Raw genomic sequence first — 49697 nt, forward strand, 5'->3', positions numbered from 1 at the left:
GGTGGCGGTGTCGCTGACCTACGACAAGCTGCCCTTGTTCAAATCGGGCAGGCAATATTCGGCATACTTCGCCGAGGCGGGCGGGCTGTTAACGGGTGCCGCCGTGCAGGTTTCGGGTCTGAAGGCGGGCACGGTGGACAGCATCGCGCTCGACGGCCCGCGGGTGCTCGTCACGTTCGAGGTGGACAAGCACATCCGGATCGGGGATCGCAGCGAGGCATCGATCAAGACCAAGAGCCTGCTGGGCGCCAAGATCCTGGAGATCACCACCCGCGGCGACGGCAGGCTGTCCGGGCCGATCCCGCTCGAGCACACCCACGCGCCCTACCAGCTGCCCGACGCGCTCGGCGACCTCGGCGCCGCCATCAGCGGGATCGACACCAACCGGCTGTCCGAATCACTGGCGGTGCTGGCGGACACCTTCTCCGACACCCCCGCCGACCTGAAGATCGCGGTAGCCGGCGTCGCGCGGTTCTCACAGACGTTAAGCGACCGCGACACGCAATTGCGAAATCTCCTGGCCAACGCCAACAAAGCCACCACCGTGCTGAGCGAACGCAGCGACCAGATCGCCCGTCTGGTCACCGACACCAACGCCCTGCTCGCCGAGTTGCAGAGCCAGAGCCGCGCGCTGGACCAGATCTCGGGCAACATCGCGGCGGTGAGCCGGCAGATCAAAGGGCTCATCGCCGACAACCGCCAGACCCTCAAGCCGGCACTGGACAAGCTCAACGAGGTCTTGACCATCGTCGACAACCGCAAAGAACGAGTGCGGCAGGCGATCAGGAAGTTCGATGACTATGCGCTGTCGCTCGGCGAATCGATGTCCAGCGGTCCGTGGTTCAACTTCTACATCGCCAACCTGATCCCCGGTCAGTTCATCCAACCATTCGTCGACGCCGCGTTCTCCGACCTGGGCCTGGACCCGAATGTGCTGCTGCCGTCGCAACTCACCGACCCGCAGGTCGGTCAGCCGGGAACACCCGCCCTGCCGGTGCCGTTCCCGCGCACGGGTCAGGGCGGCGATCCGAGGCTGAACCTCCCGGACGCGATCACCGGCAATCCCGGTGATCCGCGCTACCCCTACCGTGAGCCGCCCCCCGCGCCGCCGCCGGGCGGACCGCCGCCGGGGCCACCGCCGATCGCCCCGGGGCAGACGGCCCCGCCCCCGGCGCCTCCTTCACCGTCGCCGGTATACGTGCCGGCGCCGGGTGAACCGCCGTCGCCACCGAAAGCCGGTGAAAGATGAACCGCCACAACGCCAGGATCGCCCTGGCTGCGGCGCTGGTGCTGACCTTGCTCGCCGGTGCCGCGGTGGCCTGGCACTCGTCCGCGGTGAGCCGCACCACCACGGTGGTCGCCTACTTCACCAACAGCAACGGCATCTTCGTGGGCGACGAGGTGCGCATCCTGGGTGTGGCGGTCGGTCACATCAAGAAGATCGAGCCGCAACCCGAGGTCGTCAAGATCACCTTCTGGTATGAGGCCCGATACCAGGTGCCCGCCGACGCCAAGGCCGTGATCCTGTCGCCGTCCCTGGTTACCGCGCGGGCGATCCAACTGACCCCCGCCTACACCGGCGGCCCGCGGATGCAAGACGGCGCCGTGATCCCGCAGACCCGCACCGCGGTCCCGGTGGAGTGGGACGACCTGCGTCAGGACCTCGAAAAGCTCACCCAGATGCTGCAGCCGACACACGGCGGCCTGAGCCCCCTCGGGTCGCTGGTCACGACCGCCGCGAACAACCTGCGCGGCCAGGGAGTGTCCATCCGTGACACCATCGTCAAACTCTCCCAAGCGGTTTCGGCGCTCGGCGACCACAGCGACGATCTGTTCAGCACGGTGAAGAACCTGTCGATTCTGGTTTCGGCGTTGCAGAGCAGTGGTGACCTGATGCGGCAGCTGAATCAGAACCTGGCGTCGGTCACCGGCCTGCTGACCAACGACCCCGACGAGGTCGCCAAGGCGCTCACGGCACTTTCCGACGTCGTCGGCGACGTGCGGACCTTCGTGGCCGACAACCGGGAAGCGCTCGGCACGACGTCGGACAGGCTGGCGTCGGTGTCGACGGCGCTGAACAACAGCCTCGACGACTTGAGGCAGGCCCTGCACATCGCCCCCACCGAGCTGCAGAACTTCATGAACATCTATCAGCCCGCGCAAGGCACGCTGAGCGGTGCGCCGGCGTTCGCCAACTTCGCCAATCCCGTCGCCTTCCTGTGCGGGGCGATACAGGCGGCGTCGCGCCTGGGCTGGGACCAGTCGGCGAAGCTGTGCGTTCAGTACCTGGCCCCGATCATCAAGAACCGTCAGTACAACTTCCCGCCGCTGGGCGAGAACCTAGTGGTCGGCGCCACGGCGCGCCCGAACGAGGTGACCTACAGCGAGGACTGGATGCGCCCGGATTATGTTCCGCCGCAGCCGAATCCCGGCGGAAGCTCGGGCGTCCCGGCCGCGCCGGCCCGGGTGCACCCGACCAATCCCGCCGACGGCTTGCGCGGGTTGATGCTGCCGACCGAGGGTGGATCGTGACGGCCGGGGTCCTGCGTCGCGCCGCGATGGGCTTGCTGGCGGTGCTGATGATGGTCGCGCCGGCGGGCTGCGGCTGGCGCGGCCTGAACTCGGTCGCGCTGCCGGGAACCGCCGGACGCGGCCCCGGGGCGTTCACGATCCAGGCGCAACTGCCCGACGTGGGCACCCTCGAACAGAACTCGCGTGTGCAGGTCGGTGACGTCACCGTCGGCAATGTCACCAGGATCGAGCGGCAGGGCTGGCATGCGCTGCTGACGATCCGGCTCGACGGCGATGTCGACCTGCCGGCGAACGCGACGGCAACGATCGGCCAAACCAGCCTGCTGGGTTCCCTGCATGTCGAGCTCGCGCCGCCCACCGACGTCCCGCCCCGGGGCAGGCTGCGGGAGGGGTCGCTGATTGCCCTGTCGTCGGCCGGCAGTTACCCGTCGACGGAGCAGACCCTCGCCGTTATCTCGTTGTTGCTCAACGGCGGTGGGATCGGCCAGATTCAGGACATCACCCAGTCGCTGAGCACCGCGCTGGCCGGACGCGCCGACGACCTCCGCAGCCTGATAGCCCAGCTCGACACCTTCACCGGCCACGTGGCCGACCAGACCGGCGACATCATCGCCGCCGCCGAGAGCGTCAACGCCCTGGTCGGCCAGTTCGCGGATCAGAAGCCGGTGATGGACAGGGCGCTGACGGCCATCCCGGCCGCGCTTCGCACCCTGGCCGACGAGCGACAGACCCTGGTGGAGGCGCTGGATCAATTCGGCAAATTCAGTGCGCTGGTTGCTGATTCGACACGGCAGACCAAGGACGCTCTGGTCAAAGAGCTCAACGATCTGGCGCCGGTGCTGGAATCGCTGGCCAACGCGGGTCCCGCCATGACCCGCGCGTTGAGCCTGCTCGCCACCTATCCCTTCCCGAAGGAGACCATCAGCAAGTGGGCCCGCGGGGACTACGCCAATCTGACGGCCATCATCGACCTGACGCTGAGTCGGCTCGACGCGTCATTTCTCACCGGCACCCGCTTCGAGGGCAATTTGACGGAGCTGGAGCTGCAGTGGGGTCGCACGATCGGCCAGATGCCGAGCCCGTACACCGCCGGCAATCCGCTTGTCGCGCCGTATCATTGGGATCAGGGCCGTTGACATGCCGCCCTTGTCCAGACGAGTCCTCGTCCAGTTGGCGATCTTCGTGATCGTCGCGCTGATCGGCGGCGCCGTGATGGTGTTCGGCTATATCCAGGTGCCGGCCATGGTCGGCATCGGACGGTATCGGGTCACCGTCGAGCTGCCGCAGGCCGCGGGTCTATACCCCAGCGGCAACGTCACCTATCGCGGCACCGAAGTCGGCCGGGTCGACAGCGTGCGTCTGACCGATGCCGGCGTCGCGGCGGTGCTCTCGCTGAAGTCGGGCATCGACATCCCGGCGGACCTCGATGCACAGGTGCACAGCCAATCGGCGGTGGGGGAGCAATACATCGCCCTGCTGCCGCGCAGGGATTCGCCCCCGCTGCGGGACGGCGACGTGATCCGGGCCGATCGCGTGTCGGTGCCGCCCGACTTGGACACGATGCTGGATGCGGCGAACCGGGGCTTGGAGTCGGTCCCGCGTGGGGACCTCAAGACCGTCGTCGACGAGGCGTCCACCGCCGTCGGTGGGCTCGGTCCGGACCTGTCCCGGCTCGTGGCCGGCGCCAGCTCGCTGTCCATCGAGGCGCGAAAGAACCTCGGTGCGCTGCTCACCCTCATCGACGACTCCAAGCCGGTGCTCGACACGCAGACCGATACCTCGGATGCGGTACGGGCGTGGGCCGCGCACCTGGCCGAGCTCACCCGCGGCGTTCAGAAAAGCGACGCCGCCCTCCGGCGCGTGTTGGAGCAAGGCGCGCCGGCCGTCGGGGAAGTCCAACAGCTCTTGGAACGGGTAAACCCGACGCTGCCGGTCGTGCTGGCCAACCTGATCGGCGTCGGGCAGGTGGCGCTGACCTATCACGCCGGCCTCGAGCAGCTGCTGGTCCTACTTCCCCAGGCGGTGGCCACGATCCAGGCGATCAACGTCCCGAACAGGAACACCAAGCAGGGCTACAAGGGCGCCTTCCTGAGCTTCAACCTGCGACTGAACCTGCCGCCACCGTGTCTGACCGGCTTCCTGCCCGCCCAGCAGCAGCGGGTTCCGTCGTGGGAGGACTACCCGGACCGCCCCGCGGGCGACCTGTATTGCCGGGTGCCGCAGGACTCCGCGCAAAACGTCCGCGGCGTCCGCAACACCCCGTGCGTGGGCCACCCGGGCAAGCGGTCCCCGACGGTCCAGATGTGCGAGAGCGACGACAGCTACGTTCCGCTCAACGACGGTTACAACTGGAAAGGCGACCCGAACGCGACGCTTTCGGGTCAGCCCGTTCCGCAGCCGCGTCCGCCGGCTCCGCCCGTTCCGGCCCCGGTGCCGATCCCGGCGGCCGAGTACGACCCGGCCACCGGCACCTACGTCGGCCCTGACGGGCATGTCTACACGCAATCGGATCTGGCCACCGCCGGTGGAAAGGAGCGCACATGGCAGACGATGTTGCTACCGCCGAATTGACCGGGCCCCCTGCGGAAGTCGGCGACGGCTCGAAGCAGCAGGAGCGGCAGCGCGACGCCGCTCCGATCCGGTTGACGCTGACCATCGGACTCGTCATCGTCTGCGCGCTGATCGGGCTGATCGGGTGGGTTGGGCTGCGTGCTCACCGGGCGCATGAGGACCAGGAGCAGCGCATGCTTTTTCTGCGGGCCGGTCGCCAAGCTGCGGTCAACCTCACCACGGTCGACTTCCGTCAAGCCGACGCCGACGTGCAACGCATCCTGGCCGGTGCGACCGGGCAGCTCTACGACAACTTCTCCAGACGTTCGCAGCCCTTCATCGACGTGGTGTTGCGAACCCGGTCGAGGTCTGTCGGAACGGTGACGGAAGCGGGCATCGAATCGCAGTCCGGCGACCGCGCCGAGGTCCTGGTCGCTGTGACGGTCCGCACGTCGAACGCCGCGGCGGCCGAACAGCAGCCGCACGCCTGGCGGATGCGGCTCTCCGTCGTCAAGGTCGGCGGCGAGGCGAAGGTGTCGAACGTGGAGTTCGTGCCTTGAGAAACAACTGGTCTCGGGTGCTGGCATACGCTGTGCTGCCGGGGCTGGCGCTGTCGCTTGCGTCAGGCGCCGGAGTGCTGAAGTGGCAGGGTTCGTCGATCGCCGACGCCGACCGGGGTCGCATCGAGGCCACCCGGGCGGCGCGTGAGGGCACCGCTGCCCTGCTGACCTATCGGCCGGACACGGTCGAGCGCGACCTGGGCGCCGCGCGTGAGCGGCTGACCGGGCGGTTCAAGGACACCTACACGTCGCTGACCCGGGACGTCGTCATCCCCGGTTCGAAGCAGCGGCATATCTCCGCGCTGGCCACCGTCCAGTCTGCGGCGTCGGTGTCGGAGGGGCCCGACCACGGCGTCGTCCTGCTGTTCGTCAACCAGACCACAATCGTCGGCGCCGACGCGCCCGCATACACGGCGTCCAGCGTCCGGGTCACGCTGGACAAGGTCGGGGGCCGCTGGTTGATCTCCGGGTTCGATCCGGTTTAGGGGTGTCAATCTTTGTTCGCGGCAACGGTGCTGGCCGCATCCCACTGCCTCTGCACCGCGCGTTCGCTGGCCGTGGTAACCAGACCCGACGGCGCGAAGAACTTCGACGGTATCGGCTCATCCTCCGTCAGCGGCCGGCCTCGGCCGCGAATCGCCTGATAAGACACCATGATCCCGACGATCAGCACAACGACCACGACCAGTGCGAACAGAACCGACAGGGTGCCCTGGACGAAGGTGTTCCTGATGACGTCGTCGAGCTGATGAACGTTCTTGGCCGAACCGAATGACGTCTTGCCGGCGTTGCGGGCCGCCAGATACTGGAAGTGCTGCGTCCAGTAACCGACATTGGGATCTGAGGAGAAGATCTTCTGCCACGACGCGGTGAGCGTGACGGCCAAATCCCACAGCAGCGGAATACCGGGAATCCAAGCCCACTTCAGCAGGCCCTTCTTGATCACCACCACCGTGATCACGGTCAGCGCGACGGCGGCGAGCAGCTGGTTGGCGATGCCGAACAGCGGGAACAGGGTGTTGATTCCGCCCAGCGGGTCCGTCACGCCCATCAGCAGGATGCTGCCCCAGGCAGCGGCCACCGCCAGGCTGCAGAGCCAGACGCCCGGGCGCCAGCTCGGGTTGCGCAGCTTGGTCAGTGGACCACCCAGGTTGCCCAGTGTGTCGGACAGCATGAAACGCGCGACGCGGGTGCCCGCGTCGACGGCGGTCAGGATGAACAGTGCCTCGAACATGATCGCGAAGTGATACCAGAACGCCTTGAGGCCCGCCCCGCCGAAGACCCGTTGCAGCACCTCCGCCATGCCGAATGCCAGCGTGGGCGCCCCTCCGGTGCGCGACACGATCGACTTTTCGCCGACCCCGGCGGCGGCCTGACCGAGTTGACTTGCGCTGGTGGGGATCCCCTTCAGGCCGAGCCGATTGACGTAGTCCGCTGCGGTGGCCGCGGTGCCGCCGGTTTGGGCGGGCGGGGCGTTGAGGGCGAAGTAGAGGTGCTGGTCGAGGATCGATGCGCTGATCAGCGCCATGACGGCGACGAAGGATTCGGTGAGCATGCCGCCGTAGCCGATGAGCCGCATCTGGCTCTCCTTCTCCAGCAGCTTGGGTGTCGTCCCCGAGGAGATCAGCGCGTGGAACCCCGACAGCGCTCCGCACGCGATGGTGATGAACAGGAACGGGAACAGCGAACCGGGGAAGACCGGCCCGTCCCCGCGAGCGGCGAACCGCGAGACCGCCGGCGCCTGCATGAGTGGCAGCGAGGCACAGATGCCGACCGCGAGCAGGGCGATGGCCCCGACCTTCATGAACGTGGAGAGGTAGTCGCGCGGTGCCAGCAGCAACCACACGGGCAGCACCGATGCCACGAAACCGTAGCCGACGATGAGCCAGGCCACCGTGGTCGGGGAGATGCTCAACCATGTTGCACCCCAAGATGTTTGGCCGACCCAGTTGCCGGAGGCCACGGCCAGCATCAGCAGCACGAAGCCGATGATCGACACCTCGGCCACCCGCCCCGGCCGCAAGAAACGCAGATAGCAGCCCATGAAGAGGGCGATCGGGATGGTCATGGCGATGGAGAACACGCCCCATGGGCTCTGGGCCAAGCCCCGCACCACCACCAGCGCCAGCACCGCGATGATGATCACCATGATGACGAACGCACCGACGAGGGCGGCGGCGCCGCCGGTGGCGCCGAGTTCGTCGCGGGCCATCTGGCCCAGGGAACGCCCCCGCCGTCGGGTGGAGATCCACAAGACCAGGTAATCCTGCACCGCGCCGGCGAACACCGCCCCGAGGATGATCCAGATGCTGCAGGGCAGGTAACCCATCTGGGTGGCCAGCACCGGACCGACGAGCGGCCCGGCCCCGGCGATGGCGGCGAAATGATGGCCGAACAGCACCCGCCGGTCGGTGGGCACGTAGTCGCTGCCGTCCTCGAACACTTCGGCCGGGGTGGCGTGGTCGTCGCGGGGACGGACGATCTTCATCTCGATCAGCCGGGCGTAGAACCGGAAGCCCAGCACGTAGGTGCAGATCGCCGCGACGACGAACCAGACGGCGTTCACCGTCTCGCCGCGCGCGAACGCGATGATGGCCCACGCGACGGCGCCGATCACGGCGATGGCGGCGAAGAAGATCTTGTGCCGGCCGGTGATGGGGGAGCGGTCGACGATCGCGACGGGCGGTAGCCCGTCGTCGGTGTGGATGTAGCTGACATCTTTGTCGTGCTCTTTGACTGCCACGGCCGAAAACCCTACGCGCGCGAAACGAACTCCGCCCGTCTTAATACAGCGCCCGCACGCTGTCGATGGTGTCGGCCTCGGCCGGGCCCTTGTCGTCGCGGTAGCGCAGCACCCGGGCGAACCGCAGCGCGACCCCGCCGGGGTAGCGCGAGGACTTCTGGACACCGTCCAGCGCCACCTCGACCACCTGCTCGGGCCGCAGCCGCACCACGTAACCGTCGGTACCGGCGACCGCGAGTTCGGAGAACCGCGCCGTCTGCCAGTCCAGCATGGCGTCGGTCATGCCCTTGAAAGTCTTTCCCACCATGACGAATTCGCCCGTGGCGGGTTCGCGCGCGCCGAGGTGGATGTTGGAGAGCTTGCCGGTGCGTCGCCCGGATCCCCACTCGACCGCGAGCACCACCAGGTCCAGCGTGTGCACCGGCTTCACCTTCAGCCACCCCGCTCCGCGGCGGCCCGCCTGGTACGGCGCGTCCGGCGCCTTGGCCAGCACGCCTTCGTGGCCGGCGGCCAGCGTCGCGTCCAGGAACCCGGCAGCCTCGGCGGCGTCCGAGGTGTGCAGCCGATCGACCCGCTGCGCGGCCGGCACCAGCGCGTCCAGGGCGGCCAGCCGCTCGGCGGTCGGCGCGTCGAGCAGGTCGGCGCCGTCGCGGTGCAGGATGTCGAAGAAGAACACCGAGAGTGGTTGCGCCGCACGCGCCGCCGCGACGTCGACCGATCGGCCGAACCGGGACGCGGTGACCTGGAAGCGGTGCGGTGAGTTGTCGGGCCGCAGCGCGATCGCCTCACCGTCGGCGATGAGGTCGCGCACCGGCAGCGCCAGGGTCGCCTCCACCACCTCCGGCAGCCGCGCGGTGACGTCGTCGAGGCTTCGGGTGTAGACGGTGACCTGGTCACCGGACCGGTGGATCTGCACCCGCGCCCCATCCAGTTTCGCCTCGAAAATCGTTGTGCCGCCGTGGCGTTCCAGCGCATCGGCCACCCCGGTCGCGGTCTGTGCCAGCATCGGACCCACCGGCCGGCCGACCCGCAGCGCGAACGCGTCCAGCGCCCTGGCCCCGCCGCCCAGGGCGGCGGCCGCCACGGACGGCAAGTCCCCGCCCAGCATCGCGGCGCGCTGCACCGCGGCGAGGGGGAGTTCGGCGGCCCTGGCCACCGCGTCGGCCATGATCCCGGTCAGCGCCCCCTGGCGCAGCTCGCCGCCGAGCAACCGAACCAGGAAGGTCTGCTCGGCATCGGTCGCGGCGGCGAACAGGCCGGCGATCAGCTCGGCGCGCCGCGCCTGCGACCCCTCGCCCGACACCGCTCCGATCTCCGAGAAGCGGGCGTCCACGCCGGCGACGGTCAGCGTCGGGTGCGATGCCGGCGGCGGCCGCGACCGCAGCGATGCCCACCCGACCCCGATCTGGCGCTGGGGCAGCTCACCGGAGAGCCAGGACACCACGATCGCGACGCCGTCGGGGTCGGCCGCCGCACGCCGCAACAGGTCGGCGATGTGGGCCACCTTGCTCAGCCGCGACGACGTCCCGCCCACGTCAAGCGAGGTGGTCGCCACGTCGAGAAGCAGCACGGAATCAGCTTGGCACGGCTCGCCGACAAGGCGGGGTCAACCCTGAAGGACGGACACGCTAGCGTGCCTACGTAACGTTACAGATTGCAAGGAATCTGATAACCCGAAAGGAAGGGTCCGGATGGAGATCAACGGGAAGAAGGTCGTCGTCATCGGCGGCGCCTCGGGGATGGGTCGCGCCTCGGCGGAGCTGCTGGCCGAGCGTGGGGCGGACGTCGTGGTGCTCGACCGCGAGGGTTCCGACGGCAAGACCGTCGCGGAAGGCATCGGCGGCGCGTTCTATCCGGTCGACGTCACGGACTTCAAGGGTACCGAGGAGACGCTGCAGACCGCGGTGGACAAGCTGGGCGGCCTGCATGTCACGGTCACCACTGCGGGTGGCGGCATCGCCAAGCGGACGCTGACCAAGTCCGGTCCCCATGACCTCGAGTCCTTCCAATCCGTGATCGACCTGAACCTGATCGCCACCTTCAACATCAGCCGGCTGGCCGCCGCGCACATGGCCAAGAACGAGCCCGAGGACGAAGAGCGCGGCGTCATCATCAACACCGCCTCGATCGCGGCCTTCGAGGGCCAGATCGGGCAGGTGGCCTACACCGCCGCCAAGGCCGGGATCGCCGGCATGTGCCTGACCATGGCCCGCGACCTGGGCTCGCTGGGAATCCGCGTGCTGGCGATCGCACCGAGCCTGTTCGCGACCGGATTGACGCAGGGGATTCCGGACGAATTCGCCGCGGCGCTCACCAAGGACGCCGCCTTCCCCAAGCGTCTCGGCCGGCCGATCGAGTACGCCAAGCTGGTGGCGGCCATCGTGGAGAACCCCATGCTCAACGGCCAGTGCCTGCGCCTCGACGCCGGGCAGCGGTTCGCGCCCAAGTAGCAGCCACCCCCGCGAGTGGCCCTCCCCCGGATTAAGTACACTCTTTAGGCAGCCGCCCCGCTTCCCCTCGAAGCGGGGCAGGCACCCAGCCGGTAGCGAGGAGGGCCCCTCATGGGTATCGCACTGACCGACGACCATCGCGAACTCGCCGAAGTCGCCCGCGGGTTTTTGACCTCGCAGAAGGCCCGCTGGGCGGCGCGGTCCCTGCTGGACGCCGCCGAGGAATCGCGGCCGCCGTTCTGGCAGAACCTCGTCGAGCTGGGCTGGCTCGGCCTGCATGTCGACGAAGAGCACGGCGGTTCGGGGTTCGGGTTGCCCGAACTCGTGGTGGTCGTCGAGGAACTCGGCCGCGCGGTCGCGCCGGGTCCGTTCGTGCCGACCGTCATCGCGTCGGCGGTGATCGCCAAAGACGGTTCGGCCGAACAGAAGTCGCGCCTGCTACCCGGGTTGGTCGACGGGACCGTCACCGCGGGCATCGGCCTGGACGGCCAGGTGCGGCTCACGAACGGGATCGCCGACGGTGACGCCGGAATCGTGCTGGGCGCCGGCCTGGCCGAACTGTTGCTGATCGCGGCGGGCGACGACGTGCTGCTGCTGGAGCGCGGTCGCGCCGGCGTGTCGATCGAGGTGCCGAACAACTTCGACCCGACCCGGCGCTCCGGCCGGGTCCGCCTGGAAAACGTGGACGTCAGCGCCGACGACGTCCTGGTGGGCGCGCGGGCATCCGCGCTGGCCCGCGCCCGGACGTTGCTCGCCGCCGAGGCGGTGGGTGGCGCCGCGGACTGCGTAGAGGCCGCCGTGGACTATGCCAAGGTGCGGCAGCAATTCGGGCGCACCATCGCCACTTTCCAGGCGGTCAAGCATCATTGCGCGAACATGCTGGTGGCCGCCGAGTCCGGGGTCGCGGCCGTGTGGGACGCCTCGCGCGCGGCGTCGGAGGACGAAGCCCAGTTCCAGCTGGCCGCGGCGGTGGCGGCGACGCTGGCGTTTCCCGCCTACGCGCGCAACGCCGAGTTGAACATTCAGGTTCACGGCGGCATCGGTTTCACCTGGGAGCACGACGCGCACCTGCACCTGCGCCGCGCCCTGGTGATACAGGCACTGTTCGGCGGCGACGCGCCGGCCCGGGATGTCTTCGAGCGCACCGCCGCCGGCGCCCGGCGGGAGAACAGCCTGGATCTGCCGCCCGAGGCCGAACAACTGCGCACCAGGATCCACGCCGACGCGGCCGAGATCGCCGCCCTCGACAAAGAGGCGCAACGCGACAAGCTCATCGAGACCGGTTACGTGATGCCGCACTGGCCCAAGCCCTGGGGCCGCGCCGCCGACGCGGTGGAGCAGCTGGTGATCGAGGAGGAGTTCCGCGCGGCCGGCATCAAACGGCCCGACTACTCGATCACCGGGTGGGTGATCCTGACCCTGATTCAGCACGGAACCGATTGGCAGATCGAAAGATTCGTGGAGAAGGCGCTGCGCCAAGAAGAGATCTGGTGCCAGCTGTTCTCCGAACCCGAGGCCGGCTCCGACGCGGCGTCGGTCAAGACCCGCGCCACCCGGGTGGACGGCGGCTGGCAGATCAACGGGCAGAAGGTCTGGACCAGCGGAGCCCAGTACTGCGCGCGCGGCCTGGCCACCGTGCGCACCGACCCCGAAGCCCCCAAGCACGCCGGCATCACGACCGTCATCATCGACATGAAGGGCCCCGGCGTCGAGGTGCGGCCGTTGCGGCAGATCACCGGCGGCTCGGAATTCAACGAGGTGTTCTTCAACGACGTGTTCGTTCCCGACGAGGACGTCGTGGGGGCGCCCAACTCGGGATGGACGGTGGCCCGCGCCACGCTGGGCAACGAGCGGGTCAGCATCGGCGGCAGCGGGTCCTTCTACGAGGGGCTGGCGCCCACCCTGGTGCAACTCGCTCAGCAGCAGTCAGATCGCTTGGCGGGGGCGCCCGTTCGAATCGGATCCTTCCTCGCCGACGATCACGCGTTGCGGCTGCTGAACCTGCGCCGCGCCGCCCGCAGCGTCGAGGGCGCGGGGCCGGGTCCGGAAGGCAACATCACCAAGCTGAAGCTGGCCGAACACATGGTGGACGGCGCCGCCATCTGGGCGGCGCTGGCCGGCCCGGAGGTCGCGCTGATGGACGGGCCCGGCGCGATCGTGGGCCGGCTGGCGATGGGAGCCCGCGGCATGGCGATCGCCGGCGGCACCTCGGAGGTCACCCGCAACCAGATCGCCGAGCGGATCCTCGGCATGCCGCGCGACCCGCTGATCAACTAGCCGTTCGGTGCCCCTGCGCGAGCGACCGTGTCTGTACAGCGACACGCCGCAAAACCCGGTAATTTGCGGACGCTCGCGCGAAAGGGAAGCGGGATCAGACGGGGGCGAACAACGGGGCTCCGCCGCTGCCCTTCTCCGGCAGGATCTCGACGGGCATGCCGCAGGTGACCGACTCGGGTTCGCAGCCAACGATATTGGCGGCCACCCGCAGGCCTTCCTGCTCGGCGAGTTCGACAATGGCGATCACGTACGGGACGGGGATCTCCGGGTTGTACTTATGGTGGTTGACGGTGTAGGTGAACACCGTCCCGCGTCCGGATACCGGCCGCGCGACCAGCGGGCGGCCGCAGGCGCGGCACTTCCCGGTCGCCGGATGCACCCAGCGCGCGCAATCGTCGCAGTATTCGATGAGCAGCGGCGCGTCCGGCACGACGAATACAGTACACTCAATTGGTTCGACGCATGGTGTGACGGGCGGTGTGCATGACGCATTTCGAGAAGGACGCGATCCTGTCCGGTATCGGCATCTCGCGGATAGGCCGTCGCACCGGCATCGCGGGCCTGGACCTGACCATGGAAGCGGTGCGGTCCGCCATCGACGACGCCGGATTGGCCCCTTCCGACATCGACGGCATCGCGACGCTGGGCGACACCCCCGCCGAAGACGTGAACGCCCAACTGCGGATCGAGGCGGCCGACTGCGGATCCGGATTCGGCACCGGCGGCCTGCTCAGCCCGGTGATGTCGGCGTGCCGCGCGGTCGCCGAGCGCCGCGCCCGCCACGTGCTGGTGTACCGGACCATCCAGATGCTCGGCGGCACGGTCCCGGTGAAGCCGCAGGAGAACGCGCCCGCGCCGCCACTCGCGCGGATGTTCGAGACGCCGGAGGGCGCCGAACGTCCCGCCGTAGGCGCGATGGACGACGTCAACGACCTGGTCGCGGCCAACGCCTACTCGGCGGCCAATTGGTTGGCGCTCAACTGCCGACGCCACATGGAGCTCTACGGGACCACCAAACAACAGCTGGGCTGGGTGGCCCTCAACGGCAGGCGCAACGCCGCGTTGAATCCGCGCGCCGTGTACCGCGACCCGATGACCATGGCCGACTATCTCAGCGCGCGGCCGGTGTCCACCCCGTTCGGGCTGCTGGACTGCGATGTTCCGATCGACGGCTCGATCGCCGTGGTGGTCTCGCATGCGGAGTACGCGCGTGACTGCCCGCACCGCCCGGTGGCGGTGGAGGCGATCGGCGGCGCCGACGGCGCCGGGGGCTGGTTCCATCGGGCCGACTATCCGAAGATGGCGATGTCGGACGCGGCGGCCCAGATGTGGTCGCGCACCGACCTCAAGCCGTCCGATCTCCAGGTTGCCGAGCTCTACGACGGGTTCACCTACCTCACCCTCGCATGGCTGGAGGCGCTGGGCATCTGCGGCGACGGCGAGGCCGGGCCTTACGTCGAGGGCGGTGCGCGGATCGCCCGCGACGGAGCGCTCCCCTTGAACACCTACGGCGGCCAACTGTCCGCCGGGCGCATGCACGGCTACTGGGCGCTGCACGAGGGATGCCTGCAGCTGCGCGGCGAGGCGGGGCAGCGGCAGGTGTCGCAGCGCCCGGACGTCGGCGTGGTGTCCGTGGGGGGCGGGCCCGTCGCCGGCTGCATGCTGCTCACATGCTGAAAGCCCTTGCGCGAGAGCATCGTCGGACCTGACATGAGTACCGGCCACGAGAGCAAACTGGCCGCCAAGATCGCGCGGGACCTCGAGGCGGAGATCGTCCGCCGCGGCTGGGCCACCGGCGAATCCCTGGGATCCGAACACGCCCTGCAGGAACGCTTCGGGGTGAGTCGCTCGGTGCTGCGCGAAGCAGTCCGCCTCGTCGAACACCATCAGGTCGCCCGGATGCGCCGCGGGCCGGGCGGCGGGCTGATCATCTGCGAACCCGACGCCGGCCCCGCAACCCGCGCCGTCGTCATCTACCTCGAACACCTCGGCACGACCCTGGGCGACCTGCTCAACGCGCGCCTGGTGCTCGAACCGTTGGCGGCTTCGCTGGCCGCCGAACGCATCGACGAAGCGGGTATCGCGCGGCTGCGGGCGGTGTTGGCGGGCGAACGAGAGTGGAGACCCGGGCTGCCGGCGCCGCGGGACGAGTTCCACATCGCCCTGGCGGAGCAATCGAAAAACCCTGTCCTGCAACTGTTTATCGACGTCCTGATGCGGCTCACCACCCGATACGCCCTACAGTCGCGGACGGACACGGCCGGCGAGGCCGTCGAGGCGCTCGACCGGATGCACGTCGACCACGCCGAGATCGTCGCAGCCGTTACTTCCGGCGACTCGGCGCAGGCCAAGACACTCAGCGAACGACACATCGAGGCCGTGACCGCCTGGCTGCAGCGCCATCACCCGGGCAGCACGGGCCGACGGCGTAAGCCGCGCCGGCTCACCGCCGAGGTGCCCCGCGGCAAGCTGGCCGAGATGCTGGCCGCCACGATCGGTGACGACATCGCGGCGGGCGGCTGGCAGGTCGGTTCGGTCTTCGGCGCCGAGGCTGAGCTGCTGGAGCGCTACCGGGTGAGCCGCGCCGTGCTCCGCGAAGCGGTGAGGCTGCTCGAGTACCACTCGGTTGCGCACATGCGCCGGGGGCCGGGCGGTGGGCTCGTCGTCGCCAAACCCCAGGCGCAGGCCAGCATCGACACCATCGCCTTGTACCTGCAGTACCGCGATCCGAGCCGCGAAGACTTGCGTTGCGTCCGGGATGCGATCGAGATCGACAACGTCGCCAAGGTCGTCAAGCGGCGCGGCGAACCCGAGGTGGCCGCCTTCCTGGCCGCCCATCGGTCCGAGGTCGGCGAAACGTCCGGTGATGTGGGCGACGCCGCCGTCGAGGAATTCCGGTTCCACGTCGGACTGGCGCAGCTGGCCGGCAACACGCTGCTCGACCTGTTCCTGCGCATCATCGTCGAGTTGTTCCGCCGACACTGGTCGAGCACCGGGCAGGCCCCGCCGACCTGGGCGGACGTCCTGGCCGTCCACCACGCTCACCTGCGGATCGCGGACGCCGTCGAGGCGGGCGACGACAGCCTGGCCCGCTATCGCGTGCGCCGTCATCTGGACGCCGCCGCCTCGTGGTGGCTCTAGCAAGTACTGAGTTCGCAGATGTGATCTGCAGCGCGGTATAGCGGAGCCCCGCCGCGGGTACTGGGGAGGGAGAAGGCAGACGGCCGGTCCAGCAGGGGGTTGGCGTTAGTGATCGAGAGTGAGCATGCTGGAGTGACGGCGGGCACAGGGATCGGGAAGCTAGGCTTCGTCCACTCCGCGCTCATCTACCAATCCCAGCAGGAGTATTTGGATTTCGTGACCCGCTTCGTGCGGGAAGGGTTGGACCTCGACGAGGCCGTGCTCATCGCGGTCCCGGCCGACATGTTGGCGTCGCTACACGACGCGCTGAGCGCGGACGGCACGGCGCCGGACGCTCTGCGCATGGTGGACATCACCGAGGTCGCCCGCAACCCGACCCGCCTCATGGCGATGGAGGGTTCCTTCGTCGACGACCACCCCGACCGGCGCGTGCGGATCGTCAGCCAACTCGCCTGGCCGGGCCGCAGCGACGAGGAACTGGTCGCCTGCGTGGAGCACGAGGCGCTGGTCAACGGGGCCATGGACGGCTACCAGGTGACCGGATTGTGTCTCTACGACGGCGGCCGGCTCGCCGACGACGTGCTGGCGGACGCCCGCGCCACCCACCCCCTGCTGTGGGGTGGTGGCGAACTCCAACGCAGCGCCGACTACGCGCCCGATGCCGCCTTGCAGCGCTGCAACCGCCCACTACCTGCTAATCCGGGGGCTGTCACCTACGTGGTCAGGAAGTCGGCGGACCTCAGCCCGGCGCGGTCCTTCGCCGTCGACTACGCCGGCTGGGTCGGGTTGTCCCGGGACGCGATCGAGGACCTGCAGTTGGTGGCCACCGAGCTGGCCAGCAACAGCCTGATGTACACCGACGGCGCCTGCCAACTGGCCTTCTGGCGCGACGACGAGTATCTGGTGTGCGAGGCGCGCGACACCGGATGCTTCGAGGATCCGCTGGTGGGCCGCCTGGACCCCGGGCCGTGCGGTCCCGCCAGTCGCGGGTTGTATCTGGTCAACGCCATCTCGGACCTGGTCCGCACGCACACCACGGCCAGCGGTACGACGATCCAGGCGTACCTGCGGTTCGAGCCGTCGTCCGGCCCGACGGGCTGAACGCCGAGCAACCCCCGGGAAACCCGTCCCCCACGCAGCGGTCCCGGGGGTTGCTCGTCGCTTCAGCTAGACGCAGATGCCAAGCGCGCTGACTATGCAGCCGCCGCCGGCTGCCCCGCCGCCAACGAGCCCGCCGCTTCCGGCGGCCGATGAAGCACATCCTGTCGGTACTACTAACACCGTGATAAGGCCTGCGGCCGCTGCGGCAGCTTTCAGGGTTTTCATGGTGCGGTTCGCCTTCATGATGAGCCTTCTTTCATCAATCCTTCGAGGGGGTTAATTGCACAGCCGTTGAAGAGCGGTGCTTCCGCTTCATACCCGCTGTTCGCCACGAGTAAACCAAAATTTTCGATTAATTTCGAAACGGGTGGGCGCGATATGCCGCTCGGCCGAAACTTGCACGTCAGGCGGGTAAGCGGCTAATGTCGTCGCTCGTGCGTCTTCTCGAACGTGCCTTCACGAAGGCCGTAGTAGCTAGCACCCGCAGCGGGGTCTGACCCAGACCGACCCCCCGCTGTGGGTCGGAAGCTGCTGCCGTCGGTCACTCCTTCGACCGAAGAAGACCGGCACCATGACCCCCCTCGAAGCTTTCCCCGATCTCGATTTCGACACCGACCCGGCCAGCCCGTGCCTCGCGACCGAGTGGTTCGCCCGGCGATTCGACGCCCCGCTACCTCGCGGTCTGCGTGAGCCGGCGGCCGCGATGTCCTGGGAGCGGTTCGTCGCGACGTACGGCCAGACGGCCGGCCCCGTCCGCCTGCGCAACTGGGCGTGCACCGACGGCCACGGACGGCTGGGCCCGCAGGTCCGCACCTTCGAGGCCATGATCGCCGTGGGGGAGCGCATCAGCGTGTCGACCGCCGCGGCCGGCGGTCCAATCGCGGCGCTGAGCGCGATGCTGCACGAGCGCGGCGTTCCGGTGGAGATTCTCCGGTTCCATCAGCTCCGTTCCGCAGAGCACACCGCCACGTTCGTCCGCGGCGGCAACGGCGCCCGCGTCGAATGGGCGATGGGCTGGGCGGAGGATCCAACCCAGTCGGCGCTGCGCGCGGTGATCGCGTGCGCCAACCGGCTGATCGCCTGACGCGTGTCGGCTAGAGCGGGCGCAGCACGATCGGCATGCCGTCCATCGGTATCGGCATGCCGCCGTAGTCCCAGTGCGGCTGATAGCCGGGCCGGGCCAGCTCCAGCCGGTAGCGGCGCAGCAGCCGATGCACGACGGTCTTGACTTCGAGCTGACCGAACACCATGCCGATGCACTTGTGCGCGCCGCCGCCGAACGGCGCAAAGGCGTACCGATGCTTCTTGTGCTCGGAGCGTGGCTCGGCGAAGCGTTCGGGGTCGAATTTGTCTGGGTCCGTCCACAATTCGGGCAGGCGGTGGTTCATGCCGGGCCAGATCGTGATGTTGGTGCCGGCCGGGATGTAGTGGCCGAGCAGCTCGGTGTCGCGGACGGCCTGCCGCATGTTGAACGGCAGCGGCGTCACCATGCGCAGCGACTCGTTCATGATCAGTTCGAGCGTTTCCAGCTTCTCCAGCGCCTCGATGTCCAGCGGCCCGTCCCCGAGCCGGGCGGACTCCTCGCGCGCCCGCTCCTGCCACTCCGGTTTGGCGGCCATGTTGTAGACCATCGTCGTCGTCGTCGACGTCGACGTGTCGTGGGCGGCCATCATCAAGAAGATCATGTGGTTGACGATGTCGGAGTCGGTGAAGCTGTTGCCGTCCTCGTCCTCGGTGTGGCACAGAACCGTGAGCATGTCGTTGCCGGTGGCCTGGCGCCGCTCCTTGACCCGCTCGGCGAAGTACTCCTCGAGCAGCGTGCGGGCCTTGAGCCCGCGCCACCACTTGAACGGCGGAACCGGCTGCCGGATGATCGCGCCGCCCGCCCGCGTCGTGATCGTGAACGCCTGATTGACCTTCGTGACCAGGTCGTGGTCGGTGCCCGGCTCGTGCCCCATGAACACCAGGGAGGCGACGTCCAGGGTGAGTTCCTTCATCGCCGGGTGGAACAGAAAACGTGCGTCGTTGGTCGGCCAGTTGGCGACGATGTCGCTCGCCACGCGGTCGATGTGCTCGACGTAGCCGGTCAGCCGGCTGCGGGTGAAGGCTTCCTGCATGATGCGCCGGTGGTACATGTGCTCGTCAAAGTCCAACATCATCAGGCCGCGGTTGAAGAACGGCCCGATCACCGGGTGCCAGCCCTTCTGCGAGAAGTCCTTGTTCTTGTTCGAGAACACGGCCTGGGTGGCGTCGGGCCCGAGCGCGGTGACCGCCGGCATGATCGGTGAGTCGAGGAAGTGCAGGGGGCCCCGGGTGCGATACAGGTGCAGCGCGTAATCCGGCCCGCCACGGAACATCTCGATGATGTGCCCAAGGATCGGCAGGCCGGCGTCGCCCAACACGGGCTTGAGGCCGCTACCGACGGGCGGTTCGGCCAGGACCTTGGTTTCCCAGTCGTGGGCGAGCAGGCGTTTTTCGACCGCACCCATCCCCGGGATGGTGTTGAGCGTCGGGGTGAACCGGCGCCGAGCCTGGTCCAGCAGGTACTGCGGGGTGCTGATCGTGGCGGTCATGAACGCTCCTTTGCGTGCCCTCCGAGGTGACAGCCGTCACTGTCTTATAACCTTCGGAAAAAACTTGACGGCTGTCAAGTTTGCTTTTTGACCGGCGTGGTGCAAGGTCAGGGAATGAGCAGCCACCCCGCCACCGGCGAGCCGGGCGGGCAACGACGCGGCGACAAGCAGCGCCAGGCGATCCTGCAGGCGGTGCGGGAACTGCTGCAGGAGAAGCCATTCGCGGAGCTGTCGGTCAGCACGATCAGCCTCCGGGCCGGGGTGGCCCGGAGCGGCTTCTACTTCTATTTCGACTCCAAGTACGCCGTGCTGGCCCAGCTGATGGCCGAGGCCGCCGCGGAACTCGAAGAGCTCACGCAGGACTTCGCCCCCCGCCAGCCCGGCGAGTCGCCGGAGCAGTTCGCCCAGCGCATGGTCGGCAGCGCGGCCGCCGTGTACGCGCACAACGACCCGGTGATGACCGCGTGCAACGAGGCGCGCAACACCGACGTCGAGATCCGTAATCTCATGGACCAGCAGTTCGAGGTGGTGCTGGGGCAGATCGTCTCCATCGTCGAGGCGGAGATGAAGGCCGGCACCGCCAGTCCGATCAGCGACGACCTGCCGACGTTGATCCGCACCCTCGCCGGTACCACCGCGCTGATGCTGACCGGAGACCCGATCCTGGCCGGTCGTGACAGCGATCGCGACCGCCGCGTGCGCGTGCTGGAGCGATTGTGGCTGCACGCGCTGTGGAGCGGGCGTCCCTAGGCCGTTACCGCCGGTATCGTCACGGCAATGGGGCAGCAGGGATATTTCGCGGGAAAGCGGTGTCTGGTCACCGGGGCGGCCAGCGGCATCGGCCGCGCCACCGCGCTGCGGTTGGCGGTCCAGGGCGCCGAGCTCTATCTCACCGACCGTGACCGGGACGGGCTCGAGCGGACGGTGGTCGACGCCCGCGCGCTGGGCGCACGGGTGCCCGAGCATCGGGCCCTCGACATCGCGAGCTATGACGAGGTGGCGGCGTTCGCCGCCGACATCCATCGGGACCACCCGAGCATGGACGTCGTGCTCAACATCGCGGGGGTGTCCGCCTGGGGCACCGTCGACCGGCTCACGCACGAGCAGTGGACCAAGATGATCGCGATCAACCTGATGGGTCCGATCCACGTCATCGAAACGTTCGTGCCGCCGATGGTGGCGGCCCGCAACGGCGGGCACCTGGTCAACGTCTCGTCGGCCGCCGGGTTGGTCGCGCTCCCGTGGCATGCGGCCTACAGCGCCAGCAAGTACGGCCTGCGGGGGCTGTCGGAGGTGCTGCGCTTCGACCTGGCGCGGCACCGCATCGGGGTGTCGGTCGTGGTGCCCGGCGCGGTGAACACCCCGCTGGTCCAGACCGTCGAGATCGCCGGCGTGGACCGCGAAGACCCCAAGGTGGCCCGCTGGGTGAACCGCTTCAGCGGCCACGCCGTCTCGCCGGAGAGGGCGGCCGAGAAGATCCTGGCCGGGGTGGCCAAGAACCGCTACCTGATCTACACCTCGGCGGACATCCGGGCGCTGTATGCCTTCAAGCGGCTGGCCTGGTGGCCCTACAGCGTGGCGATGCGTCAGGTGAACGTGGTGTTCACCCGGGCGCTGCGGCCGGCGCCGGCGCCGCTAGTCCGGCATGGCCAGTTCGAGGCGCACGCCCAGCAGCCGGACCGGGCGGTCGAGCTCGAATAAGTCCAACACCCGCAGCGCCGCGGCGACGATGGTGTCGCGATCGGTGGTCGGCGCCTCCAGCTTGCGGATCTTGGTGCGGGTGTAGAACGTCGCGGTCCGCACCGTGACCGCCACCCGCGTCACGATGCGGCCCGACGCGAGCACGTCGGTCAACGCCTGTTCGGCCAATTGCGTGACCGCCGAATCCATTTCGGTGCGTTCGGTGAGGTCGCGCGGGAAGGTGACGACGTGGCTGCGCGAGCGCGGGATCCACGGCTCGGCGCTGACTTGCGCGTCACCGCCGCCCTTGGCCAGCAGCAACAGCCACAGCCCGGTGCGCGGACCGAACGCAGACGTCAGCAGTTCGGCGTCGCTGTGCGCGAGCTCGCGCACCGTCGTGATCCCCAGCGCGGCAAGCTTTTTCGCGGTCTTGGGGCCCACGCCCCACAGCGCGTCGACCGGCCGGTCCGCCATCATCGTCATCCAGTTCGCATCGGTGAGCGCGAAGACGCCCGCCGGTTTGGCGAAGCCCGTCGCCACCTTGGCGCGCTGCTTGTTGTCGCTGATGCCGACCGAGCACGACAGCCCGGTTTCCGCCGAGATGACCGCCCGGATCTCTTCGGCCACTTCGTTCGGGTCGGCCCCGGCCACCCCGACGTACGCCTCGTCCCAGCCCCACACCTCGACCGGGTGTCCCAGGTCGCGTAGCAACCCCATCACCTGTTGGGAGGCGGCGTCGTAGGCATCGGAATCCGACGGCAGGAACGTCGCCTCGGGGCAGCGGCGGGCCGCCGCCCGCAACGGCATACCGGCGTGGACGCCGAATTCCCGGGCCTCATAGGAGGCGCAGGTGACGACCTTGCGCGGCTCGGACGGATCGCCGTTACCGCCGACGATCACCGGCAGCCCGGCCAGCTCGGGGTGGCGGCGCAACTCCACCGACGCCAGAAACTGATCGAGGTCGACGTGCAGAACCCAGCTCGGCGTCGACGCGGTCATGACGGGTCAGCGTCCACAGAGCTTGCGCGCCAGGCTTTCCCATGCGTCGCCGAGCGTCTGCAGGGTGTGGCCGCCCTCGGCGAGTTGGTGTTCGATGTAGTCCACGTCCAGCAACGCCAGCAACGCGTCGGTCTGCACATCGAGGTTGCCGGTGGACTCGGCGGCCTTCAGCAGGACCCGCACGTGGGTGCGTTGCACCATCGCCGGCGCGTTGTGGCGGCTTTGCGGATCACGGTTGACGGCCGACAGCAGCTCGCAGTGGGTGTGCGCGAACCGGATCCGCTCGCGGCCGAACGCCACCAGCCGTTCCGTCGGCGGCGCGCCGGGCCCCAAGGGCGGCGGCCCGAACAGAAACGCCTGCTGACTCGCTCGTTCGTCTTCGTCGAGCAGCACCATCATCAGGCCGGCGCGGCTGCCGAACCGGCGGAACAGCGTGCCCTTGCCGACCCCGGCGGCCGCGGCGATGTCGTCCATGGTGACGGCGTCGGCGCCGTGCTGGGCGATCAGGTTTCGGGCAGCCTGGAGCAAGAGCGCCCGATTGCGCGCCGCGTCGCCCCGCTCCTGGTGGACCGCCTGCGGGGCGAACACGGTCAACGCGTCCAACCGGTCGCTCATGACTGCACTTTAGCGCCGCCGGAATAAAGCGGACTAGAGTCCGGTTTTGGGTCTTGTGGAGATGTAGACCAACGACCGAAGGGACTCCGACAAGTGACAACCAATATCTTGGCGTTCGTAGGAAGCCTACGCGCGGCGTCGGTGAACCGGCAGATCGCCGAGCTGGCGGCGGCGGTCGCCCCCGACGACGTGACCGTCACGATTTTCGAGGGGCTCGCCGAGCTGCCGTTCTACAACGAAGAGATCGACGACGCGATGAATGCCGACGTCCCGCAGCTGCCTCAGGTGGTCGCCCTGCGCGCGGCGGCCGCCGGCGCCGACGCCGCGCTGGTGGTTACCCCGGAGTACAACGGCAGCTACCCGGCCGTCATCAAAAACGCGATCGACTGGCTGTCCCGCCCGTTCGGCGACGGCGCGCTCAAGGGCAAGCCGCTGGCGGTGATCGGAGGGTCCTTCGGCCAGTACGGCGGGGTGTGGGCGCACGACGACACCCGAAAGGGCTTCGGGATCGCCGGGGCCCGGGTGGTCGAGTCGATCAAGCTGTCCGTTCCGTTCAAGACGCTGGAGGGCAAGGCGCCCGCGGAGCACGCCGAGCTCTCGGAGAACGTGCGCGATGCGGTCGGGAAGCTGGTCGCCGAAGTCGGCTGATTGGCGGAAGTTCACAAGCCGGTCACCGGGTGACCAGCGAGGTTGCGGTAACCGGATAGCCAAAGCCGCCAGCCATTGGCTGGCGGCTTTGCTGACGGCTTTGCTGGCGGCGGCCCGGACGGGCCCGACGCGGCGGCTTTGGCGGGCGTCGCCGGGAGATGTCGGTGGCCGGTGATACAACGATTCGCATGGGCGGCTCCGTCGAAGAATGTGACCTGCGACACGCCGTGCGCGTGTCGTCCGAAAGGCTTACGACCAGCGAATTTCAGAAATGTTATTCAGAACATCTTGTATCTGGTCATCTTGTCGGCCACTAGGTGTAGTGTTTCGAGCACCGGCAGATCCCAGGTTCACCAGGCCGACCGGGGCCTGGTTCACCACCCGAAATCGGCTCGATGGGTCACTCGACCCCGACGGCCGCGTGACGGGAATGTGGGGGCTTGGCGGGCCGCTGAAACACAGCGAAGACGTAGTACCGAGTAGTTGCCAGTCCGTAACAAGTCCCACCTTCCGCAAAGGAGCGGCTTCTATGAGCATCACCGTGTACACCAAGCCGGCATGCGTGCAGTGCAGCGCCACGTTCAAGGCCCTGGACAAGCAGGGCATCGGCTACGAGAAGGTCGACATCACGCTGGATAACGAGGCGCGCGACTACGTGATGGCGCTGGGGTACCTGCAGGCACCCGTGGTGGTGGCCGAAAACGAGCACTGGTCGGGGTTTCGCCCGGACCGCATCAAGGCCCTCGCGCAAGCGGCGCTCAGCGCCTGAGTGGTCAGCGGCAGACGTTAGGTAAGAAGGAGGTTGCGGTGCTATGGACATCACGCAGCGCAGCCCAAGCTGGATGAGTGGCGACCCGCTTCGCCCGGTTTCGCCGCGCTTGCGATCGCCACTGGTCTATTTCTCCTCCGTGTCGGAGAACACTCACCGCTTCGTGCAGAAGCTGGGTGTTCCCGCCACGCGGATACCGCTGCACGGCCGCATCGAGGTCGATGAGCCCTACGTGCTGATCGTGCCCACGTACGGCGGCGGCCGGGCCACCCCTGACCTCAACGCCGGTGGCTATGTGCCCAAGCAGGTCATCGCATTCCTGAACAACGAGCACAACCGGTCGTTGATCCGCGGCGTGATCGCGGCGGGCAACAACAACTTCGGCGCCGAATTCGCCTACGCGGGCAACGTGATCTCCCGCAAATGCGGCGTCCCTTACCTTTACCGCTTCGAACTGATGGGCACCCCGGACGACGTGGAGGCCGTCCGTGCGGGCTTGGAAGAATTCTGGAAGGAACAGACGTGCCACCAACCGTCACTGCAGAGCCTGTAACGTCCGGCGCGCACGCGTTGCCCGGTGAGACGGACTACCACGCGCTGAACGCGATGCTCAATCTGTACGACGCGGACGGCAAGATCCAGTTCGACAAGGACGTGCTGGCGGCGCGCCAGTACTTCCTGCAGCACGTCAACCAGAACACGGTCTTCTTCCACAACCAGGACGAGAAGATCGACTACCTGATCCGCGAGAACTATTACGAGCGTGAGGTTCTCGACCAGTACGCGCGCAACTTCGTCAAGTCGCTGCTGGACCGTGCCTATGCGAAGAAGTTCCGGTTCCCGACGTTCCTCGGCGCGTTCAAGTACTACACCTCCTACACGCTGAAGACGTTCGACGGTAAGCGCTACCTGGAGCGCTTCGAGGACCGCGTGGTCATGGTCGCGCTGACCCTGGCGGCCGGCGACACCGGGCTGGCCGAGAAGCTGGTCGACGAGATCATCGACGGCCGCTTCCAGCCGGCCACCCCGACGTTTCTGAACTCCGGCAAGAAGCAGCGCGGCGAGCCGGTGAGCTGCTTCCTGTTGCGCATCGAGGACAACATGGAGTCGATCGGACGATCGATCAACTCCGCACTGCAGCTGTCCAAGCGCGGCGGGGGAGTCGCCTTGCTGCTGAGCAACATTCGCGAGCACGGCGCGCCGATCAAGAACATCGAGAACCAGTCCTCGGGCGTCATCCCGATCATGAAGCTGCTCGAGGATTCGTTCTCCTACGCCAACCAGTTGGGTGCGCGCCAGGGCGCCGGCGCGGTGTACCTGCACGCCCACCACCCCGACATCTACCGCTTCCTGGACACCAAGCGCGAGAACGCCGACGAGAAGATCCGGATCAAGACGCTGAGCCTGGGCGTGGTGATCCCCGACATCACCTTCGAACTGGCCAAGAAGAACGAGGACATGTACCTGTTCTCGCCGTACGACGTCGAGCGCGTCTACGGCCTGCCGTTCGCCGACATCTCGGTGACCGAGAAGTACTACGAGATGGTCGACGACGCGCGCATCCGCAAGACGAAGATCAAGGCGCGCGAGTTCTTCCAGACGCTGGCCGAGCTGCAGTTCGAGTCGGGCTATCCCTACATCATGTTCGAGGACACGGTGAACCGGGCCAACCCGGTCGAGGGCAAGATCACGCACTCGAACCTGTGCTCGGAGATCCTGCAGGTGTCGACGCCGTCGCTGTTCAATGACGACCTCTCGTACGCCAAAGTGGGCAAGGACATTTCGTGCAACCTCGGTTCGTTGAACATCGCCAAGGCGATGGACTCGCCGGACTTCGCGCAGACCATCGAGGTGGCCATCCGCGCGCTGACCGCGGTGAGCGACCAGACGCACATCACGTCGGTGCCTTCAATCGAGCAGGGCAACAACGAATCCCACGCGATCGGCCTGGGGCAGATGAACCTGCACGGCTACCTCGCGCGCGAGCGCATCTTCTACGGTTCCGAAGAGGGCATCGACTTCACCAACATCTACTTCTACACGGTGCTCTACCACGCGCTGCGGGCGTCCAACCGCATCGCGATCGAACGGGGCAGGGCCTTCGGCGGTTTCGAGCGGTCGAAGTACGCCTCGGGGGAGTTCTTCGACAAGTACACCGACCAGGCGTGGGAGCCGCAGACCGACAAGGTGCGTCAGCTCTTCGCCGATGCCGGCATCCGGATTCCGACGCAAGACGACTGGAAGCGGTTGAAGGAGTCGGTGCAGGCGCACGGCATCTACAACCAGAACCTGCAGGCCGTCCCGCCGACCGGGTCGATCTCCTACATCAACCACTCGACGAGCTCGATCCACCCGATCGCCAGCAAGGTCGAGATCCGCAAGGAAGGCAAGATCGGCCGCGTCTACTACCCGGCGCCCTACATGACCAACGACAACCTGGAGTACTTCCAGGACGCCTACGAGATCGGCTACGAGAAGGTCATCGACACCTACGCCGCGGCCACCCAGCACGTGGACCAGGGACTGAGCCTGACGCTGTTCTTCAAGGACACGGCCACCACCCGCGACGTGAACAAGGCGCAGATCTACGCCTGGCGCAAGGGCATCAAGACGCTCTACTACATCCGGCTGCGGCAAATGGCTTTGGAGGGCACCGAGGTCGAGGGCTGCGTGTCCTGCATGCTCTGAACGCCGGCCCGGGGCCCCTGGCGCGCAGTCTGCCCAGGTCAGCGGCTCAAACGGTCGCCGGAGGGGTATGGTGCATGACGTGGTGAGAATTCCGCGACCACCCCACCCCAGCGTGAAGCCGCCAGGGGCCAAGGTCGATGCGCGCAGCGAGCGGTGGCGTGAACATCGCAAGAAGGTGCGCGGCGAAATCGTGGACGCGGCCTTCCGCGCCATCGACCGTCTGGGCCCCGAGTTGAGCGTGCGGGAGATCGCCGAGGAGGCCGGCACCGCCAAGCCGAAGATCTACCGGCATTTCCACGACAAGGCCGACCTGTTCCAGGCCATCGGCGAACGGCTGCGCGACATGCTGTGGGCGGCCATCTTCCCGTCGATCGACCTGAAGACCGACTCCTCCCGCGAGGTCATCCGCCGCGCCGTCGAGGAGTACGTCAACCTGGTCGACCAGCATCCCAACGTGCTGCGGGTCTTCATCCAGGGTCGCTCCGCGGCGAGCCCGCAGATCCTCAACGAGGGCCGGGGGATCACCCTGGCCGTGGCCGACATGTTCGACAACGAGCTGCGCGAGATGGAACTGGACCATGCGGCATTCGAACTGGCCGGGAACGCGGCCTTCGGGTCGGCGGCGTCGGCCACCGAATGGTGGCTGGGGCCCGACGCCGACAGCCCGCGCCGCATGCCGCGCGAGCAGTTCGTCGCCCACCTGACGACGATCATGGTCGGGATGATCGTCGGGACCGCCGAGGCGCTCGGCATCCGTATGGACCCCGACCAGCCGATTCATAGCGTGGTGCCCAGCAACCCCGCGGCAAGCTGAGGACTTTTGGCACGTTGACATCGCTGCGGCGATCGTCGACACTCGTGCCATCCGATACCCTGGGTACTGGGTATTTGCGGAAACCGACAGGAAGATCGATACACCGTGACCGACGTTGTGACACAAGCCGAACCGGTATCCGCGCACCGGCCCCTCCACACGCGCGCCATCATCATCGGGACCGGGTTCTCCGGCCTGGGGATGGCGATCAAGCTGCAACAACAGGGCGTGGACTTCGTCATCCTGGAGAAGTTCGACGACGTCGGCGGCACGTGGCGCGACAACAGCTATCCCGGCTGCGCCTGCGACATCCCGTCGCACCTGTACTCGTTCTCGTTCGAGCCCAAGCCCGACTGGCGCAACCCGTTCTCCTATCAGCCCGAGATCTGGGACTACCTGAAGGGAGTCACCGAGAAATACGGGTTGCGCCGCTACATCCAGTTCAATTCGCACGTCGATCGGGCCCACTGGGACGACGACGAGCAGCGCTGGCACGTCTTCACCAAAGACGGCCGCGAGTTCGTCGGGCAGTTCCTGATCTCGGGCGCGGGCGCGCTGCACATCCCGGCCATGCCCGACATCGAGGGCCGTGACGAATTCCGCGGTCCCGCTTTCCATTCCGCGGAATGGGATCACACCGTCGACCTGACCGGTAAGCGGGTGGCGATGATCGGGACCGGCGCCAGCGCCATCCAGATCGTGCCGGAGATCGTCGGGCAGGTGGCCGAACTGCAGCTCTACCAACGCACTCCGCCCTGGGTGGTACCGCGCTCCAACCCCGAGATCCCCGTGGCGTTGCGGCGGGCGATGGCCAACGTCCCCGGCCTGCGGGCGCTGGTGCGTGCGGTGATCTATTGGGGTCAAGAGGCCCTGGCCGTCGGTATGACCAAGCGCCCCAACGCCTTGAAGTTCATCGAGGCCTACGTCAAATACAACATTCGCCGATCGGTCAAGGATCGCGAGCTGCGTCGCAAGCTGACCCCGCACTACCGGATCGGGTGTAAGCGAATCCTGAACTCCTCGACCTACTATCCCGCGGTCGCGGATCCGAAGACCGAACTGATCACCGACCACATCGCGCGGATCACGCCCACCGGCATCGTCACCGCCGACGGCAAAGAGCGCGAAGTCGACGTGATCGTCTACGGCACCGGATTCCACGTCACCGACTCCTACACCTACGTCCAGATCAAGGGGCACAACGGCGAGGACCTGGTGGACCGCTGGAACCGGGAGGGCATCGCCGCGCACCGCGGCATCACGGTCGCCGACATGCCCAACCTGTTCTTCCTGCTGGGGCCGAACACCGGCCTGGGCCACAACTCGGTGGTCTTCATGATCGAGTCCCAGATTCGCTACGTCGCCAGCGCCATCAAGGCCTGCGACAAGCGGGGCGTGGCGGCGCTGGCGCCGACGCGCGCCGCGCAGGACGCCTTCAACGACGAGTTGCAGCGCAGGCTGGGGCATTCGGTGTGGAACAGCGGCGGATGCAGCAGCTGGTACCTCGACGAGCACGGCAAGAACACGGTGCTGTGGGGTGGCTACACCTGGGAGTACTGGCGCGACACCCGCTCGATCAAGCCGGAGGAGTATCAGTTCTTCGGGGCGGGATCACGTGCCGGCCGTGAGGTCGCGACCGCCTAGCAGGCTCACGAAGGCCCGCGCGGCCGCGTCGACGCCCGCGTCGTCGTCGGTGGCCACCAGGTCCAGCAGCAGGCCGCGGATCACGGCCAGCCCGAGCCTCGCCATGGCCGGGTCGACCGGACCGTCGGTGACGGCCTCGATCTCCGCGAGCCACTTGTCGACGGCGCCGGGAACCATACCGGCGAAAGGTTTTTCGCTCTGCGCCGCGCGGGCGTAGCACTCGAAGAACAGGCGTTCCCACTGCCGGAGCTCGGGTCGACGGACGTCTGCCCACATGGCGGCGAAACCTTCCGCCGGCGTCGTGGGGAGGCCGGCCAGCACGTCCATCTGCCGGCGCTCGACCTCTTCGACCACCGCAAGCAGCAGGCCCTCTCGAGATCCGAAGTGGTGCAACAGCATTCGATGGCTGGAGCCGACCGCCGCGGCCACCTCACGCAAGGAGCGGTCGCCGACGCCGCCCGCCGCGAACTCGTCGACGAGTGCGTCGAGGAGCTGCCGGCGCCGTTCGGAATCAGCTCGGGTCATTGGCGCGGCTGAGCTGCTCAGACCGGGCCTTGAGTCCCTGGGCCTCGATTTTGAGGAATCGCTTGGTCTTGTTGAGCATCAGCCGCCCGACCAGTGCGCCGAGCATCCCGCGCTGATCCAGTTGCTGGCGCACGAGCGTGCCGCCGTCGGGTCGGGCGGTCACATAGTGGCGAGCGATGACGTTCACGCCGGGGGAGCGTTGTACCCACGTCCACGAGGAACCCGGGTCGATCTCGGTGACCTTCCAGACCAGCTTCGACATGCCGGGCTGCTTGATGGTGAACCGCTTGCCGATCCCGAGCGCAGGGCCGTCCCGTCCGACCAGCGACGTCACCGAGGCGGTCCATTCGGGCCAGTGCTCCACGTCGCTGAAGACATCCCACACCAGCTGCGGCGGCGCGTCGATCTCAACGCTGTCTTCGGTAATCATGTACCAAATGGTACATCCTGTGGTGGTTGTTGGATAGGGCCTGACCAGACTTCGCTACCGTGCCGCGGCGAGCGCGTAATACTCGAAGGAGTGCAAGTGAACGCGGGGTATGTCGCGACACGCAAACACAACGTCTTGTGTTCCGCTCCGTTGTCGTACCCCAGGGGTAGTGTTTGGAGCCTGAAGATCTGCAGGCAACTGTCAGCCAAAGACGGCTGGTGAGGTGGGGTTCTGGTGACCGAGAACATGAAGCTGATTGACCGCGTTTCGGCGATCAACTGGAACCGGCTGCAGGACGACAAGGACGCCGAGGTCTGGGACCGGCTGACCGGAAACTTCTGGCTGCCCGAGAAGGTGCCGGTGTCCAACGACCTGCCGTCGTGGGGCACGTTGACCGCTCACGAGAAGCAGATGACCATGCGGGTGTTCACCGGGCTGACGCTGCTGGACACCATCCAGGGCACGGTGGGGGCGGTCAGCCTGATCCCCGATGCGCTGACCCCGCACGAGGAGGCCGTCTACACCAACATCGCCTTCATGGAGTCGGTGCACGCGCGCAGCTACAGCAACATCTTCTCCACCCTGTGCTCCACCGCCGAGATCGACGACGCCTTCCGCTGGTCGGAGGAGAACCCCAACCTGCAGCGCAAGGCCGAGATCGTCATGCAGTACTACAAAGGTGACGAGCCGCTCAAGCGCAAGGTGGCCTCCACGCTGCTGGAAAGCTTCCTGTTCTACTCCGGTTTCTACCTGCCGATGTACTGGTCGAGCCGGGCCAAGCTGACCAACACCGCCGACATGATCCGGCTGATCATCCGCGACGAGGCCGTGCATGGGTACTACATCGGCTACAAGTACCAGCGTGGGCTGGCGCTGGTCGACGAGGCCAAGCGCGCCGAGCTCAAGGACTACACCTATGAGCTGCTGTTCGAGCTCTACGACAACGAGGTTGAGTACACCCAGGACCTCTACGACGAGGTCGGGCTGACCGAGGACGTCAAGAAGTTCCTGCGCTACAACGCCAACAAGGCGCTGATGAACCTCGGTTACGAGGCGTTGTTCCCGCGCGACGAGACCGACGTCAACCCGGCGATCCTGTCGGCCCTGTCACCCAACGCGGACGAGAACCACGACTTCTTCTCCGGCTCGGGCTCGTCGTACGTGATCGGCAAGGCCGTCGTCACCGAGGACGAGGACTGGGACTTCTGAAGCCCTACCTGGATTGAGAATCGGGCCGGCCGCACTGTCGGGGGGGAGGGACTGGGGCCGGCCCGATCTTCTATTCATACACCGGCTGCGCCGGTTTTCTTCCCGCAGGATCTTTGGTGCTGCCCGCGGGTGGTGGCACCCAACCTTGCAGGACTTTCCGGCCGATCAACTGACAGCCGTGGGTGTGCGCCAATTGCTTTGCTGCCCTTGTGAATTCGCGATTGGTCACCACGATGCTCCTGGTGCACCCGTGGTGGCGAGCGCCGGATACCACCTGCTGCACGGCCGCCACGCCCACCGATTGGCCGTAACGCTTGCACTGGACCGCGACCAAGTGGCCGTCCTTCTCGGCGATCAGGTCCACGCCGTAGTCCCCGACCGGCGGGGTGAACGTCACCCGCCAACCGGCGCGGCGCAGCCGCGCGGCGACATAGCGCTCGAATGCGACCCCGTCCATGGCGTCAACGGTGGCCAACGTGGCGTGGCCCGCGCGCGGCCATCGGCGGTTGGTCGCCCAGCCGACGAGCACCTCGAGCAGCACCATCAGGTAGAACGCCACGGACGCCATCCCCGCGCTGTGCTCGACGATGCCGACCAACAGCCCGCAGGCCAGCGGGATGACCACCAGCGCCTTCAGCACGCCTCGATGGTAGGGATCGCCGACGACAAATCGGGCCATTAAGCGCAAGCGCCGCACATGTTCAGGCAATGAACGGCATGTGAATTGTGGGGTTCCAGCGACGCCTCGCTAGCGCGCGTGATGCGGCTGCCCGACACTGTTCTGGTGACGAAACCCGCCTCCCCTGAGAAGGATCACCGCCACCATTTCTGCCGCTCAGTGATTCAGTGGCTGCAGGTCGGCTACCCGAACGGCGTTCCCGGTCCGGACCGCGTGCCGTTGATGGCCTTGCTGCGCAGCACACCGCTGACCGAAGACCAGATCCGCGAGGTGGTGCGCCACATCACCGCGAAGGAAGGGTCTCCGGAGACGATCGATCACCCGATCGATCGCGACGAGATCGCCGAATTCATCTCCGACATGACGCAATTCGATGCCGGCAAGGAAAACATCATCCGGGTGGCCACCACGCTGGCCGCGGCCGGCTGGCCGTTGGCCGGCATCGACGTCAGCGAGGTGGTACCCGACGACGAGCACGCCGAGGCGGCCGAGCGGGTTGCCCGTCACTGCGCACCCGAAGAACCGTCAGAGGTCGCCTCATAGCTTCGAGATGTCGATGACGAAGCGGTAGCGGACGTCGCTCGCCAGGACCCGCTCGTAGGCCTCGTTGATGTAATCCGGCTCGATCAGCTCGATTTCGGGCGTCACGTCGTGCTCGGCGCAGAAGTCCAGCATTTCCTGGGTTTCGGCGATCCCGCCGATGTTGGACCCGGAGAGGCTGCGCCGCGCCAGCGCCAGCGGGAACGCCCCGACCTCCATGGGGTGCTCCGGGATGCCCAATTCGACCAGGGTGCCGTCGACGTCGAGCAGGTTGAGGTAGTCGTTCAGTTTCAGGTTCGCCGAGACCGTGTTCAGGATCAGGTCGAAGCTGCCACGCAGCTTCTTGAAGGTGTCGGGGTCGGAAGTGGCGTAGTAGTGGCTCGCGCCCAGGCGCAGCCCGTCCTCCATCTTCTTCAGCGACTGCGACAGCACCGTCACCTCGGCGCCCATCGCCGCGCCCAGCTTGACGCCCATGTGCCCCAGGCCGCCCAGCCCGATGATCGCCAGCCGGGTGCCCTCGCCGGCGTTCCAGTGCCGCAGCGGCGAGAACAGCGTGATGCCCGCGCACAGCAGCGGCGCCGCCTTGTCCAGCGGCAGCGAGTCGGGGATGCGCACGACGAAGTTCTCGTCGACGACGACCGCCTGGCTGTAGCCGCCCTGGGTCGACGTGCCGTCTTTGTCGATGGAGTTGTAGGTGAAGGTCGCACCGGGCTTGCAGTACTGCTCGAGCCCGGCCTTGCAACTGCTGCACTGACCGCAGGAGTTCACCATGCAGCCCACGCCGACGTGGTCGCCGACCTTGTACTTGGTGACCGCGGAACCGACCTCGCTCACCACGCCTGCGATCTCATGGCCGGGCACCACCGGGTAATTCGGCGTGCCCCACTCGGCCTTGACGGTGTGGATGTCGGAGTGGCAGATCCCGGCGAACTTGATGTCGATCGCCACGTCGTGCGGGCCGGGCTCACGGCGCTCGATGGTGGTCTTGGTCAACGGTTCGGTTGCCGACGTGGCGGCATAGGCCGAAACAGTGCTCATGTATATCCCTCTTCGATGTGGTCGCGTCGTCAAAAGTTTAGCTAAGGTAATGTTCCCGGGCCAGCGGTGGCCACTCGTCATCACCTTAGGACGGCGGGTGACCGCCCGCCGAGTTGCTAATTGATCGGGGCGTTCACCAGGCGCAGGTCGTCGACGATCCCGCGGGCCGCGATCAGGCCCTCGCCGGTCTGCCACACCTCGTCGTTGACGATGTAGACGCGGTTGTCGTGGTTCGCGGACAGCTTGCGCCACGGGTTGCTGTCCAGCACCGTCGCGGCGCGCTGGGCGGCCGCCGGTGACGCACACGACACGTAGACGACGTCGGCGTCGGCGGCGGACAGGTCCGGGCTCTTGGCCAGGTCGTCGTCGGTCGCGCGGATCTCGATGTACGGCTTGTCGGTGAACCGCTGCGACGCCGGCCGGTCGACGCCGACGGCGCCGAGCACGCTGGCCGGGAAGTTGTTGGTGCCGTAGACCCGGATGGTGTCGGTGGTGAACTGCACGATGGACGCCTGGAAGTGGGACGCGTCATGCCGAGCGCCGACGTCGCCGGCCCGCTGGGAAAAGCCCCTGAGCAGCGCGTCCATCGCGCCACCGCGCGCCGCCGCGCCGCCCACGCCCCGCAGGTTGTCCTCCCAGGCCGCGCCGGGCGCCGCGGTGAACACCGTCGGTGCGATCGCGGCCAGCTGCGGATACAGCTTGGGCGTCAAGCCCTGCGATCCCAGGATGAGGTCCGGGTGGGCCGCCGCGATCGCGGCCAGGTCGGGGTTGCTGCGGCTCCCGACGCCTGGCACGCCGTGCACCGCGCTGCCCAGGTAGGCCGGCTGGCCGGACGACCCGTCCGGCAAGGCCGCCGCGACCACCCGCGATTGCAGGCCGAGCGCGCACAGCGCGTCCAGCTGATCGCCGGACAGCACCACGATCCGCTGCGGCTCGGCGGGCACCTGCACCACGTCCGGGGTGACGCCGGCCGCGTTGTGCGCCTGCCGCGTGTTCGGTCCCGGATCGGCCGCCGCGGCGTCGCGCGCACACGACTCGTCCGGGCGGCGGTCGTTCCCGAGCACGCCGGCGCCCGCGATCTGGGTGGTCGGCGTCACCAGCGAGGGGCTCGTCTTGGTGCCCGGCTTGCCGGATCCGCAGCCGCTGCACGTGACGGCGACCGCGGCCGCCAGCGCGGCGGCCGCGCGCAGGAACGCGGGTCGGGTCACGCCGGAAAGCACGCGTCGAACGCTAACACCTGCCGGCCCCGTGCCAGGCACGCCGAAACGACACGCCGCGGTGCCGAGCCGATTACGACAGTTTGTAGGACCAGCCCTGACGTCGGCAGGATCGACGGTTAGTATTCGTGTCAGCTCTGTTTTGGGCCCCTGTCCTATCCGGATGTTTGGAGAAGCTGTTGACAGCCGAAGCGCCCCCCTTGGGAGAACTCGAGGCCGTTCGTCCGTACCCGGACCGGACCGGTCCCAAAGGGAACCTCGTCTACAAACTGATCACGACCACCGATCACAAGATGATCGGCATCATGTACACGGTCACCTGCTTCGTCTTCTTCTTCATCGGCGGACTGATGGCCCTGTTGATGCGCACCGAGCTCGCGGCGCCGGGGCTGCAGTTCCTGTCGAACGAGCAGTACAACCAGCTGTTCACCATGCACGGCACGATCATGCTGTTGCTGTACGCGACGCCGGTCGTGTTCGGGTTCGCCAACCTGGTGCTGCCGCTGCAGATCGGCGCGCCGGACGTGGCCTTCCCGCGGCTGAACGCCTTCTCGTTCTGGCTCTTCCTCTTCGGCGGTCTGACGGCCGCGGCCGGGTTCATCGTCCCGGGTGGGGCCGCGGACTTCGGCTGGACGGCCTACACGCCGCTGTCCGACGCCGTCCACTCGCCCGGCGCCGGCGGAGACCTGTGGATCACCGGCCTGATCGTCGCGGGTCTGGGCACCATCCTCGGTGCGGTCAACATGATCACGACGGTGGTGTGCATGCGCGCGCCCGGCATGACGATGTTCCGGATGCCGATCTTCACCTGGAACATCATGGTGACGTCGATCCTGATCCTGATCGCGTTCCCGATCCTGACCGCCGCGCTGTTCGGGCTGGCCGCCGACCGGCATCTGGGCGCCCACGTGTACGACGCCGCCAACGGTGGGGTCCTGTTGTGGCAGCACCTGTTCTGGTTCTTCGGCCACCCCGAGGTGTATATCATCGCGCTGCCGTTCTTCGGGATCGTCACCGAGATCATCCCGGTGTTCGCCCGCAAGCCGGTCTTCGGTTACACCACCCTGGTGTACGCGACGCTGTCGATCGCCGCGCTGTCGGTCGCGGTGTGGGCGCACCACATGTTCGCCACCGGAGCCGTTCTGCTGCCGTTCTTCTCGTTCATGACGTATCTGATCGCGGTGCCGACGGGGATCAAGTTCTTCAACTGGATCGGCACCATGTGGAAGGGGCAACTCACCTTCGAGACCCCGATGCTGTTCTCCGTGGGCTTCCTGGTGACCTTCCTGCTCGGTGGTCTGACCGGGGTCATGCTGGCCAGCCCGCCGCTGGACTTCCACGTCACCGACACCTACTTCGTGGTGGCGCACTTCCACTACGTCCTCTTCGGCACCATCGTGTTCGCCACCTACGCGGGCGTCTACTTCTGGTTCCCGAAGATGACCGGCCGGTTGCTCGACGAGCGGCTGGGCAAGCTGCACTTCTGGCTGACCTTCATCGGCTTCCACACCACGTTCCTGGTGCAGCACTGGCTGGGTGACATGGGTATGCCGCGCCGCTACGCCGACTACCTGGCCAGCGACGGCTTCCAGGGGCTCAACATCGTGTCCACGGTCGGCGCCTTCATCCTGGGTGTGTCGATGTTCCCGTTCGTCTGGAACGTCTTCAAGAGCTGGCGCTACGGCGAGGTCGTGACCGTCGACGACCCGTGGGGCTACGGCAACTCGCTGGAGTGGGCGACCAGTTGCCCGCCGCCGCGGCACAACTTCACCGAGCTGCCCCGGATCCGTTCGGAGCGCCCGGCTTTCGAGCTGCACTACCCGCACATGGTGGAGCGGCTGCGTGCCGAGGCGCACGTGGGCCGGGCACACGGGCCGTCGGACAAGGACGTCACCAGGCTGGACGACGTCCAGGTTCGCAGCTGATGGCCTGATCGGCGGCTATCGCGAGTGAGCACACCGAAGGTGTCGGTGCTGATCACCGTCACCGGAGTGGACCAACCGGGCGTCACGTCGGCCCTTTTCGAGGCGCTCTCCCCACACGGCGTCGAGCTGCTCAACGTCGAACAGGTGGTGATTCGGCACCGCCTGACGCTCGGTGTGCTGGTGTGCTGCCCGGCGGACGTCGCCGACGGCGACGAGTTGCGCCGTGACGTCGAATCGGCCATCCGCCGGGTGGGGCTGGACGTCAGCATCGAGCGCAGCGACGACGTTCCGATCATTCGAGATCCCTCCACCCACACCATCTTCGTGCTGGGCCGGCCCATCACCGCTGGCGCGTTCGGCGCGGTGGCCCGGGCGGTGGCCGGCCTAGGCGTCAACATCGACCTCATCCGCGGTGTCTCCGACTACCCGGTGACCGGTCTGGAGCTGCGCGTCTCGGTGCCGCCGGGGTCGGACGCCGCGCTGCGGACCACCCTGAACCAGGTGTCGGCCGAGGAACGCGTCGACGTGGCGGTCGAGGACTACACCCTGGAGCGGCGGGCCAAGCGGCTGATCGTATTCGACGTGGACTCGACGCTGGTGCAGGGCGAGGTCATCGAGATGCTGGCCGCCCGGGCGGGTGCCGAGGGCAAGGTCGCCGCCATCACCGAGGCCGCCATGCGGGGCGAGCTGGATTTCGCGCAGTCGCTCGAACAGCGGGTGGCCACCCTGGCGGGTCTGCCCGCCTCCGTGATCGACGAGGTCGCCGCTCAGCTCGAGCTCATGCCCGGGGCCCGGACCACGCTGCGGACGTTGCGCCGCTTGGGTTTTCACTGCGGTGTGGTTTCCGGCGGCTTCCGCGGGATCATCGAGCCGTTGGCCGAGGAGCTGATGTTGGACTACGTCGCCGCCAACGACCTGGAGATCGTCGACGGCAAACTCACCGGGCGGGTCCTCGGCCCGATCGTCGACCGCGCCGGCAAGGCCACGGCGCTGCGGGACTTCGCGGAGCGGGCCGGGGTGCCGATGGCGCAGACCGTCGCCGTCGGCGACGGAGCCAACGACATCGACATGCTGGCCGCGGCCGGGCTCGGGGTGGCGTTCAACGCCAAGCCGGCCCTACGGGAGGTGGCCGACGCCTCGCTGAGCCACCCCTACCTGGACACGGTGCTGTTTCTGCTGGGCGTGACCCGCGGCGAAATCGAGGCCGCCGACGCGGTGGACGGCGAGGTGCGCCGCGTGGAGATCCCGCCCGACGCGTAGCGGCCGCGGTACGGCACGATGGTCGAGTGCCCGAAATCGGTACGGAGGCAGCCGACCCCGATCTGCTGATCGACTTCCGCGACGTCTCACTGCTGCGGGACGGACATGTCCTCGTCGGGCCGGTGGACTGGCAGGTCGAGCTCGACGAACGCTGGGTCATCGTCGGCCCCAACGGTGCCGGCAAGACGTCGTTGCTGCGGATGGCCGCGGCGGCCGAGCACCCCTCGTCGGGCGTGGCGTTCGTGCTCGGGGAGCGGCTGGGCCGGGTCGACGTCTCGGAGTTGCGCTCCCGGATCGGCTTGAGTTCGTCGGCCCTGGCGCAGCGCGTGCCCACCGACGAGGTGGTGCGCGACCTGGTCGTCTCGGCCGGCTACGCGGTGCTGGGCCGGTGGCGGGAGCGTTACGAGGACGTCGATTACCGCCGTGCCATCGACATGCTGGAGAGCCTCGGCGCCGAGCACCTCGCGGACCGTCGCTACGGAACCCTGTCGGAAGGCGAGCGCAAGCGGGTGTTGATCGCCCGCGCCCTGATGACCGATCCGGAGCTGCTGCTGCTCGACGAACCCGCCGCCGGCCTCGACCTGGGCGGCCGGGAGGAGCTGGTGGCGCGGCTGGCCGACCTCGCGGGCGACCCGGACGCCCCCGCGCTGGTGCTGGTCACCCACCACGTCGAGGAGATCCCGCCGGGCTTCAGCCACTGCATGCTGCTGTCCGAAGGAAAAGTGGTGGCCGCGGGATTGCTGACCGACGTGCTGACCGCCGAGAACCTGTCCACCGCGTTCGGGCAGGCGATCGCCCTCGACGTCGTCGACGGGCGTTATTTCGCCCGCCGCGTCCGTACCCGCGCAGCCCACCGGAGGCAACTGTGACGTCATCGACCGAACCCCCACCGCTGATCCCGCGCCCGGCGGCGACCGTGATGTTGGTTCGCGACGACCCGGGCGGGATCGCCGTCTTCCTGATGCGGCGGCACGCCAAGATGGAGTTCGCCGCGGGAACCATGGTGTTTCCCGGCGGCGGCGTGGACGACCGCGACCGCAACGCCGATATCGCGTGGGCCGGCCCGCCGCCGCAGTGGTGGGCGCAGCGGTTCGGCATCGAGCCCGACCTGGCCGAGGCGCTGGTGTGCGCCGCGGCAAGGGAGACGTTCGAGGAGTCGGGGGTGCTGTTCGCCGGGCCGGCCGGCCAGGCCGTTTCGGCACCGAACAGTATCGTCGGCGACGCCTCGGTGTACGCCGACGCCCGCCGCGCGCTCGCCGACAGCACGCTGTCGTTCGCGGACTTCCTGCGCCGCGAGAACCTGGAACTGCGCTCCGACCTGCTGCGGCCCTGGGCCAACTGGGTCACGCCGGAAGCCGAGCGCACCCGCCGCTACGACACCTACTTCTTCGTGGGGGCCTTGCCGGAGGGGCAGCGGGCCGACGGCGAGAACACCGAATCCGACCATGTCGGCTGGACGACGCCGCAGGCCGCCATCGACGACTTCTCCGCCGGGCGCTGCTTCCTGTTGCCGCCGACGTGGACGCAGCTGGATTCGCTGGCCGGGCGGACCGTCGCGGACGTGCTGGCCGTCGAGCGGCAGATCGTGACCGTGCAGCCGCACCTGGAGATCCAGGGCGACAACTGGGTGTTCGAGTTCTTCGACTCCGACCGCTACCACCGCGCACGCGAGGCCGGCGGGATGGGATGGCGGCATTGAGCGAGTTCGTCAGCACGGTGGTCAGCGACGGCTCGCAGGATGCCGGGCTGGCCATGCTGCTGCTGTCGCGCCCGCCGACCAACGCGATGACCCGCCAGGTCTACCGGGAGATCGTGGCGGCGGCCGCCGAACTCGGGGAGCGCGACGACGTGTCCGCGGTCATCCTGTTCGGTGGCCACGAGATCTTCTCGGCCGGCGACGACATGCCCGAGCTGCGGACGTTGACGGCACCGGAGGCCGAGACGGCGGCCCGGGCACGGCAACAGGCCATTGAGGCGGTGGCCGGCATCCCCAAGCCGACGGTGGCCGCGATCACCGGATACGCGCTGGGCGCCGGGCTGACGCTGGCCCTGGCCGCCGATTGGCGCGTCAGCGGTGACAACGTGAAGTTCGGCGCGACGGAGATCCTGGCGGGCCTGATCCCCGGCGGCGACGGCATGGCCCGCCTGACCCGCGCGGCCGGGGCGAGCCGGGCGAAGGAACTGGTGTTCAGCGGCCGGTTCTTCGACGCCGAGGAGGCGCTGACGCTGGGCCTGATCGACGAGATGGTGGCCCCCGACGACGTGTACGACGCCGCCGCGGGGTGGGCGCGCCGCTTCCTCGACGGCCCGCGGCGCGCGCTGGCCGCCGCCAAGGCCGGCATCAACGACGTGTTCGACCTGGGCCCGGCCGATCGGGGCGCCGCAGAGCGGCGCCGCTACATCGACGTGTTCGCCGCTGGTCAGACCGGCGACGAGGACTCGGAATCCGGCGCCCGTTAGGCTGCCCTGCATGACGACGAGTTCGACCGATGCCGTTCCCAACCCGCATGCCACGGCCGAGCAGGTGGAGGCCGCCCGCCACGACAGCAAGCTGGCCCAGGTGCTTTACCACGACTGGGAGGCCGAGTCCTACGACGAGAAGTGGTCGATCTCCTACGACCAGCGCTGCGTGGACTACGCCAGGGACTGCTTCGACGCGATCGTCCCCGACCCGGTGCAGCGCGAGCTGCCCTACGATCGCGCCCTCGAATTGGGCTGCGGCACCGGGTTTTTCCTGCTCAACCTGATCCAGTCCGGGGTGGCCCGGCGCGGGTCGGTCACCGACCTCTCGCCCGGGATGGTCAAGGTCGCCACCCGCAACGGGCAGTCGCTGGGGCTGGACATCGACGGACGGGTCGCCGATGCCGAGGGAATCCCCTACGAGGACAACACCTTCGACCTGGTCGTCGGGCATGCCGTGCTCCACCACATCCCCGACGTCGAGCTGGCGCTGCGGGAGGTCGTCCGGGTGCTGCGGCCGGGCGGCCGGTTCGTGTTCGCCGGCGAGCCGACCACCGTCGGCGACACCTACGCCCGCACGTTGTCCACCTTGACCTGGCGCCTGGCGACCAACGTCACCAAGCTGCCCGGCCTGCAGGGCTGGCGGCGGCCGCAGGCCGAGCTCGACGAATCCTCCCGCGCCGCGGCGCTGGAGGCCGTCGTCGACCTGCACACCTTCACGCCGGGCGACCTGGAGCGGTTGGCGGGCAATGCCGGCGCGACCGAGGTGCAAACTGCGACCGTGGAATTCACCGCCGCGATGCTGGGCTGGCCGTTGCGCACGTTCGAATGCGCGGTGCCGCCGGGCCGATTGGGTTGGGGCTGGGCCAAGTTCGCGTTCAACAGCTGGAAGACGTTGAGCTGGCTGGACGCCAACGTCATGCGGCACGTGGCGCCGAAGGGCTGGTTTTACAACGTGATGATCACCGGGGTCAAACCCTCCTGACCGAGGGCCTCACGTTCGGCGTCGAGGACGTCCGTTATCTGCGGTCGGAGTCGGGCGCCGCGGCGTTGGCCGCGGTCGCCGAACTCGAGCTGACCGACGCTAGCCGGGTCGCCGACATCGCCACGGCGCGCGCCCGGTTCGGCGACCGGGCGCCGGTGTTGGTGGAGACGACGCTGCTGCGCCGCCGCGCCGCCGAGAAACTGTGCGGTCTGGGCGCCGAAGTGCCGGTGTCGAACTGGCTGTTCACCGACGAGGCGCTGCAGCAGGCCACCGCGGCCCCGGTGGCCGTGCATCGGGCCACGCGGCTGGCCGAGGCGGGGGTCGTCGTGCACGACGCCACCTGTTCGATCGGCACCGAGTTGGCCGCGTTGCGCGGAGCGGGCGTCCGCGCGGTCGGCAGCGACCTCGATTCGGTGCGGCTGGCCATCGCCCGGCACAACCTGGGGGAGGCGGCCGTGCTGTGCCGCGCCGACGCGCTGGCTCCGGTGACCCGTGATGTCGCGGTCCTGGTGGACCCGGCGCGCCGACTCGGCGCGCGGCGCGGCTTCCGCATCGAGGACTACCGGCCCGGCCTGGGCGCCCTGATCGACACCTATCAGGACCGCGATCTCGTCGTAAAGTGCTCTCCCGGAATAGATTTCGACGAAGTGGGCCGGCTCGGCTTCGCCGGCGAGATCGAGGTGACGTCCTATCGCGGCTCGGTGCGCGAAGCGTGCCTGTGGTCCGCCGGACTGGCGCAGCGCGGCATCCGTCGGCGCGCCAGCATCCTGGATCGCGGCGAGCAGGTCACCGACAGCGACCCGGACGACTGCCCGGTGCGCCCGGCCGGGCGATGGCTCGTCGACCCCGACGGCGCGGTGGTCCGCGCCGGGCTGGTGCGCCACTACGGCGCGCGGCACGGGTTGTGGCAACTCGACCCCGACATCGCCTACCTGTCGGGGGATGAGCTGCCGCCGGCGGTCCGGGGCTTCGAGGTGCTCGAGCGGCTGGCGTTCGATGAGCGACGGCTGCGCCGGGCGTTGTCGGCGCTCGATTGTGGGGCGCTGGAGATCCTGGTTCGCGGGGTGCGGGTGGACCCCGACGCGCTGCGCCGCCGGATGCGGCTACGCGGTGGCCGGCCCCTGACGGTGGTCATCACCCGCCTGGGGTCGCGGGCCGCAGGAGGGGCGACGGCGTTCGTTTGCCGGCCGTCGCGATAGCGCCCGGTAGGCTGGAGCGATCGCTAGTTCAGGCGCCAGCGCCGCCTAATCCCGCAAGGACATTCGAAGAATGCGTTATCTGATAGCGGCCGTGGTGCTCGCATCGGCGGCCCTGTTGGGCTGGCCGGCGGCCGCCGCGCCACCCTCGTGTGCCGGCCTGGGCGGCACCATCGAGGACGGCCAGATGTGTCGCATCCGCGCCACCGGCCCCACCTACACGCTCAACATGGCGTTCCCCGCCGACTACCCCGACGGGCAGGCGCTGACCGACTACATCACGCAAAACCGGGACGGCTTCGTCAACGTCGCGCAGAGTTCGGGGCCCCGCGATCAGCCCTACCAACTGGAGGCCACGACCGAGCAGCGCGCCTCCGGTCAGCCGCCGCACAACACCCGCAGCGTGGTGCTCAAGTTCTTTCAGGACCTCGGGGGAGCGCACCCGTCGATCTGGTACAAGGCCTTCAACTACAACCTCGGGACCAAGCAGGCCATCACCTTCGATAACCTCTTCGCGCCGGGCATCGCGCCGCTGGACAGCATCTTCCCGATCGTTCAGCGCGACCTGGCACGCCAAACCCCTTTGGGCGCAGCCATTCTGCCCTCGGCCGGGCACGACCCGACGCACTACCAGAACTTCGCCATCACCGACGACGAGCTGATCTTCTACTTCGCGCCCGGCGAGATGTTGCCGGCGTTTGCCGGACCGGTGCAAGCCGAGGTGCCCCGCAACGCCATCCCGCCGCTGGCCGTGTAGTGGCGATCGCAAGCGCGGCGTAGCCGGGCGAAGCGGGTCGCCACCATTGATCAGGGTTGGCGATCGCAAGCGCGGCGTAGCCGGGCGAAGCGGGTCGCCACCATTGATCAGGGTTGGCGATCGCAAGCGCGGCGTAGCCGGGCGAAGCGGGTCGCCACCATTGATCAGGGTTGGCGATCGCAAGCGCGGCGTAGCCGGGCGAAGCGGGTCGCCACCATTGATCAGGGTTGGCGATCGCAAGCGCGGCGTAGCCGGGCGAAGCGGGTCGCCACCATCGATCAGGGCCTAGACGGGACCGGCCTGCAGCTCCATCGCCACGGCCGCGGCCACCAGCCCGGCGTGGACCACACAACCGATGATCGGGACGAAGAAGGCCCGCCTGCGATGCGCGAGGAGATACACCGACACCGCCGCGTCGAGGAGCAGGACGGCGCCGCCGCCCCAGGTCGCCAACGTCATCGCCCGGCCGACCCAGGCGGGGTCGCCGCATCTCACCGAGCCGCACGGGTCGGTGGTCATGACGAGGAGGCCGAGCAAGCCGAACGTCGCGGCGAACAAGCACCCGTGCAGGACCAGCAGGATCAGGGTCGCGGCGAGGCCGGCCGGCCCACCTCCCTGGTCGCCGCGGTTGCCGTCGGTTGGCACCCCACGATTATGGGTCAGGCCGGCGCGAAGCCGTACACCTGGCCGTCGCTCGTCGCGGCCACCACGCGGCGGTCGGCGCCCACCGAAACCCCCAGCGGGTAGCCGGTGGCCGCCGGAAGCGGGTAGCTGCCCAGCGTGTGACCGGTACCCGGATCGAAGACCAGTAGCGACAGGCCGGGAGCGCCGTTCGCGACCGGTGCGTTGATTGCCGCGTAGCCGACCCCGGTGCCGGCCAGACTCGCCGACGACAACGGGACGACGTCATCGCGGCGCCACGCCTGATCGGCGTGATCGCCCGCATCCTTGAAGGCCACCAACCGGGTGTCGGGGCCACCGCCGGACACGACGAGGCCCGCGGGCGTGACCGCGGGCGGCGTCTGTGCCAGGAACCCCAGCGGCGCCGACCACTTCACTTTGCCGTCGGCGGCATGCAGTGCCCACAGTCGTTGGTCACGGCCGTTGACGTAGACGGTCGACCCGTCCGCGGACAGCACCGGGCTGGCGATGACACCCGCGGCGACCGCGTCGCTGGTCCACTCCCGGGACACCAGCGGCGTCTGCCCGGGGTGATATTTCAGCCCGACCAGCCCCGCCGCGGGCGCGTCCGGCTGCCAGACACCCAGCACCGCCATCTGGCTGGCCGCCGAGAACGCGGGTGCGGCGGCGACCGGGCAGCCCTGCCGAGCCGGCGCGCAATCGCCCAGCCCGCGGGTCGCGTCGGTGGGATCGACACCGTCCACCAGATCCATCGGGCTGCCGACCACCGCGCCGCGGTGGGCCTCGAAGACCAGCACCTGGCCCAGATGGGTCACCACGAGCACCTGCCCGTGCCCGAGAAACCTTGGCGTGCTTGGCATTCCGATCACAGGCTGCCGCCAGCGAGTCCACTGCGTCACCGGGAACGAGAGGAACGCGCCGGGCTGGCCGACGTAGAGGTTGTCGAACCCGTCGAACAGCGGGCCCGCGAAGCCGCCACCCTGGAACAGTCGCACACACCAGCGCTGCCGGCCGTTGTCGTCGTTCTCCCATTCCATCAGCGAACATCCGGTCGGGGTCTGCGCGTTGAGGGCCAGATAACCGCGCGCACTCAGCGCCGGACCGGCCGCCAGGCTGCCCTTGACCGAGCGCGTCCACCGCAGCGACAGCTTGGTGGCGCCGGCGGTGCCGGTGTAGCCGCTGTTGGCGGCGTCGCCGTATTGCGCGGGCCAGCCGGCCGAGGGCGAGGCCTCCACCCACGAGTCGGTGTTGGCGCATCCGCCGAGTCCAACCGTGATCCCGGCCGCCAGCAGCGCGGATGACCAACGCCGAAGCCCACGCGGGACATGTCGGGCACGCACTTGGGTTCCCCAAATCCTTTCCGTGGACGTCGGCATGGGCAGCGATCGAGTACAGGTGAGGGTAACCCGTGGAGATCTGCGTGCGGCGGATCGCTAGGCTGTCCGGCCATGACGAGCATGTGGGGTGCCCCGGTCCATCGCCGCTGGCGTGGATCGAACCTGCGGGACCCACGGCAGGCCAAATTCCTCACGCTGGCCTCGCTGAAATGGGTGCTGCGCAACCGGGCCTACACGCCCTGGTACCTGGTCCGCTACTGGCGGCTGCTGAAGTTCAAGCTCGCCAACCCGCACATCATCACCCGCGGCATGGTGTTCCTGGGCAAGGACGTGGAGATCCACGCGACGCCCGAACTGGCGCAGCTCGAGATCGGCCGGTGGGTGCACATTGGCGACAAGAACACCATCCGTGCGCACGAAGGCTCGTTGCGGTTCGGCGACAAGGTGGTGCTGGGCCGCGACAACGTCATCAACGCCTACCTCGACGTCGAGCTCGGCGATTCGGTGTTGATGGCCGACTGGTGCTACGTCTGCGACTTCGACCACCGCATGGACAACATCAACCTGCCCATCAAGGACCAGGGCATCGTCAAGTCGCCGGTGCGGATCGGCCCCGACACCTGGGTCGGCGTGAAGGTGACGGTGCTGCGCGGCACGGCCGTCGGCCGGGGCTGCGTGCTGGGGTCGCACGCGGTGGTCCGCGGTGTGATCCCCGATTACTCGATCGCGGTCGGCGCGCCGGCCAAGGTGGTCAAGAACCGCCAGCTCGCGTGGGAGAGCTCGGCCGCCCAGCGGGCGGAACTCGCCGCCGCCCTGGCCGACATCGAACGCAAGAAGGCCGCCCGCTAGGTAGTACCGGGCAGATGGCGGTGACGCGCGGTGCCCGGCTTCGCCGCGCTCGCGACCCCGCTAACTCGGCGGTTCGGGGTGGTCGTCGACCTTGTAGTCGAAGTTGACGTCGCCGGCGTCGACGCTGGTAACGGTCACCGCAACACCGTACTTGTCGGTGCCGTCGACCAGTTGGCACCGTAGCGTCGCGCCCTGAGTCCCCTTCAGGTTGTCGGGGCAGGTCACCGCATCCGGCTTCCTGCCCACCTGCTGGGTCAGCTTGTCGCTGATGATGCTGGCCACCTGGTTCTTGTCGACCGTCTCCACCATGTCGAATTTGACGTCGCTGCCGTTGACACTGGTCACGGTCACGTTGACGTTGAAGGTCTGGTTCTTGACCTTCATCTCGCAATTGAGTTGCGCGCCAACCTTGGCCGGCAGGTCGTTCGGGCAGTTCACCGATTCGGGCTTGTTGCCCGCGGCGTCGGTCATCTTCGAGGTGATCTGTCCGGCGACGTCGCTCTTGCTGACCGCGTGCGACGAGCCGACGGAGCACGAACAGGCGTTGACCCCGGCCAGCAACCCGGCGGCGGCGCCGGAAGCCAGCAAGGTCCGAGCGAGGATGTGTGCCATTGGTGCCTCCCGAGCGGCGTGACAACTCCTGAATCGGCTGATAATTGCATGCCCAGACAGCCCCGGTAGGCGATTGGGCAAACATTCACGCCGGCGACAATTCGTTGCTGAGCCGGGCCGGTGCGCGGGTCAGATGCTCTGGTAGCGCCGTAACGCCTCGGCGCGCTCGGCGCCGTGATCGACGATCGGGGCGGGGTAGCCGGCCGGCCGTTCCCCCTTGCGCAGGTGCGCGTCGTCTACCGCGCGCAATTCGGGCACCCATCGCCGGATGTACGCGCCGGACGGGTCGAACTTCTCGCCCTGCGTGGTCGGATTGAACACCCGAAAGTACGGCGCGGCATCGGTGCCACAGCCCGCGCACCACTGCCACCCGTGCTGGTTGTTGGCCATGTCGCCGTCGACCAGCTGGTCCAAGAACCACTCTGCGCCCCACTGCCAGGGCAGGTGCAGGTCTTTGACCAAGAACGAGGCGACGATCATCCGCACCCGGTTGTGCATGAAGCCGGTCTCGCGCAGTTGACGCATTCCGGCGTCGACCAGTGGGTAACCGGTCTCACCGGCCTTCCACGACTCGAAACGGCGTCTCGCCTCGGGCCCGGTGTCGGTGCGGATGCCGTCGAACCGGCTGTTCCAGTTGCGCCAGGCGCTCGCCGGCCAGTGATGCAGCACGTCGGCGTAGAAGTCGCGAAACGCCAACTCGCGCAGGTATGCCTGGGCCCCGGTCTGACCCGGGTCGAGGTCGGCGACCATGGTGCGCGGATGGATGGTGCCGAACTTCAGGTGCGCCGACATCCGGCTGGTGGCGTGCAGGTCCGGCCGATTGCGTTCTTCGTCGTAGTGTTGTAACCCGTTGTCCACGAAAGACTTCCACTGCTTTCGGGCTGCCGCCTCGCCGGCGGCGAGTTCGAGCGGCGCACCGGGATCGGGGATCTCGGCGCGCTTCGTCCGCAGCTGCGCCGGATCCAGCCACCGTGCGGACTTCGCGTTCGACTTAGCCGGTGCGCGCCAGCCGGATTCGCGCCACTGGCGCAGAAACGGGGTGAACACCTGGTAGGGGGAGCCGTCCTTCTTGGTGACCCGGCCCGGCGAGACCAGGTACGGCGAACCCGTGGCCACCAGGGGAACCGAACCCAGCGCGGCGCGGACGCGTTCGTCACGGCGCTTTCCGTACGGCGCGAAATCCTCGGAGACGTGCACCGCCGACGCGCCGATCTCGTTCGCGATGCGCGGGATCAGCTTGTCGGGCTCGCCTCGGGTCACCAGTAGCCGTCCCTCCAGGTCGTCCCGCAGCTGTCGCAGCGAGTCGCCCAGGAACTGAAGGCGGCGCCGGCCGGCGGAGGCCTCGAGCGACGGGTCCAGCACGAAACAGGCGAGGACCTCGCCGTCGTCGGCCGCGGCATTCAGCGCGGGATGGTCGCTCAACCGCAAGTCGCGGCGAAACCACAACAGGGCCGGCATGATCCGAGGGTTTCCTCAGCGGTTGAGGCGCCAAACATGGGTGGCCAGGACGGTGGCGAAGGAGCACCAGATGGGGTAGGCCGACTGGGCCAGCGCGGCCCGCGGGTCCGCTTGCGCGGTGCGACGCGTGAGGTCGGCGCTGCTGGCCGCGAGCAAGCCGGCACCGATGGCCGAGGCGCCGAGTTTGTGGAAGCGGAAGAACAGCCAACTCCAGCCGGCGTTGAGGATCAGATTCACGCCGAGCGCGGCGGCGTAGCGGCGTGCCCGGTCGTGCTGTCCGGCCGCGCGGAAGCGGTCGATGGCCACCGCGGACGTGACCGCGATGTCGCCGTAGAGGGTGGTCCACGCCACCGGGAAGGCGGCGTTGGGCGGCTGGTACGGCGGCTTGCGCAGCCGCGCGTACCAGGCGGGAACGGCCTTGGCGCTCGCGATGCTGCCGGATCCGGCGGCGACGGCGACGGCGAGGCCGGTGGCGGCCAACGTGGACTTGTTCACGGGATGCTCCGTTCTCTTTCGGCTTGTACTGCAACACTTTCGGCTGGCCCGGGTGTGGTGGGCCACCAGATGCGGTCACCGATGAGGGCGAACAGCGCGGGAATGACCAGTGTGCGGACCACGAAGGTGTCCAGCAGGATGCCGAGGCCGACGATGATTCCCAGCTGGGTCAGCACGATCAACGGCAACACGCCCAGCACGCAGAAGACGGCGGCCAAAACGATTCCCGCGCTGGTGATCACGCCGCCGGTGGCCGACACCGCGGCCACCATACCGGCGCGTGCGCCGCGCCGTGTTGA

At 68.2% G+C, this 49697-nt stretch carries 48 protein-coding genes and 1 pseudogene; 31 read left to right on the top strand and 18 right to left on the bottom strand.

The genetic code is table 11. The annotated features are described in order from the left end of the window. The 6 genes from A5713_RS24535 to A5713_RS24560 all read left to right on the top strand — a co-directional run. Nucleotides 1-1249, top strand: a 1249-nt coding sequence (locus tag A5713_RS24535; RefSeq protein ID WP_068098826.1) for an MCE family protein, incomplete at its 5' end; no start/stop codon positions are given. Then, the gene (locus A5713_RS24540) at nucleotides 1246-2532 is read left to right on the top strand and encodes a virulence factor Mce family protein (RefSeq protein WP_068098827.1); all 1287 of its coding nucleotides are present in this window, start codon (nucleotides 1246-1248) and stop codon (nucleotides 2530-2532) included. The genes A5713_RS24535 and A5713_RS24540, both read left to right, overlap by 4 nt. Before the next feature lie 26 nt (nucleotides 2533-2558). Next, nucleotides 2559-3668 (top strand): MCE family protein, encoded by a 1110-nt coding sequence (locus tag A5713_RS24545; protein WP_068098890.1) that lies wholly within the window; start codon nucleotides 2559-2561, stop codon nucleotides 3666-3668. Nucleotide 3669: 1 nt separating this feature from the next. Next, complete coding sequence (locus A5713_RS24550; RefSeq protein ID WP_068098829.1) at nucleotides 3670-5103, top strand: MCE family protein; 1434 nt, start codon at nucleotides 3670-3672, stop codon at nucleotides 5101-5103. Continuing rightward, nucleotides 5073-5642 (top strand): mammalian cell entry protein, encoded by a 570-nt coding sequence (locus tag A5713_RS24555; RefSeq protein WP_068098831.1) that lies wholly within the window; start codon nucleotides 5073-5075, stop codon nucleotides 5640-5642. The genes A5713_RS24550 and A5713_RS24555 overlap by 31 nt, the downstream gene beginning before the upstream one ends. A gap of 17 nt (nucleotides 5643-5659) precedes the next feature. Further along, complete coding sequence (locus tag A5713_RS24560) at nucleotides 5660-6127, top strand: hypothetical protein (RefSeq protein ID WP_231980655.1); 468 nt, start codon at nucleotides 5660-5662, stop codon at nucleotides 6125-6127. 5 nt (nucleotides 6128-6132) lie between these two features. Here the strand turns inward: A5713_RS24560 and A5713_RS24565 are convergent, their stop codons facing one another. Together A5713_RS24565 and A5713_RS24570 are read right to left on the bottom strand one after the other, a co-directional pair. Beyond that, nucleotides 6133-8385 carry a carbon starvation CstA family protein gene (locus A5713_RS24565; protein WP_068098833.1) on the bottom strand — a complete coding sequence of 751 codons (2253 nt, stop codon included), beginning with the start codon at nucleotides 8383-8385 and terminating at the stop codon, nucleotides 6133-6135. Nucleotides 8386-8425: 40 nt separating this feature from the next. Beyond that, nucleotides 8426-9955 (bottom strand): ATP-dependent DNA ligase, encoded by a 1530-nt coding sequence (locus tag A5713_RS24570; protein ID WP_068098835.1) that lies wholly within the window; start codon nucleotides 9953-9955, stop codon nucleotides 8426-8428. Between the two features lie 121 nt (nucleotides 9956-10076). On the opposite strand from A5713_RS24570, the gene A5713_RS24575 reads away from it, so the two are divergent. Together A5713_RS24575 and A5713_RS24580 are read left to right on the top strand one after the other, a co-directional pair. Continuing rightward, the gene (locus A5713_RS24575) at nucleotides 10077-10835 is read left to right on the top strand and encodes an SDR family NAD(P)-dependent oxidoreductase (RefSeq protein ID WP_068098837.1); all 759 of its coding nucleotides are present in this window, start codon (nucleotides 10077-10079) and stop codon (nucleotides 10833-10835) included. A gap of 111 nt (nucleotides 10836-10946) precedes the next feature. Next, nucleotides 10947-13112 carry an acyl-CoA dehydrogenase gene (locus tag A5713_RS24580; protein ID WP_068098839.1) on the top strand — a complete coding sequence of 722 codons (2166 nt, stop codon included), beginning with the start codon at nucleotides 10947-10949 and terminating at the stop codon, nucleotides 13110-13112. Between the two features lie 94 nt (nucleotides 13113-13206). On the opposite strand, the gene A5713_RS24585 is transcribed toward A5713_RS24580, so the two are convergent. Next, a complete protein-coding gene (locus tag A5713_RS24585; protein WP_068098843.1) occupies nucleotides 13207-13542 on the bottom strand; it encodes a Zn-ribbon domain-containing OB-fold protein in 336 nt (111 codons plus the stop codon). A 53-nt stretch (nucleotides 13543-13595) separates the two neighbouring features. On the opposite strand from A5713_RS24585, the gene A5713_RS24590 reads away from it, so the two are divergent. From A5713_RS24590 to A5713_RS24605, 4 genes are all read left to right on the top strand, one after another. After that, complete coding sequence (locus A5713_RS24590; protein WP_068098845.1) at nucleotides 13596-14789, top strand: thiolase family protein; 1194 nt, start codon at nucleotides 13596-13598, stop codon at nucleotides 14787-14789. A gap of 33 nt (nucleotides 14790-14822) precedes the next feature. Then, a complete protein-coding gene (locus tag A5713_RS24595; RefSeq protein ID WP_068098847.1) occupies nucleotides 14823-16253 on the top strand; it encodes a FadR/GntR family transcriptional regulator in 1431 nt (476 codons plus the stop codon). 108 nt (nucleotides 16254-16361) lie between these two features. Continuing rightward, complete coding sequence (locus A5713_RS24600; RefSeq protein WP_068098849.1) at nucleotides 16362-17354, top strand: sensor histidine kinase; 993 nt, start codon at nucleotides 16362-16364, stop codon at nucleotides 17352-17354. Between the two features lie 571 nt (nucleotides 17355-17925). Then, a complete protein-coding gene (locus A5713_RS24605; protein WP_068098851.1) occupies nucleotides 17926-18438 on the top strand; it encodes a homocitrate synthase in 513 nt (170 codons plus the stop codon). Between the two features lie 10 nt (nucleotides 18439-18448). On the opposite strand, the gene A5713_RS24610 is transcribed toward A5713_RS24605, so the two are convergent. Next, on the bottom strand, nucleotides 18449-19927 hold the full coding sequence (locus A5713_RS24610) for a cytochrome P450 (protein WP_068098853.1): 1479 nt from the start codon (nucleotides 19925-19927) through the stop codon (nucleotides 18449-18451). Nucleotides 19928-20041: 114 nt separating this feature from the next. On the opposite strand from A5713_RS24610, the gene A5713_RS24615 reads away from it, so the two are divergent. Together A5713_RS24615 and A5713_RS24620 are read left to right on the top strand one after the other, a co-directional pair. Beyond that, nucleotides 20042-20677, top strand: coding sequence for a TetR/AcrR family transcriptional regulator (locus A5713_RS24615; protein WP_068098855.1), 636 nt, complete (start codon nucleotides 20042-20044; stop codon nucleotides 20675-20677). A gap of 27 nt (nucleotides 20678-20704) precedes the next feature. Continuing rightward, complete coding sequence (locus A5713_RS24620) at nucleotides 20705-21628, top strand: SDR family oxidoreductase (protein WP_067923744.1); 924 nt, start codon at nucleotides 20705-20707, stop codon at nucleotides 21626-21628. On the opposite strand, the gene A5713_RS24625 is transcribed toward A5713_RS24620, so the two are convergent. Further along, nucleotides 21563-22606 (bottom strand): DNA polymerase IV, encoded by a 1044-nt coding sequence (locus A5713_RS24625; protein ID WP_068098856.1) that lies wholly within the window; start codon nucleotides 22604-22606, stop codon nucleotides 21563-21565. The two genes, A5713_RS24620 and A5713_RS24625, sit on opposite strands and share 66 nt — an antisense overlap. 6 nt (nucleotides 22607-22612) lie before the next feature. Continuing rightward, on the bottom strand, nucleotides 22613-23221 hold the full coding sequence (locus tag A5713_RS24630; protein WP_068098857.1) for a TetR/AcrR family transcriptional regulator: 609 nt from the start codon (nucleotides 23219-23221) through the stop codon (nucleotides 22613-22615). 93 nt (nucleotides 23222-23314) lie between these two features. Here A5713_RS24630 and A5713_RS24635 point away from each other — a divergent pair, with 93 nt between their 5' ends. The 6 genes from A5713_RS24635 (at nucleotide 23315) to A5713_RS24660 (ending at nucleotide 29784) form a co-directional block, all read left to right on the top strand. Then, on the top strand, nucleotides 23315-23869 hold the full coding sequence (locus tag A5713_RS24635) for an NAD(P)H-dependent oxidoreductase (protein ID WP_068098858.1): 555 nt from the start codon (nucleotides 23315-23317) through the stop codon (nucleotides 23867-23869). 529 nt (nucleotides 23870-24398) lie between these two features. Beyond that, a complete protein-coding gene (gene nrdH, locus A5713_RS24640) occupies nucleotides 24399-24638 on the top strand; it encodes a glutaredoxin-like protein NrdH (protein ID WP_067923756.1) in 240 nt (79 codons plus the stop codon). A 73-nt stretch (nucleotides 24639-24711) separates the two neighbouring features. Next, nucleotides 24712-25191 carry a class Ib ribonucleoside-diphosphate reductase assembly flavoprotein NrdI gene (nrdI, locus tag A5713_RS24645; protein ID WP_068098892.1) on the top strand — a complete coding sequence of 160 codons (480 nt, stop codon included), beginning with the start codon at nucleotides 24712-24714 and terminating at the stop codon, nucleotides 25189-25191. Then, nucleotides 25161-27326, top strand: coding sequence for a class 1b ribonucleoside-diphosphate reductase subunit alpha (gene nrdE, locus A5713_RS24650; protein ID WP_068098863.1), 2166 nt, complete (start codon nucleotides 25161-25163; stop codon nucleotides 27324-27326). Before nrdI ends, nrdE begins: the two co-directional genes overlap by 31 nt. Before the next feature lie 79 nt (nucleotides 27327-27405). After that, a complete protein-coding gene (locus tag A5713_RS24655; protein WP_102419904.1) occupies nucleotides 27406-28140 on the top strand; it encodes a TetR/AcrR family transcriptional regulator in 735 nt (244 codons plus the stop codon). A 105-nt stretch (nucleotides 28141-28245) separates the two neighbouring features. Further along, complete coding sequence (locus A5713_RS24660; RefSeq protein WP_068098864.1) at nucleotides 28246-29784, top strand: NAD(P)/FAD-dependent oxidoreductase; 1539 nt, start codon at nucleotides 28246-28248, stop codon at nucleotides 29782-29784. Here A5713_RS24660 and A5713_RS24665 read toward each other — a convergent pair. Together A5713_RS24665 and A5713_RS24670 are read right to left on the bottom strand one after the other, a co-directional pair. Continuing rightward, a complete protein-coding gene (locus tag A5713_RS24665) occupies nucleotides 29752-30309 on the bottom strand; it encodes a TetR/AcrR family transcriptional regulator (RefSeq protein ID WP_068098866.1) in 558 nt (185 codons plus the stop codon). The genes A5713_RS24660 and A5713_RS24665 overlap by 33 nt on opposite strands. Then, the gene (locus A5713_RS24670) at nucleotides 30296-30739 is read right to left on the bottom strand and encodes an SRPBCC family protein (protein ID WP_067918525.1); all 444 of its coding nucleotides are present in this window, start codon (nucleotides 30737-30739) and stop codon (nucleotides 30296-30298) included. Before A5713_RS24670 ends, A5713_RS24665 begins: the two co-directional genes overlap by 14 nt. A 234-nt stretch (nucleotides 30740-30973) precedes the next feature. Here A5713_RS24670 and nrdF point away from each other — a divergent pair, with 234 nt between their 5' ends. Beyond that, nucleotides 30974-31948, top strand: coding sequence for a class 1b ribonucleoside-diphosphate reductase subunit beta (gene nrdF / locus A5713_RS24675; RefSeq protein WP_197514482.1), 975 nt, complete (start codon nucleotides 30974-30976; stop codon nucleotides 31946-31948). A 70-nt stretch (nucleotides 31949-32018) separates the two neighbouring features. On the opposite strand, the gene A5713_RS24680 is transcribed toward nrdF, so the two are convergent. Then, nucleotides 32019-32588, bottom strand: coding sequence for a restriction endonuclease (locus tag A5713_RS24680; protein ID WP_082973136.1), 570 nt, complete (start codon nucleotides 32586-32588; stop codon nucleotides 32019-32021). A 198-nt stretch (nucleotides 32589-32786) separates the two neighbouring features. On the opposite strand from A5713_RS24680, the gene A5713_RS24685 reads away from it, so the two are divergent. Then, a complete protein-coding gene (locus A5713_RS24685) occupies nucleotides 32787-33170 on the top strand; it encodes a DUF3349 domain-containing protein (RefSeq protein ID WP_067919086.1) in 384 nt (127 codons plus the stop codon). Here the strand turns inward: A5713_RS24685 and A5713_RS24690 are convergent. After that, complete coding sequence (locus A5713_RS24690; protein ID WP_067919085.1) at nucleotides 33165-34205, bottom strand: NAD(P)-dependent alcohol dehydrogenase; 1041 nt, start codon at nucleotides 34203-34205, stop codon at nucleotides 33165-33167. The genes A5713_RS24685 and A5713_RS24690 overlap by 6 nt on opposite strands. 116 nt (nucleotides 34206-34321) lie before the next feature. Continuing rightward, complete coding sequence (locus A5713_RS24695) at nucleotides 34322-35425, bottom strand: iron-siderophore ABC transporter substrate-binding protein (RefSeq protein WP_068098868.1); 1104 nt, start codon at nucleotides 35423-35425, stop codon at nucleotides 34322-34324. A gap of 176 nt (nucleotides 35426-35601) precedes the next feature. On the opposite strand from A5713_RS24695, the gene ctaD reads away from it, so the two are divergent. The 8 genes from ctaD (at nucleotide 35602) to A5713_RS24735 (ending at nucleotide 44005) form a co-directional block, all read left to right on the top strand. Then, the gene (ctaD, locus tag A5713_RS24700) at nucleotides 35602-37347 is read left to right on the top strand and encodes a cytochrome c oxidase subunit I (protein ID WP_068098894.1); all 1746 of its coding nucleotides are present in this window, start codon (nucleotides 35602-35604) and stop codon (nucleotides 37345-37347) included. A gap of 24 nt (nucleotides 37348-37371) precedes the next feature. Beyond that, entirely contained in the window at nucleotides 37372-38607 is a 1236-nt protein-coding gene (gene serB, locus A5713_RS24705; RefSeq protein ID WP_067927623.1) for a phosphoserine phosphatase SerB, read from the top strand. Between the two features lie 26 nt (nucleotides 38608-38633). After that, nucleotides 38634-39476: an ABC transporter ATP-binding protein gene (locus A5713_RS24710; RefSeq protein WP_068098869.1), complete on the top strand. Its 843-nt coding sequence runs from the start codon at nucleotides 38634-38636 to the stop codon at nucleotides 39474-39476. Continuing rightward, nucleotides 39473-40306 carry an NUDIX domain-containing protein gene (locus A5713_RS24715; protein WP_156752015.1) on the top strand — a complete coding sequence of 278 codons (834 nt, stop codon included), beginning with the start codon at nucleotides 39473-39475 and terminating at the stop codon, nucleotides 40304-40306. The genes A5713_RS24710 and A5713_RS24715 overlap by 4 nt, the downstream gene beginning before the upstream one ends. Continuing rightward, a complete protein-coding gene (locus A5713_RS24720) occupies nucleotides 40303-41067 on the top strand; it encodes an enoyl-CoA hydratase (protein WP_102419902.1) in 765 nt (254 codons plus the stop codon). Before A5713_RS24715 ends, A5713_RS24720 begins: the two co-directional genes overlap by 4 nt. Before the next feature lie 10 nt (nucleotides 41068-41077). After that, nucleotides 41078-42052, top strand: a complete 975-nt coding sequence (locus A5713_RS24725) for a class I SAM-dependent methyltransferase (RefSeq protein ID WP_068098872.1) — start codon at nucleotides 41078-41080, stop codon at nucleotides 42050-42052. Further along, on the top strand, nucleotides 42049-43251 hold the full coding sequence (locus A5713_RS24730; RefSeq protein ID WP_197516473.1) for a class I SAM-dependent methyltransferase: 1203 nt from the start codon (nucleotides 42049-42051) through the stop codon (nucleotides 43249-43251). The genes A5713_RS24725 and A5713_RS24730 overlap by 4 nt, the downstream gene beginning before the upstream one ends. 70 nt (nucleotides 43252-43321) lie before the next feature. Next, nucleotides 43322-44005: an esterase gene (locus A5713_RS24735; protein WP_068098874.1), complete on the top strand. Its 684-nt coding sequence runs from the start codon at nucleotides 43322-43324 to the stop codon at nucleotides 44003-44005. Here the strand turns inward: A5713_RS24735 and A5713_RS29775 are convergent. From A5713_RS29775 to A5713_RS24745, 3 genes and pseudogenes are all read right to left on the bottom strand, one after another. After that, nucleotides 43949-44170, bottom strand: a pseudogene (locus A5713_RS29775) (gamma-glutamyl-gamma-aminobutyrate hydrolase family protein); the annotation flags it as partial. The gene A5713_RS24735 and the pseudogene A5713_RS29775 sit on opposite strands and share 57 nt — an antisense overlap. A gap of 120 nt (nucleotides 44171-44290) precedes the next feature. After that, on the bottom strand, nucleotides 44291-44650 hold the full coding sequence (locus A5713_RS24740; RefSeq protein ID WP_231980660.1) for a hypothetical protein: 360 nt from the start codon (nucleotides 44648-44650) through the stop codon (nucleotides 44291-44293). A 14-nt stretch (nucleotides 44651-44664) separates the two neighbouring features. Then, complete coding sequence (locus tag A5713_RS24745; protein ID WP_067918435.1) at nucleotides 44665-46023, bottom strand: PQQ-binding-like beta-propeller repeat protein; 1359 nt, start codon at nucleotides 46021-46023, stop codon at nucleotides 44665-44667. Nucleotides 46024-46095: 72 nt separating this feature from the next. Here A5713_RS24745 and A5713_RS24750 point away from each other — a divergent pair, with 72 nt between their 5' ends. Then, nucleotides 46096-46833, top strand: coding sequence for an acyltransferase (locus A5713_RS24750; protein WP_067918432.1), 738 nt, complete (start codon nucleotides 46096-46098; stop codon nucleotides 46831-46833). A 60-nt stretch (nucleotides 46834-46893) separates the two neighbouring features. Here A5713_RS24750 and A5713_RS24755 read toward each other — a convergent pair whose 3' ends face one another. The 4 genes from A5713_RS24755 to A5713_RS24770 form a co-directional block, all read right to left on the bottom strand. Beyond that, nucleotides 46894-47445, bottom strand: a complete 552-nt coding sequence (locus A5713_RS24755) for a DUF4333 domain-containing protein (RefSeq protein WP_068098876.1) — start codon at nucleotides 47443-47445, stop codon at nucleotides 46894-46896. A 129-nt stretch (nucleotides 47446-47574) separates the two neighbouring features. Beyond that, complete coding sequence (locus A5713_RS24760) at nucleotides 47575-48903, bottom strand: deoxyribodipyrimidine photo-lyase (RefSeq protein ID WP_068098882.1); 1329 nt, start codon at nucleotides 48901-48903, stop codon at nucleotides 47575-47577. A 15-nt stretch (nucleotides 48904-48918) separates the two neighbouring features. Then, nucleotides 48919-49398, bottom strand: a complete 480-nt coding sequence (locus A5713_RS24765; protein ID WP_068098884.1) for a TspO/MBR family protein — start codon at nucleotides 49396-49398, stop codon at nucleotides 48919-48921. After that, nucleotides 49395-49697 (bottom strand): MMPL family transporter (locus A5713_RS24770; protein ID WP_156752016.1); only part of this gene is annotated, 303 nt, incomplete at its 5' end. The genes A5713_RS24770 and A5713_RS24765, both read right to left, overlap by 4 nt.

The organism is Mycobacterium sp. E2497 (assembly GCF_001668695.1).
Classification (GTDB): Bacteria; Actinomycetota; Actinomycetes; order Mycobacteriales; family Mycobacteriaceae; genus Mycobacterium.

Bases quoted from the DNA above. Each gene is read 5' to 3' on its own strand.
- A5713_RS24690 (WP_067919085.1), bottom strand. From the start codon at position 34,205: ATGAGCACTGTTTCGGCCTATGCCGCCACGTCGGCAACCGAACCGTTG.
- A5713_RS24760 (WP_068098882.1), bottom strand. From the start codon at position 48,903: ATGCCGGCCCTGTTGTGGTTTCGCCGCGACTTGCGGTTGAGCGACCAT.
- A5713_RS24625 (WP_068098856.1), bottom strand. From the start codon at position 22,606: ATGACCGCGTCGACGCCGAGCTGGGTTCTGCACGTCGACCTCGATCAG.
- A5713_RS24590 (WP_068098845.1), top strand. From the start codon at position 13,596: ATGACGCATTTCGAGAAGGACGCGATCCTGTCCGGTATCGGCATCTCG.
- A5713_RS24750 (WP_067918432.1), top strand. From the start codon at position 46,096: ATGACGAGCATGTGGGGTGCCCCGGTCCATCGCCGCTGGCGTGGATCG.
- A5713_RS24555 (WP_068098831.1), top strand. From the start codon at position 5,073: ATGGCAGACGATGTTGCTACCGCCGAATTGACCGGGCCCCCTGCGGAA.
- A5713_RS24725 (WP_068098872.1), top strand. From the start codon at position 41,078: ATGACGACGAGTTCGACCGATGCCGTTCCCAACCCGCATGCCACGGCC.
- A5713_RS24665 (WP_068098866.1), bottom strand. From the start codon at position 30,309: ATGACCCGAGCTGATTCCGAACGGCGCCGGCAGCTCCTCGACGCACTC.
- A5713_RS24540 (WP_068098827.1), top strand. From the start codon at position 1,246: ATGAACCGCCACAACGCCAGGATCGCCCTGGCTGCGGCGCTGGTGCTG.
- A5713_RS24610 (WP_068098853.1), bottom strand. From the start codon at position 19,927: ATGACCGCCACGATCAGCACCCCGCAGTACCTGCTGGACCAGGCTCGG.
- A5713_RS24545 (WP_068098890.1), top strand. From the start codon at position 2,559: ATGGGCTTGCTGGCGGTGCTGATGATGGTCGCGCCGGCGGGCTGCGGC.
- A5713_RS24595 (WP_068098847.1), top strand. From the start codon at position 14,823: ATGAGTACCGGCCACGAGAGCAAACTGGCCGCCAAGATCGCGCGGGAC.
- A5713_RS24605 (WP_068098851.1), top strand. From the start codon at position 17,926: ATGACCCCCCTCGAAGCTTTCCCCGATCTCGATTTCGACACCGACCCG.
- nrdH (WP_067923756.1), top strand. From the start codon at position 24,399: ATGAGCATCACCGTGTACACCAAGCCGGCATGCGTGCAGTGCAGCGCC.
- A5713_RS24580 (WP_068098839.1), top strand. From the start codon at position 10,947: ATGGGTATCGCACTGACCGACGACCATCGCGAACTCGCCGAAGTCGCC.
- A5713_RS24670 (WP_067918525.1), bottom strand. From the start codon at position 30,739: ATGATTACCGAAGACAGCGTTGAGATCGACGCGCCGCCGCAGCTGGTG.
- A5713_RS24575 (WP_068098837.1), top strand. From the start codon at position 10,077: ATGGAGATCAACGGGAAGAAGGTCGTCGTCATCGGCGGCGCCTCGGGG.
- A5713_RS24615 (WP_068098855.1), top strand. From the start codon at position 20,042: ATGAGCAGCCACCCCGCCACCGGCGAGCCGGGCGGGCAACGACGCGGC.
- A5713_RS24735 (WP_068098874.1), top strand. From the start codon at position 43,322: ATGCGTTATCTGATAGCGGCCGTGGTGCTCGCATCGGCGGCCCTGTTG.
- A5713_RS24755 (WP_068098876.1), bottom strand. From the start codon at position 47,445: ATGGCACACATCCTCGCTCGGACCTTGCTGGCTTCCGGCGCCGCCGCC.
- A5713_RS24620 (WP_067923744.1), top strand. From the start codon at position 20,705: ATGGGGCAGCAGGGATATTTCGCGGGAAAGCGGTGTCTGGTCACCGGG.
- A5713_RS24550 (WP_068098829.1), top strand. From the start codon at position 3,670: ATGCCGCCCTTGTCCAGACGAGTCCTCGTCCAGTTGGCGATCTTCGTG.
- A5713_RS24745 (WP_067918435.1), bottom strand. From the start codon at position 46,023: ATGCCGACGTCCACGGAAAGGATTTGGGGAACCCAAGTGCGTGCCCGA.
- A5713_RS24630 (WP_068098857.1), bottom strand. From the start codon at position 23,221: ATGAGCGACCGGTTGGACGCGTTGACCGTGTTCGCCCCGCAGGCGGTC.
- nrdI (WP_068098892.1), top strand. From the start codon at position 24,712: ATGAGTGGCGACCCGCTTCGCCCGGTTTCGCCGCGCTTGCGATCGCCA.